Genomic DNA, 57,671 nt, shown 5'->3' with positions numbered 1-57,671 from the left:
TTGTGGGCGTCCCATCTGACGGTGCGGTCAACGGGGAAGAACATCGCTGCGAAATGGCCGAATCCGTCCAGTCCGTAGCCAAAAACCATCTTTTTCGCCTCCATCCAATCGATTGCCGACTTCCACAGCAATTGCCGCCAGGCGAAGGAATTCAAAGGGGCGTACCGCACCATTTCGTCGCCACGATCAAGGTCCATCAGGCGATCTTGCACGGACGGGATAAACACCACCGCCAGCGGCAGTAAAAGCAGGTACAGCAGGTATTTGCGCTCGAACATCAACGCATACAATGCAAATATCAGGAAACAAGCAAGCCAGGCACTGCGGGTCTGTGTCAACAACAATTGCCCGAGCAGCACCGGCATATACAGGCAGATGATAAGGCGGCCCCGTGGCGTGATCGTGAATAGCTGACTTTTGAGCATGTAAAGGCAAAGGACGAGCATCAGCGTCAGATAGAATGCCAGAACGTTGGGGTGGGAGAATGTCGATTCCAGACGGAAGCCACTGCCGCCGCGCATGTGAAGAGCGACATCTACCAGCGAATACAGTGTCGGGATGACAGACGACCACAGCACCAGTCGGATGGCCTTATTGAAGTCTTCGTTCGAGCGCACCGTATAGACGGCAATAATGAAAATAGCGAAATACGACAGCATGCCCAGATATATCTTGATCGCCGCGCCTTTTTCATAAGAAATGATAACGCCAACGAACATCATCATTAGTATCGGCAACCAATGCTGTGCCAACCGTTTCGGGAATATCCGTGGCTTTTCCATCACCATCATGCAGGCGATAATAATGACTACCAGGTTGATCAGCCCCCCGATACCCATACGGGCGTCACCGATGCCAAACGAGGTAGATTCCAATGCCTTGTCGCCAACCGAACGCAACAGCAGAATCACCATCAACAACTTCTTATAATCGTAAAGCAAGAGTAAGCCCAGCAGCAGTACGGCCGGCAAGGCAGCAAGGCGTCCTGGCTGATACCCCATGCCGGCAGCAAACATGGGAATAATCGCGCCAATGAGCAGGCTGAGAACGACGATCGCCACCAGAGTCCATCCTGGCACGCCAAACAATTTTCTGGGCCAAGCGCGCATCATCGATAGCCCACTGAAGAATGAATGCACGTCATCAAGCCAGTTCCCGCGAGACACTGATTCGACGTTTGCCAGGCAGGCGGCGAATCAGCCAGGAGCGCACTGCACTCCATTCGTCGTTCTCGACCGCTTGCGTAGTACGGAATCGGTTGTAACGCCATAGCAGTGTCGCCTCGTTCCGGGTAGAGATCGCCTTGCGGAAACGCAGTTCGCGTTCCAATTCCGGTGATGCACCGAAGCCGCGCCGCAGCGCATCGGCCATTTTTTCAAATTCCGCGTCAAAGTTCATCTGTCCATCAACGTCCAGTAGAAGCCCCCCGTGATTGCAAAATGGCGCGGGATCGAACCATGGGAGGCTGTGCAGCGTGCAGAATGAACGCGTGAGGAAGCGCGCCACGGCAAGCGACAAAGTCATCTGATCGAGAAAGCGCGTCGCGCTGACATTATTGCCATGTGAACGATAACGAATCAATTGTTCAGGTACGTTTGCACACCGTCCCAGGACGGCAAGCTGGCCAAACAAGAAATAATCTTCGGCCAGATTGCTTACTTCAATACTTTGATGCGCGGGCAAAACGTTCAGGATATCCGCGCCGTAACGCACACCCAGCCGGGTCAGTGCGTCGAAGCGCAGCATCGCGGTAGGATGTGCCAGCGGATTTCGGAACAGGCTGGCAGCGGATACGCGCGCTGCGCCAACTGGCATGTCCAGATTGCCGATGGGCCTTCCAGCTCCATCCATTACCTCGGCCTGGCCTCCGATCGCCACACAATCCGGCATCGCCGCGAAAGCTGCCAGCGTCACCGCCATGCGGTCCGGCAGGCACACGTCATCGGCATCGTGCCGCATCACATACTCGCAATCAGCGATGTCAAGACCGCAATTCAGCAGCCCCGACAGTCCTGGCGCATTCGGGAAACTATGCACTTCGATACGTGGATCCCGTGCATGGTAACCCTCGGCCAACTCACGGCTTCCGTCTGTTGAGCCGTGGTCGAGCACGAGCAGGCGCCAGTCTGCAACCGTTTGCGCTTGCACGCTTTCGATGGATTCCGCCAAGAATTCTTCGCCGTTCTTCACTGGCAAGAGAATATCAATCTTCGCCATTGCTGACTCCTATAATCAGCGGCCACAGTTCCTGCTCTACGACGTAGAAGCCTGGAACGCGCCAAGGGACAATGCCGTTCATTCAACGCTTCAAGTCGGCCAGCAACAAGTCCATATTTTCCAGCATGCGCTGGTGTGATGATTCGATCGCCGAGTCACGGCTCAGCGTTGCCGGCATTCCTGCTAGCTGTGTCAGTTGCCCTGCGACGCGCTCGGCAAATACCGAAGGCAACACGTGCCGCAGAAAGTTACCGCGTCGGCGCAGCGTGCGCGTCATAGATGGCTTTCCTTCGGACCATTGCAACGCCGATTCCAGCATGGTTGAAGCGCCGAGCGCATGTGAGCTGAAAGTTAGGTCGAGCGCCGACGCCCAATCCTGCCACTTCATATGATGTTGTGTCTGAAGCGGTGTTACCGCAACCCAAGGCACGCGTAGCGCGTCGGAAACAATTGCTCCATGCATTGCCTCGGTGATTACCAGTTCAGAGCTAAGGATGTCATCCAGTGTCTGCTCAACAGTAGCGGTCGGGTCAATATAATGGATACCGGCCAGCTCGCAGGCCAGGCGCCAGTTGCCAGCTAGCGTGCTTTCCCAGTGCGGCATGAATGCTACCTTATGGCGTTTGGAAGGCCGAGGCCCGATGCACGAACGCAGCAAGATAGCTGAGTCTCCCACGCCAAGCGCCGGATCAATATTGAGGCTCTTAGCGGTGAGCTCACCACGAACGAAATAGAACTTCCAGTTTTCGTCGATCTGCGGAACAGGGGTATATCCGCCATAACCAGCGCCAAATACAATCTTGCGTGCCGCTTTCGGAAAAAAGTCAAACAAGATGGAACCTATGCCTAAAAAAATCACATCCTCATCGTCATCCCAGATGCCGGGCATCAGGCGTGGCCACATCCAAGCGTTGAGGTCGTCACCAAAGTTCGGCTTCACACCACGGTAATAGAAAAGCTTCATTTTTTACAAGTTCTTGAAAAAGTTAATAAGCCGCCTGCTTGCAATTAGACGGGCTTTTTCGACACAATGTTTCGTGCCAAGGTTATAGATTCCCTCACATCCGAATTGAGGAATACGGCAGCCAATGCACCAAATACGCTGAGCACCAGTGTGCCGTTGATGAACAAGCGAGATAGCAAAGAAAAGTCCTGAAAATATTGGCGTAACCAGAATCCGCACAAGGTCGCTACCGCTGCAATCGCTAACGGCTTGGCTAGTGCGATTAGATAGCGACCAAACTTCATTTCTAACGCCCGACAGGTCTGCAAAACTACCCATCCCCATAGCACATAACTACGTATTACAATCGAGGCAGCCAAAACTTCGATTCCATAACCTGCCACTATACTAAGCACAATTACATTGGCACCACTCTGGGCCAACTGGTATCGCGTCCATATGCCAGGTTTTCCCCTGCTGCGCAAAAGGCCACCTTGCAGGATGCCGACTCCCTGAATCACGCCCAGTAGGAGGAACCAGCGGTAGACGTCAATGGCGCCAACCCATTTGGCACCGAATAACAGCGGGACGAAATCCTCGGCTGTGACTGCAAGTGAGGCCAGTATTGGAAGCACTAACAGCAACATCGTGCGCACTGCCCTCAAAAATGCATTGCGAAGGCGTTCTTGATCGTTTTGGAGCCGCGAGAACGCCGGTAGTGCTACGTTCGACGTTGCCCCAACAAGAACATCAATGATGACGTCGTTCAGGCGCTTGCCGAACCCGTACAATCCAAGGTCAGCCAGCGTCAGGCGGGTTGCGATAAAGTAACGGTCAGCCGTCTGTCCAACTGCCTCCAAAGCCTGCCAGAGAATAATATGGGGAGAATAATTGCGCAGTATTGCCAAGTTAGTCTTCTGCATTCCCATTCGGTAGCGACGCTGGCCAGTGCACAGAAGCAGAAGTAGTGTCAGGGCCGAGGCAGCAAGCTGCGAAAATGCCATCGACACCGCGCCAAAGTCAGCTGCTAACATCCCAACCGTCACCGCAGTGGCAGTAACATTGGCGACAACCGCCACTTTCGCGACAAACTTGAAATCCAACTTCCTGATGCGCATTGCTAGCGGCACCGAGGTGGTAGCATCCAGCCAAAGTTTGAGGGCGAGTACCAAGACGCAGAACGCCACGACCGACTCCTGCTTGACTGTATGAAGGTACAAGGCAGCGATGACCATGCCACCACACAGAAGCGCGCCTATTACCAAGCTGAAGGTGAATACCGAATTGATCTGACCTTCGGAAAGCTCCGACGCTTGAATCAGGGGTTCTCGATAGGCATTTTGCGCTAACCATTGGCAAGCAGCCAGGACTGCCATTGCGAGCAGGAACGCTCCGTACTCCTTGGGTCCCACAAAATGACTCACGGCGGCAAAATTAACGACGGACAAAAGCGCTGTGACCACCTGTCCGGCGACTGCCCATACCGCGCTGCGGCCTACCTGCGTACTAAATCCCATATTTCTTCCATAATTCAGTCCAGCCGCCTAAGCCAGCATGCTTCTCAACAGTTCGGTGCAATTGCCCCCGAACCATTATCGCTCGCGTATCGGTTCTCGCAACTTCAATGCTTCAAGCAACAGACGTGCTGTCTTTTTCCCCGCTTGCCCGATAAGGCGCAACGCGTTGGACACCGATTGCTCTTCCCGCCATGCTGACCAAAAATAGCCATAACCCAGGCCTGCTTGACCACGGTTGAACAGACGGTTTCCGATCGCATAACGTACAGTCGAAATGGCGCGGCGCACCGTCGGTTCTAAATGCGGCCGCGCTCCGATCAGCGGCCCGCGCAGCAACTCCTGCAGCACCATGTCGTGATATTCAAGTGTTTCAACAAAGTTGTTCGTGAGGTTCGTCTCGTGCTTGGTCTTGTCGAGCAATACATCAGACATAAGCAAAAAGTTCGTTTCCCCTGCGCAACGCAACCAAAGTTCATAATCCTCGGCTTGCCGGTAACGAGTATCAAAGAGTCCGGTTCGTTCAAGTACGTCGCGCCGCACCATCACATTTGAACAAGTCCCTACAAAGTTGTATCCGATAAGCACCTTGAGTGGATCCGCCATTTTTTTATCCAAAACGAACTCAGGATCATGAATAAATTGGTCGAAATGGGTCGCGGCATCACCTGTTATTGGATTCAAGCTAGCGTAATTACAACAGCAAAAGCCTATATCGGAATGCCGTTTCATTATCTCCACCTGGCGTTCGAGTTTCTCCGGGTACCACAAGTCGTCTGCGTCAAGAAATGCAATAAATTGGCCGGTACTAGCGAGTATTCCGACGTTTCGCGCATTAGACACTCCCTTATTGGCAATGGAGATTACTTTAACGGCATCACCGAAGGGAGCCAGTTGCTCAAGAGTAGAGTCACTCGATCCGTCGTTCACAATGACAATTTCGAATTTTCCGACCGTCTGCGCCAGTGCCGCTCGCACAGTATCAGCGATGAACGCTGCGCCGTTATAGACTGGAATTACCACCGACATAGTCACTGACATCGTGAAGCCTTTATTATATAATAATTTATTTTACGCATTTTTATACAATTTTATATTTTGAAGAAAATTCATAAAGTCTGAAAAATTGAACATTGTGTAAATTTTTCGGACTCATGTTACTTATATTAAAATTCAAGTGACATCAACTCGTAATAAACTAGCATGTAACCGATGTCGCCAGTTAGATGCTGTATTACAGCAGTTATATGTCTGCCAGCTCGATGGCAGCTCGCTGCTCGAGTAAGGCATCAAGAGCATCGGTGACAAATAGGCGGTCGTCAGAAAGTTTTCTAGCAAAAAGCTTTTCGCTATCGTCATCAAAAAGGCGCGAACGGCGGAACATCTCGACGTGCTCAATCGTCAAATAAGCAGGGCTCGCGCCGTTGGCCGACCAGTCGGCATAAGTCAGGTCGCGCTGCACGTCCGATTTGAAGCGCGAATTGCCAAGGATTGTATGGATGAACATTTCGTCCGGGCACACGGTGTTCCGGAAGAATTCGACCAGCTTGGGATGTTCACTGGTAAATGTCTCGACATATTCGCAGGCGTCGCGTGTCAACGCCCACCAAGTTGCACCGGCATATGGCTGCAGCCCGGCCAGCGCTTCCCGGTAGTCGCGCTGACGCGGCGAAATTCCAAGCCGGCGACGCACACGCAGTAGCAACGCATCGAGCACGGTCCTTGGCGGGCCGGGATGGAAATCTGTCAGGCGCGACAGGAATTTGGAAGTGGCTGCGCAGGGCATGCTCACCATTTCCATAAACTGGGTACGGGCATGTCGGGTAAAAAAAGCACTCAGATAAGCAGGCGGATAAAGCGGATAATCCACGCCACTGAGCAGCACAAACCGGTCATATCGGTCGGAGCTGGCAAGTGCCTCCCGCATCAGTATCTGAGTCGCCGTCACCTGTGAGAAGTCTCCCCAGTGGACCTCTGTCCTATCTCGGGTAAAACTGACAGATGGCGCGGAGATGCCGCTAAACAGCTCTAGGTTTGCTTTCGCGTCGATGTGGATCAGGCATGCGGCATCCGGCGACGACAACGCCAGCACCAGCCGCTTCAGATGCTTCGGGCTGCCATGCGCCAGTATAAGGTAGGCAATCTTAATATTGTTCCCCAGAATTTTTCATCGACCTGAAACGCTTCAATCAGTAATCGTTCAGTACCGTGCCCACCAAGTGCACGCGGGCGTCCGTCAACAGACCCACCAGATCGCGCAGTTTGTTGACGTGACTATGGTCCTGGTGCGCCACCATCACGGCTGCGCCTGCACGGCTGGCAATCAGCTGCGCATCGGAATACACGTCTCCGGCCGGGGTGTCGATCAGAATCACGTCGTAGTTCGCGGCCAGTTCGCGCAGCAGCAGGCCGAACGCAGGAAGACCCAGCAGCTCGGATGGGTTCGGTGGCAAAGCACCCGCCGTCAGCACAGACAAGTCGGCCAGAGAAGGTACGTGCTGGATGGCATCCAGGCCACTGCGGCCAGCCAGCAGGCCCGACAGGCCAGCGCGGTTTTCCAGCCCAAACATCTGATGCTGGCGAGGCGCGCGCAGGTCTGCGTCGATCAGAAGCGTGCGCTGACGCTGTTGAGAAAACACGACGGCCAGGTTGGCCGCGAGGAAACTGCGGCCATCTCCATGTTCAGCGCTCGTGATAGCAAGGGCGCGGCGCTCGGCGCCAGTGTCGAACCAACGCCACATCAATTGGTGCCTCAGCGCGCGCAGCGCTTCTACACGCTGCGTGAACGGTTCGTAGGCCGCGATCACCTCCTCGCTGATGGCGCTCTGGCCGGGAAGCAGGTAGGCATACTCATACTGTTGCGACAATGCAAGGTCGATGTCGGCCGGGGTCAGAACACCCAATTCAATGGCTGCATCGCCAAAGCGCAGCTTGCGCTCAAGCGAGAAACGCATCACCTTCTCGGCATCGACTGTCGAGAGGCGGCCACTGCGAACCAAGATTGCGCCAATCGAGTCGTCTTGCTGACGGCTGGCGAGACGCTCGTTGCGATCATCGCCAGATGCGAACGCTACGGATGGGATGGTGGAATTCATGGTTGACGCTCCAATCTATACGGTACTCTGATTCGCCAAGTTTCCCGACTTACCGCCACCTAGCGTTTCAGTAGAGATCTTTTTCTTCTTGTACGCGACACGCGGCCTGCTGATCATGCCCAGCACTGGCAAGTCGAACGCATCGCGCAGATGCGACGCCGAACGCACGCGGCCGTCCAGCAATTCCAGGACCAGAACGGCGCCGAGGCCGAGGATGGTGCCGGCGACGATGGCCAGCGCTATATTGACAAGCATGCGCGGACCGGATGCGTATAGTGGCGGCGTAGCAGCGGTCAGCACGGCGATGTCGGCCTGTTTCGATTCTCCTTCCAGACTGATCAAGTTCAGGCGTTGGCTCGCCGCTTCATAAGCGCGACGCGCGTTTTCGGTCTCATTGGTCAAGACGTCGAACGTGTTACGCGCCCCGTTCAGGGTTTGCACCTTGGCTTTCTGTGCCGCCACTGCCGCGCGCAACTCACCTTCGCGGCGCTGCGTGATGTCGGCGGTCGCGACCACGCTGTTCGACGAACTGCGGATCTGCGCCTGCAGGTTGGAGCGTAATTTATCGACTTCGGATTTGGCAGCGATGTACTGCGGATGGTTCGGTGAGAGGCGCTGCGCAGTGTCAGCCAGTTTGGCTTCAGCGAGCGACAGACTGCTTTGCAGCGTCTGGATTAACGGATTGTTCATAACGTCCGGCGAGTTGGCTGCGTTACCTTGCACCTGCTGGCGGCGCGATGCCGCATCCATGCTTTGGCTCTGCACCATCACGAGCTGGTTCGACAATTCGTTCAGACGCGTCGTCTCAACGTCTAGGCGGTTGTCCGCGCTGTAGATATTGTTTTCTTTCTGATAGGTCGACAAACGCGTTTGCGCCTGTTCGTACCGGTCACGAAGGCTCTTAATCTGGGTCGTGATGTAGCCGCTGGCGCGTTGCACCGGATCGGTCTTAAGTTGCACGCTGACGTCCAAGTACGCATTGGCGAACGCGTTGGCTACTGTCGCGACGAATTGCGGGTCGCTTCCGCGGACATTGATTGACAGGACGCTGCTTTCGCGCGCTGGAACCACCTCCAGTTTGCCCAGCAGCCCATCGGCGACCCAGTCGCGTACCGTGCCGCGTCCGCCGGTCGCATCCTTGAATGCTGCCTGCGTTTGGGGTTTGTTCGCCAGTCCGAGGTCGTCGACCACTTTAAGTGCAACGCTCTTGCTGCGGATGATATCGACCTGGGTGGCAATGTAGCCGGGCATAAGCTGGGCTGGCGCACTCAGGCCGGTCACAGGATCGACGCCCTTGTAATTCACGACCATCGACACGCCGGCCGTATAGGTCTTTGACTGCGTCAGGCTAATTACCACCGCGCCGAGAATCGTCATGCCTAGCGCAAGCAGGACGATCATGTAGCGTGCGCGCAAGGCGAGTAACAACTGGCTTGGATTCATGGTTGGCTTTCGATGACGTGCAACGGCGCGCGTGCGGCGCTCTGGACGAGTGGACTAGACGGACGGATCAAAACAGGCTTTCCTTGACGTACACCACATCGTCAGGCTTCAACAAATCGTCGCCTTTCACATCAATAATCTGCAGCTGGCCGAGTGCGTCGCGACGCTTTACTCGAAGGCCACGCTCAGTCCCTCGCGGCGTCAGACCGCCGCCGGCCGACAGCGCCTGCAGCACGGTCATCTGACGCTCGAGGCGCAGCACACCTGGCTTCTGGACTTCGCCATATATATAGAAGCGTGGCGCGCGCTCAACAAAAATGATATCACCACCCTGTACGTCAAAATTGCCCGACATGTCAGCATTGCGCATCAGTTCGGCAATGTCGACCTGCTCCTTGCGCACCTTGCCGTCGCGCGTGCGGATTACGGTAACGACGTCGCCGCCGGCAATCCCGATACCGCCGGCTAGCGCAATTAGATCCAGAACGCTGCGGCGTCCGTCGATTGGATAGCGGCCGGCGCGCGTGACCTGGCCCAGCACCGATACCTGCTGGCTGGTAAGCGTCGAAATCAACAGGTTCACCTGGGGGTTTTTCACAAAGCCGCCACGCTCGAGCATTGTAGCGATTTTCGTCTCCGCTGCCGCGCTCGACAGACCGGCAACGGCGACCTGACCAACCAACGGTACGGTAATAAAGCCTGCTTCGCTGACGCGTGTTTCCACAGCCAAGTCGGGATTGCCGAACACTGAAATCTTGACGACATCGCCGCCGCCCAACACCATCTCATTGGCGCGCGCACTGCTCATGCCACACGCCAGCAATGCGGCGAATATCCAAAGCCAGATTCGTTTCATATTCTGCGAATTCCTTTTACCAAGTATCGTTAATGCTATTCGGGTGTGTGTTCTAGCGGCCATTCACTATTGCATTCATTGATATTTTACCAATTAAAATTTCACTCGGTGAAATTTCACTCAGTTAAATTCAAGAATGGCGCTGAAGGTGGCGCCGTTGGCCTTCGAGCTCCTGGTGCCAGCGGTCGCGCTACCCACGCGCTCAGCCCGAAACGCAGTCGCCTTGAGCGTGACACTGCGAAGCGGCTTGTAGATTAGCCCCACGGATTGCGTCTTGCTGCTGTCGCTCGAGGACGTTGATGCAACTGGCATGCTTGATCCGCCAAACGGCGAGAATATTCGTTGCTCATGCTTTAGATCAACGATACCTTGGATTTTTTCCGAAAAATCCCAAGTCACTGCTGCGCTTCCGCCTTGATTCAGGGCACTGTCAACCAGAGCGCCATCAATAGCGGAAAATTCGCGCCACGCCTGCCCCAACAGTTTGATGTGCCCGGTCGGTGCCCAGTTGACGATCAGGCGCGCATTGGTGCCGCTCTTGGCGCGCTCGGCGTCCGACCGCTGCTTGCGCTGTACCCAGCCGCCTAGAAACAGAACCTGCGTGCGTCCCGTGGCCAACCACAGGACATTGATCTTTACCTCGTCCTGGACATAGCCATTGGCAAACAAATCGGCGTCGCCAAACGACGACCGGAACGGATACGTTCCCTTCAAGCGGCGCATCTGCAAGCCGAAAGTGCTACCGCTGCGGGCCAAATAGTCGGCACCAGACAACACGGCATCTTCGGTTCGGGCGCTCGCGCGCTGGGATGGCAGATTGTAGGTGTACTCATCCTTCACGTAGCCGGCGTGTAGACGCCAACTGGAATGGAATCGCCAACTGCCGTCTGCATAACGCAATTTGTTCGTACGCAGATTTTGCTGGTCTGAGTCAAAATCTGCGAAGGACGGCAACTCTTGAACATAGCGGCCGCCCACATGACCCTCAAAGTTTCTGGCGACGAACCAGTGCCAGTCGCCCCTCAGATTTTTGCGAGTATGGTCCAGTTGTCGGTTGCGATCGAATTTCACGGATACCACTTCAGCAATACCACTGAACAACTGGCGGCTGACAGGCATTTCGAAACGCGTACCCCCACCCAACAAACGAGCCGTGTCAGAGTCTCCACCGTTTCCGGGCGACTGACCTTCCTCCCGCCGAAACAAATTATCGTCGTGCTCGACACCGGTGCGAACAAACGGCTGGAACGTATCTGACAATGCAGGCATGCTGAACGTGGAGCATATCACCGTCACCAGTCCAGCCTTCAATAGCTTCGCGATAGAACAGTCGCCTGACGACTCGCGTGCAGAGAAAGTAGAAACTGACCGGCAATGATTTGTGCAGCGCTGCGTTAAAAACAAGACTCATCCAATCCGAAGTTATTTACCCGCCAGCACGCCGATCGAGTTATCAACGTCCTGGTCAGCACTCAATATGCAGTCTTGTGAAACCAGACCGAAAACGCCGTCATAACAAGGATCTTGAAATCCAACATCAGCGACCAGTGCTCGATGTAATGCAGATCGTGCTCGACACGACGCTGCATTTTATCGAGGGTATCCGTCTCGCCCCGGAAGCCGTTCACTTGCGCCCAACCGGTGATACCCGGCTTGACGTTGTGACGAGCATAATATTCCGAAATAATGGCGCCGAATTCCAGGTTGTGCTTGATCGCGTGCGGCCGGGGGCCGACGATCGACATGTGCCCGAACAGCACGTTAAAGAGCTGCGGCAATTCGTCCAGGCTGCTGCGGCGCAGGAAGCCACCGACACGTGTGACCCGGCTGTCGTGGCGCGTTGCCTGCTTGACTTCACCGCTGGCACAGTCGTCGAATTTCATCGAGCGAAACTTCCAGACCTCGAATTCATGGTTGTTGAAACCATGGCGCCGCTGCTTGAAGATCACCGGGCCCGGGCTATCCAGCTTGATCGCCAGCGCTATGATTGCCAGCACCGGGCTGACCAAAGCTAGCAGGATGCTTGAGATCACGAGATCTTCGGCTCGTTTGAGCCGCCCCATCTGCTCGCCAACGCGGCTGTTCGCGATGGTCAGTACAGGCACCCCCGCAAGTCGCTCCATATTGATGGATGGGAATTGCCAGACGACATTGTTCGGCACCAGGTCGATCCGGACCGGCACGGTACGCAACTTCGTGAGCAGGGCTTCGACCCGTTCCGTCGCCAGCCAGGGTAGCGCTACCACGACACGATCGACAGGATTGGCGCGGATGTAATCGAGCATCGTGCAGGTGGAGCCGAGCATGTGCTGGCGCAGCGTCGATGGAATGCCACGCTCGACGCGGTCGTCGAATACGCCGAGCACCCGGATGTTCGCATGGCCGCTGCTCCTGATCGCATTGACAATCAACTCGGCGCGCTCGTTGGCGCCGACAATAATGATTGACTCGTCGAGCATGTTCGCCATGCGCGCACGATAGATCATGCGTGTGAGGATGAGCCGATTGGCCAGCAGCAGCACGAACCAGGCGCAGGCACTGGTTGCGACCCAGACGCGCGAATAGTCCGACAAGGTGCCGGATAGGTACCCGACGATCATGATCAGGGAAATACCAGCAAAAAAACCCAGACCCAGCTTGCTCAGGAGCGCGTTCAGCGTGAGGATTTCGCGCTCCCGGTACGCTTGCGCGCAGTGCAGCGACACGATGATAACGAGCGTGCTCAAGTAGATGAAGAGGTGGCCAGCCGTGGTCAGCTTGGCGTCCAGCCCGAAGCGCACGAAGAAGCCGCCGAAGCCCGCGAACAGCAGGACGACGATATCGGAGACCTTGAGCAGATTGATGAAAAACGGCAGCCAGTACCTGGCGGACGATTGCGCACTGCCCTTTTTCAGCAGTGAACCGAGGTCGCCAGCAGCGGCTTGCGATCGATGCTTGTCGTGCTCGCCGACAGTTGCAGCAGGGTCGAAGTTATTCATCGTGACAGATCCAATCATCATGAATTGAATAAGGTGCGCAATATTTCCCGGCAGGCGCGCCGTCGTACGAGCACCTTCGCGAACGCTTGCGACCACAATCCAGGCTCGATTGGCCATGTGCGCAGCGCGCATTGCTATTACCGGAAACCGCCTCCACGCATGTCATGGCGCTGGATTTGCTTGCCTCATCCAATTGTTTGCTGCAGCGCCGCGAAACGCGTACCACTCAAAAAGAAAAAAATGAAACTGACTGCACCAAAAATTTGAGCAAAATATTTTTGCATCATTTGATGCACATCAATAACATAACTAGACTATATGCTAATTGAGCTTCAAAGTCATTAGTTTTGACGCGACGCAGCAAAATATATAAATTACAACTAGCAACGGAATTTCCCTCGCTGCAATCCACTCAGATTCCATGCCTGCCGTGCATCGATGTGACACGCTGTCATGCCTGGATATGGCCCGAAGTGGCATGTGCGAGGCGGCCTGCGCCGCCGACACCAACCTGGCAGCGACCTTACCCCGGCCACTTGGAGACAGTACATACTGCTTACCTTTTATTACTCTTTCAACGATACGGCGAACCGCCGTCCTCTGGCGCACACGACAACGTGATGCCGGTGCTGCAGTTGCATACGGGGCGCAAACCTGTTGTCAATACGGTCAATACCTGTGAGTTTGACCCCACGGCCGTCGATAAACCGTATAAATATTGGTATCATGCAAGGTCTCGATTCACCAGCCAACACAGGACCCACCGATGCCAGTTCCTCACGCCGCGACCGCCGCGCGCTCCCTGCCATGACCGCGCAGCTGACCCTGGTGGTGGCCATCGACCGCGACAATGGCATCGGCATCGACAACCGCATGCCGTGGCACCTGCCGCAGGATCTGGCGCACTTCAAGCGCGTCACGCTCGGCAAGCCAGTGATCATGGGCCGCAAGACATTTGACTCGATTGGCCGGCCGCTGCCGGGCCGGCGCAATATCGTCATCACCCGCAATGCCGACTGGTCGCATGACGGTGCCGAGCGCGCCCCATCGCTGGACGCCGCCATTGCGCTGCTGGACGGCGCACCGGCCAGCATCATCGGTGGCGCACAGATCTTCAATGCAGCGATGGTCCTGGCCGACGCCATGATCGTCACGCACATCGACCACCGCTTCACCTGCGATACGTTCTTCCCGCCGATCGACCCGGCGCTGTGGCAGGAAACCGCCCGCGACCCGCATCACCAGCCGCAGGATGCCGGCGAACCGGGATTCGACTACGCCTACGTCACGTACCAGCGCCGCGCCGGCAAGGACACACCATGAACAACGCACACCGCCCCACCGGTTCGCGCGGCGGCGACGGTTTTGCCGGCCGCATCGCGGTCCTGATTGCGGTACTGGCCACCGTGGGCACGCTGTTTGCATTCCTGGGCACGTCGTCCCACAACGACGCGAGCCTGTTCAAGACCACCGCTGCGATGGAAAAGACCAGCGCGGCCAATGCCTGGGCCCATTACCAGGCCAAGTCGAGCCGGCAGAACCTGGCCGAACTGGCAGCCACCCTGCCCGGCGTCGACACGGGCCGCTACACGATGGACGTCGAGCGCTATCGGGTCGAGAAAGACGTCATCCGCAAGGAAGCGGAGCGCTGGGAGGCATCGTCGCGCGACTGGAACAAGCGCTCCGATGAAGCGCTGCACCGCCAGCGCCAGTGGTCCGCGGCATCAGTGGCGCAGCAGATCGCGATTTCACTGGCTGCCATTACGCTGCTCGCGCGCCGCACCTGGCTGCTGACGCTGACCGGCGCCGTTGCCACGTTCGGCATCACGCTGGGCCTGTTTGCGTTCCTGGAAGGCAGCACCACGGCCTTGTCGCCCGTTCCGCTGGGCGCGGCGCTGGCCGCGGCACTGCTGACCGAAGGGTGCCGGCGGGCCGGGCGCCGCCTGGACAGCTAGGGTGCGACACTGATCGCCGCGAGTGGGTACTGTAGCAAGCAAGTTGGCAAACACGCTGCCAGTTAAGTTGACAAAAAAACCTGCACCGGAACCCGCAATTTCTGCGAAAATCCGCTACTCATTTTCTACGGTGCCGTGCGCGGCGGCCCTGCCCCACTTCGGAATGATCCGTTGTGGCGCGGCCGCTCCCCACGGCGCTTCGCTTTGGAGCTGTCCATGAAATTTCGTTTCCCCATCGTCATCATCGACGAGGACTTCCGCTCGGAGAACACCTCCGGCCTTGGCATTCGCGCCCTCGCGGCGGCGATGGAACAAGAAGGCATGGAGGTCGTTGGCGTGACCAGCTATGGCGACCTGTCCCAGTTCGCCCAGCAGCAGTCGCGCGCATCGGCATTCGTCCTGTCGATCGATGACGAGGAATTCGGCAGCGGCTCGCTCGAAGACACCGATTCGGCACTGGTCGGCCTGCGCGCCTTCGTCAAGGAAATCCGCCACAAGAATGCGGACATCCCGATCTATATCTATGGCGAGACGCGCACCAGCCGTCACATCCCGAACGACGTGCTGAAAGAACTGCACGGCTTCATCCACATGTTCGAAGACACGCCCGAATTCGTCGCGCGTCACATCATCCGCGAAGCCAAGGCCTATCTGGACAGCCTGGCGCCGCCGTTCTTCCGCGCGCTGGTCAACTACGCGTACGACGGCTCGTACTCGTGGCACTGCCCTGGCCACTCGGGCGGCGTCGCGTTCCTGAAGTCGCCGATCGGCCAGATGTTCCACCAGTTCTTCGGCGAGAACATGCTGCGCGCCGACGTCTGCAACGCGGTTGAAGAACTCGGCCAGCTGCTCGACCACACGGGCCCGATCGCCAAGTCCGAGCGCAATGCCGCGCGCATCTATGGCGCCGACCATTGCTACTTCGTCACCAACGGCACCTCGACCTCGAACAAGATGGTCTGGCACTCGACCGTTGCGCCGGGCGACATCGTCGTCGTCGACCGCAACTGCCACAAGTCGATCCTGCACTCGATCATCATGTGCGGCGCGATTCCCGTGTTCCTGATGCCGACCCGGAACAACCTCGGCATCATCGGCCCGATCCCGCTGTCCGAGTTCACGCCCGAATCGATCGCCCGCAAGATCGAAGCCAATCCGTTCGCGCGCGAAGCCGTCAACAAGAAGCCGCGCATCCTGACCATCACCCAGTCGACCTACGACGGCGTGGTCTACAACGTCGAGACGCTGCGCGAAATGCTCGACGGTAAGATCGACACGCTGCACTTCGACGAAGCGTGGCTGCCGCATGCGACGTTCCACGACTTCTACAAGAACATGCACGCGATCGGCCAGAACCGTCCGCGCGCGAAAGAGTCGATGATCTTCTCGACGCAATCCACGCACAAGCTGCTGGCCGGCCTGTCGCAGGCGTCGCAGGTGCTGGTACGCGAATCGCAGTCGGTCAAGCTCGACCAGGATGCGTTCAACGAAGCGTACCTGATGCACACGTCGACCTCGCCGCAGTATTCGATCATCGCGTCGTGCGACGTCGCTGCCGCGATGATGGAAGCACCAGGCGGCACCGCGCTGGTCGAAGAATCGATCCTGGAAGCGCTGGACTTCCGCCGCGCGATGAAGAAGGTCGATGCGGACTTCGGCGACGACTGGTGGTTCCAGGTCTGGGGCCCGGACAAGTTCTCGGAAGAAGGCATCGGCACCCAGGACGACTGGATGATCCGCGCCGAAGAATCGTGGCACGGTTTCGGCAATCTGGCCCCGGGCTTCAATATGCTCGACCCGATCAAGGCGACCATCGTCACGCCGGGCCTGAACCTGTCGGGCCAGTTCGGCGAGACCGGCATTCCGGCCTCGATCGTCACCAAGTACCTGGCCGAGCACGGCGTCATCATCGAGAAGTGCGGCCTGTACTCGTTCTTCATCATGTTTACGATCGGCATCACCAAGGGCCGCTGGAACACGCTGGTCACGGCGCTGCAGCAGTTCAAGGACGATTACGACCGCAACGCCCAGATGTGGCGCGCGATGCCGCAGTTCGCCGCGGCCAACCCGCGTTACGAAATGCACGGCCTGCGCGACCTGTGCACCGAAATCCACACGTTCTACAAGTCGCACGACGTGGCACGCCTGACGACCGAGATGTACCTGTCGGACATGATCCCGGCGATGAAGCCATCGGACGCGTTTGCGCACATGGCGCACCGCAAGATCGAGCGCGTGGCGATCGACGAACTCGAAGGCCGCATCACCGCGATCCTGCTCACGCCGTACCCGCCGGGCATTCCACTGCTGATCCCGGGCGAGCGCTTCAACCGCACGATCGTGGATTACCTGCGCTTCGCACGTGACTTCAACGAGCGCTTCCCGGGCTTCGAGACCGACGTGCACGGACTGGTCAAGCGTGAAGTCGATGGCAAGCGCGGTTACTTCGTCGACTGCGTACGCCAGGACGACTGATCCCGCAAACTGCGCGCCGCTGCGCGCGCGGGCCACTGACAACGCCAGCCATCCGGCTGGCGTTGTTGCATCAAGCGTGCGTGCTCAGCGCGGCGCGCACTGCGGCAAGGACGCCCGCGTGGCCAGCAACGCACGGCTGTCGTCCACCGACGGCGTGTTGTCGGTGAATTTGCAGCCGTACTGCGGATCGGCCACGATGGACGGCGTCAGCACGTCGTCGCCCTCGGGTTTGACGCCCTGCTGTTCCCATTTGACCATCGCGTCGAACGCTGAAGCCTGTTCGGCGATCGTGAAATCGCAGTGGGCGATGCCCCGGATGGCACGCTGGACCAGCAGGTTCGACGTGCCGAGTGCATCGGCGCGGCGCTTGTAGATCTGCTCCATCTTGAATGGCACGTACAGGTCGCCCAGCGTATGGATGGTCACGACCGGCACGGTGATCCGCGCATTCGTCTTCGGCACCCAGCGCAGGCCGTCGCGGCGTAGCCGGTTGGCGCCCGGTGTGGCAGGCACGCGGAAGATGCCCGCATTGTAGGCAACCTCGTCGGCGCTGATGCCCGGGTCGGCATCGAGCTGGAAGAAGATGTCGTTCGTGGTCACGACAACATCCAGCAGGATGCCCTGCATCTTGCCGTCGCGGCCGAACGTGCCCCAGACCGTGGCCTGGTACGCGCTGGCATACGCGTAGTCGAACAGCGGACGGTTACCCCCGCTGAGGCTGGCAACGATCTGCTTGAGCCGCAGGCCCTGCGCGGTCGGCACGGCCGGCGCGGTGGGCGTGCTGCCGCCCGGGAAGCTGGAGAACATTTTCGCCCGTACCTGCGGGCCGACGGTGGCCCAGTCGGCCGGCGGCCAGCGCGTGGCCGGCATGCCGGCTTCCACCATGGCGGCGGTCTGGTAGGCCGCGAAGTAATCGTACAGTTCCGTGTCGCCCAGCACGCCGCACATCGGCACCGCACCGTGATAGCGGATCTTGTTGATGGCCGTCTCGATGTTTTCCTCGTCCACCGCGGCCGCCGTGACGTGGCCACCCATCGAGTTGCCAATGATGTAGGTTTTGACCGGCGCTGCCAGCGTGCGGCCGTTCTTGCCGGCGATATCGCGGAAGGCCAGTGCCAGCGCGTTGGTGTCTTCGACGCCCGCGCGCACGTCATAGTAATTCGTGCTGTAGCTCGATGCGGCCCACGCATAGCCCTGGCTGACCAGATGCCGACGGATTGCCGGCGGCGCGACTTCCAGCACCGGGCCCGTGCCGCCGTAGCCGTGGGCATACATGACGAGCATGCCGTTCCAGTTCTTCGGCACTTCGATCTGGTAACCCGCCTTGTTCAGCACGCCCCACCAGCGGTCGGTCTCCGGCGCATTCGCCATCGCGGCAAATGGCAGATTGCTGTCGATGACGGCATAGGTGCGCCCGTCCTGCGGCCGCAGGGGTTCGGGCTGGACGGCAACCGGCGGCGAGGTTGCCAGCGGCGGTGCGCCGTCATCGTCTCCGCCACAGGCAGACAACGCCAGGACGGCGATCAGCGACGGGACTACCCGCGCGGCGATGCGGCGGGACGTGCAGGGTGCAAGCTGCTCTTTCATAACACTGTCTCCATGATTTTAGTTTTGCACAGCGAAACTAAAAATCACTGTGTGATTTATTGTAGTGCGAAACAGTGTGCGCGGGCGTGCCCGGGTCGCGCGGGGGTGTTGCCAGGCAGATGGGGGGGGCAGCTTGAAGGTATCGGGGAGGCAGCGCCGGCCTGACAGGGCGTCAGGCCGGCGGTCGTCGGGGCAGAATGGTCGTGCGGTTGCTCAGGTCTTCGGCAGCGTCACGCCGCTCTGGCCCTGGTACTTGCCGCCGCGGTCCTTGTACGACGTTTCGCAGACTTCATCGCTTTCGAAGAACAGCACCTGCGCGCAGCCTTCGCCGGCGTAGATCTTCGCTGGCAGCGGGGTCGTGTTCGAGAACTCGAGCGTGACGTAGCCTTCCCATTCCGGCTCGAACGGCGTGACATTGACGATGATGCCGCAGCGCGCGTAGGTCGACTTGCCCAGGCAGATCGTCAGCACATTGCGCGGAATGCGGAAGTATTCGATCGTGCGCGCCAGCGCGAACGAGTTCGGCGGAATGATGCAGACGTCGCTCTTGATGTCGACGAACGAGTTCGAATCGAAATTCTTCGGGTCGACGATCGTGCTGTTGATGTTGGTGAAGACCTTGAATTCATCGGCGCAGCGGATGTCATAGCCGTACGACGAGGTGCCGAACGAGATGATCCGGCGGCCATCCTGCTCGCGCACCTGCTGCGGCTCGAATGGCTCGATCATGCCAGTGCTTTGCGCCATGCGGCGGATCCAGTTGTCGCTCTTGATAGTCATTTTTGGGTTTCCAGCAGGGAGAAAATCTCGCGATTTTACGCGAAAAGGCGCGGGTCGTGAGACTTTGGCAACGATTGATTGACTACCCGCCCGCCTCGGCGCCGCCCAGCAGACGCTTGATCATCGCGTGGACCAGCTCCGCGGTCTCGGCCGGCTTCTCCAGTGGGTACAGATGGCCGCCTTCGATCATCACCAGGTGCTCGCCCACCAGCTTGCGCGTGGGGGCCAGCCCTGCCCGCCGCATCTCTTCGGACGCCGTGCCGGCGATGAAGCCCACCGGCACCGGGAACGGCGCGCGGATCACGGCGCCCATGTGGTGCGGCAGCGTCTGGTAAATGGCCGATTCGACGTCGCGCCGGAAACGCAGCGTGACGCCATCAGGGTGCGGCGCCAGGCCGTGTTCCATGTAATCGTCGAGCGCACCCGGCGCCCAGGCCTGGAAGATCGACTTGGCGTGGAAATGGCGGTAGGCGGCGTCACGGTCGGGCCAGTGTTCGCGCCGCTTGTACGAGAAGCGCGCCGGTGACAGGCGTGCGCCCCACCCCGCCAGCTTGACCAGGCGCCAGGCCAGTGCGCGCCATCCGGCCACCACGGGTGAATCGAGCATCACGACGCAGCGCGCCAGGTCGGGCCGGCGCCGCGCCGCCATCGTGCACAGTGCGCCGCCCAGCGAATGGCCCAGCAGGATCGCCGGCTGGCCATACGTGTCGAGATGCGCAATCAGCTCGTCGACCAGCGTGTTCCAGCCGTCGCCGACCGGGTAGCGCGGATCGTGGCCGTGCATGTCGAGCGTGCGCACGTCGTAGTGTTCGGCGAGCTCGGCCAGCAGCCGGTTGTAGGTGCCGGCCGGGTAGCTGTTCCCGTGGGCGAAGTGCAGCAGCGGTTTGGACATGGGCAGGAGCGGTAGCCGGATTCAGCGGCCTATTGTAATGGCACGGGCCGCCCCACTGCCGGTCTTCGCAGCGCGTTTAGATGTTTACACCTACTGTCAGCGTCGCGCTGTAGCCCTGGCTGGCCGTGCCCGTGACGCTCGCCATCTGCAGCGCCGTGCCGTCGCTGAACACGTTATCCAGCGCAAAGCTCATGCGCGCCAGGTTGCTCACGCTGCTGGCATAACCGCTGCTGGTGTAGGCCTCATTGGCGATGGCCAGCGGGAACGTGAACTGCGATGTCTTGATACGGTTGGCCGCGCTGGTCGCACTGGCCAGCGTGGAGTACACCTCGAAGTGCACGTGCGGCATTCGCCCGTCGTAGCAGCCGGGGAAGATGGTGGTGAACGTGACGTAGCCGTCGCTGTCGGCCTCCTGCACGCCGCGCAGGTAGTTCTCGCCCACGATGCCGCTACTGTACATCGAGTAGCCGCCTTCGCGCGTGCAGTGCCACAGGTAGACAGTCGCGCCGGCGGCGGCCGCGCAGCCCTGCGCCACGTTTTCGATCTTCAGGCGGATCGTCAGCGGCACACCGGCCGCCACGCCACTGGCGCCGGCCACGCTGGCCCGCAGATCGCTGCGCACGATGCCGGACAGGATCAGCGCATTGGCCACGCCATTGGCGTTGCGGTTGGTGCCGTCGCCCGGATAGGGGCCGCCCGTTTCTTCGGGGATCACCGAGCACACCGCGCTGCCGCTGCCCGTGCTGGCAGCGCCCGTCGTCGAGGTCGAGCTGGACAGGCCGAAACCATCGTCGGCGCTGCTGCCCCCGCCGCAGCCGGCCAGCGGCAGGACGGCACTGCCGGCGCCGGCAAGCAGCCAGCACAGCGACTGGCGCCGCGTGGCGGTCCGGGTCAGCATGCGGACAAGGTCGGCGCCTAGGCCCAGGTGGTGGTCGGCGTCGTGGTGGTGATCGGCCTCATGGCCGGTGTCTTGATGATGGCCTGCTGCTTTCATTTGCCGCTTTCTCCACGATGGCGATTGTGTCGTTCAGCATCGGCCTTGCGGCCCATGCCACGCGGCGCGTCGAGCTGCGCACGCTGTTCCGGCGTGAGCACTGCCTTGAGCATTGCGCGTGTCTGCAGGCGCAGCAGTTCCTGGTCGGCGATCGCCTGGCCCAGCGCCTGCGCGGCGGCGGATGCGGCGGCGCCGTCGAATTCGGGCGCACGTGCCACCGCGCGCAGCGCGTCGTCGGCCCTGCGTTCGGCAAGGTCCAGCGCGCGGCGCCGGGGCGCCTGGCCGTGCAGGATCGTGAAGACGCGCTCGTTCTGCGCATCGCTCAGGGCCAGGCCGCGCAGGAATGGCGGCGTACCGAACGGACCCGGCTCGCCGTCGCGCTCGTGCAGTTGACCGAACGGCGGGCCGCCATATTCAGGACCGTCCGGTGGCGGCATCGGCTGGGCCAGGACGGCGGGCGCGGCCAGCAGGCAGACGGAAAACGCCGTCGCGGCGCGTAGTCCGCTCAGTGTGGGGCGTGGTGAAGCTGGTCGTGTCATCGTGGACCTCTCGTGTTGTGGAAGCGGCCATTGTGTTGCGGCGCCATGTAAAGCGCGTCTAAGCCAGGTAAATCCGCGTAAAGCACCGCAGACGCGGCCGTCCTGCTGCGCTATCCTGTCGCCATGAACAACGTTTTACTCATCGACGACGACGTCGAACTGGTCGGCATGTTTGCCGAATACCTCGAACAGGAAGGTTTTCCCGTCACCTGCGTGCACAATGGCGAGGACGGCGCGCGCGCGGCGCTGGCCGGCGGCTTTGCCATCGCGATCCTCGATGTCATGATGCCCGGCGCGGGCGGCATCGAGGCGCTGCGCCAGATCCGCGCCGGCAGCCGCATGCCGGTGCTGATGCTGACCGCGCGCGGTGACGACGCCGACCGCATCCTGGGCCTCGAACTGGGCGCCGACGATTACGTGGCCAAGCCCTGTACACCGCGCGAGCTGACCGCGCGCGTGCGCGCCATCCTGCGCCGCACGCAGGCGGTGCCCGAGAGCGGCCCCGGCGTCATGCTCAGCGTCGGCAAGCTGACGATGCTGCCCGAGCAGCGCCGCGCCACCTGGGACGGCCAGCACCTCGACCTGACCAGCACCGAATTCAACCTGCTCGAAGTCCTGGCCCGCAACGCCGGCCGGCCGGTCAGCAAGAACGACCTGTCGGAACAGGGCCTGGGCCGGCCGCTGGCGCGCTTCGACCGCAATATCGACGTCCACCTGAGCAGCCTGCGCCACAAACTGGGGCCGTTGGCCGACGGCCGCTCGTGCCTGCAGACGATCTACCGCCAGGGCTACCAGTTGATCAAGGACTAGCGTGGGCCGCCTGTTCTGGAAGTTCTTCCTGTGTATCCTGCTGGCGCAGGTGGCGGCGACCATCGGCGTGGGCGGCGTATTCTGGCTGCGCGACCAGGCACGCCAGCGCGCCACGCCCGTGCTCGACAGCGGCCCGCCTGCCGCCATCGCCCTGGACGCCGCGGCCGCCACGCTGCGCCACGGCGGCCTGCCCGCCCTGCGCAGCCTGCTGCCCGACATGCGGCGCCCGCAACTGTTCGTGCTCGACGCATCGCGCCAGGAGCTGCTCGGCCGCGCGGTGCCGCCCGATTTGATGCACGAAGTCGAGCGCGAACTGCGTGATGGCGACCGGGCCGGTGAAAACAACGGCTGGCGTGGTGCGCGGCACCTGGTCGGACCGGGCGGCGAGCAGTACATCGCGTTCGTGTCGCGCAATTTCGGGCGCCAGACCGGTCGCCAGGATGGCCCGCAGTACAAGGGCGGTCCCGAGCCCATGGCGCCTGCGATCGACCCCGGGCCCGGCCCGCGACGCCGTATCGGCCAGAGCGTGGTGATCGGCGCCACCCTTCTCGCCAGCCTGCTGTTCGCAGCGCTGCTGGCCTGGTATTTTTCGCGCCCCATCCGCGCCCTGCGCAGCGCGTTCGAAGCCGCCGCCGCCGGCGACCTGGCGCCGCGCTTCGGCCCCGGCGCCGCGAGCGGCGACGAGCTGGTCGATCTGGGCCGCGACTTCGACCGCATGAGCGCCCGCCTGCGCGCGCTGATGGATGGCCAGCGCCGCCTGCTGCACGACGTCTCGCACGAATTGCGCTCGCCGCTGGCGCGGATGCAGGCAGCGCTGGGCCTGGCGCACCAGCAGCCGGACAAGATCGGCATGACGCTCGAACGCATCGAACGCGAAAGCAACCGCATGGACCAGCTGATCGGTGAACTGCTGACGCTGTCGCGCCTGGAAGCCTCGCCCGACGTGCTGTGGCGTGAGTCGGTGGACCTGGTCGAGCTGGTGGACGGGTTGGTCGCCGATGCGCGCTTCGAGGCGGACCAGGCGGGCCAGGCAGCCGGCGGCGCGGCGCTGCGGGTCGAGTTCGAGGCCGACGAGCGCGTCGGAGTGAGCGGCGATCCGGACCTGCTCTGGAGCGCGCTCGAGAACGTCGTGCGCAATGCCGCCAAACATGGCGCGTCGGGCGGCATCGTGACGGTGTCCGTGCGCGCCGTGGACGGCGTCGCGCAGGTCACCGTGTGCGACCGCGGCCCCGGCATCGCGCCGGACGATTTGCCGGCGATTTTCCAGCCGTTTTTCCGGGCAGGCGCGTCGCGCACCGGCATCGACGGGCATGGGCTCGGGCTGGCCATCGCGCAGCGCGTCGTGCAGGCGCATGGCGGCGAGATCGTGGCGGTCAACCGTGACGGCGGTGGATTGCAGGTGACCATCACGCTGCCTTCGGCCGGAAGATGAAGACTGAGGATCAGCGCCCGTACCAATAGCGGGCGTGGGTCGCGCGGTAGGTTGCCACATCCAGACCTGGCCCGAATGACAGCGTGACGGCGCCATGCTCATCGGTGCGCACCCGTTCGATGCCCAGCGCGCCGTAGCGGGCATACACCAGTTTTTGCGGGTGCCGATAACGATTGCGGTAGCCCACCTGGAAGATGCCGACGGTCGGCCCGACCGCCTGCAGGAATGCGGCGCTCGACGAGGTGCCGCTGCCGTGGTGTGGCGCGAGCAGCACGTCGGCGCGCAGCCGGTCGGCGTCAAGGCGCAGCAGCGCGGCCTCCTGCGCCGCTTCGATATCGCCAGCCAGCAGGATCGCCCCGCCACCGGCGCTGATGCGCAGCACGCAGCTGCGCGCGTTTGCGCTCAGGCCCGTGCTGGCGTAGCTTGCCACGGCGGGTGCGAGCATCTCGAAACTCACTCCGTCCCAGTTCCAGCCCTGCCCCGCACTGCAGCGGGCCGGGTGCGGGGCTTTCTGCAGCAGCCGGTGGCCAGGCGGCAGGGACGAGATCAGCTGCCCCACCTGTACTGTCTGAACAATTGCCTCGGCCCCGCCGACGTGATCGAGGTCGCTGTGCGAGATCACCAGCGCATCGAGCCGGCCGATGCCGCGGCCACGCAGATACGGCAGGATGACGCGCGTGGCGCCACTTGCGCCCGGCGCGTACGACGGGCCGGTGTCGTACAGCAGGCGGTGGTGCTGCGTTTCGACCAGCAGCGCCATGCCCTGGCCGACGTCGAAGGCCGTGACGTCGAACCGTCCCGCCACCGGCGCGCCCGGCAGGTGGGTCAGCAGCGGCGTCCACGCGGCCAGGCCCACCCAGCGCTGCAGCCAGCCGCGCGGCGCCAGCATCCACGCGGTGCCGGCCAGCGCCAGCACGAGAATCCAGGGTGATGGCGCCGGCGCGGTCCACACCGCCAGCGCAGGTGCGGACAACCACCCCAGTGGCCACGCCAACACCACCATCGCCTCGTGCGCAAGGCCGAGCACCAGATCGGCCAGCGGCGATGGCAGCACGCTGCCCGCCAGCGCCAGCGGCGTGACGAACAGACTGATGACGGGAATGGCCACCGCATTGGCAACGGGACTGACCAGCGAGACTTGCCCGAACAGCAGCAGCGTCAGCGGCGCCAGGCCCAGCGTCACGGCCCACTGCGTTCGCGCCGCCACCATCAGGCTGGCGCGCCAGCCGCGCGTTTGCGCATCCGGCTGGCGGCTGCACGCGTACAAGATCGCTGCGACGGCGCCGAACGACAGCCAGAAGCCGGGCCACAGCATCGCCCACGGATCGCGTAGTACGGCCACGCCCAGCGCGAGGCACAGTACGTGCGACATCGATGCGATCCGGCCGCACCACAGCGCCACTGCCACGACTGCCAGCATGTAGAAGGTGCGCTGGGCCGGCACGCCAAACCCTGCCAGCAGCACGTACAGCAAGGCCACCACGGCGCCGGCCAGCGCCGCCGCCTTCTGGGCCGGCAGGCGCAACGGCAGGGCTGCACCGGTGAAGAATGAGCGGCGCCACAACCATGAGGCGGCCCATGCCACCAGACCCGCCAGCATCGTGATGTGCAGGCCGGAAATCGAGACCAGATGGCTGATGCCGGTCCGGTTGAACACGTCCCACGATGCCTGGTCGATGCCGCGCTGGTCGCCGATCACCAGCGCGACGATCACTCCCGCATACGGCTTGCCGTCCAGGACCGCCAGGATGCGGCTGCGCAGCCAGCCCCGCGCCCGTTCCACGGCGTAGCGCGCGCTCGGGGTCCACGTGGCGAGGCGCGCGTTGCGCTGGTTACTTGGGCGCACGTAGCCGGTGGCGCGGATGCCCTGCTCGAGCAGCCACGCCTCGTAGTCGAAGCCGTACGGGTTGGCATTGCCGTGCGGACGCTGCAGGCGCACGACGAGGCGCCAGCGCTCGCCGGGATGCACGCGCGACGGATTGGCGGCGATGGCGCCATACCAGGACAGGATGATGGTCGGGGGCACGGTCGCACCTGGCGTGTCGACCTGCGTCACGTCGAACTGGAAGCGCACGCCACCGGCGAAGCGGTGCGGCAGGCTCGCGACGACGCCGGTCACGGCAATGTCGCGCCCCTCGTCCGCACGCGGCAACGCGTGGCTCAGGGCAAGATGGGCAAGCAGCGCGGCCCAGCAGATGCCGAGCAGCAGGCCGGACAGAAGACTGGCGGCCAGTGTTCTCCCGGACCGGCGCAGCAACAGGCCGAGGAACACAGCCGCGACCGCGCAGGTCGCGAGCGCGGCTGGTGCCGGCAGGGCCGGTTGCATCTGGACCCAGGCCGCGCCGGCAGTAAAGGCAAGAATGGCGCTGCGCATGGTCCGGGAATCGACGGTCAGCGATCAGTCAACCTGCAGGGCGCGGCATCGGGCGCCTCCGCTGCCAGCGCGCGCGGCACATGGCGCCTGTCTGCCAGGCGCCACCGGGTGGGGGTTCTGCTCTCATAACTTGGCTGCAAGCCCCTGAACCGCTGCCACACGGTTGCCTGCGGCAGCAGCAGCGCCTGCGGCATCTGCGTACCCGCTTCGATGAACTGGCGTCGTCCGCCCAGAACGCCGACCCGGGCGTTGGCCTCGGTGCAGTGCCACCAGCCCGTTTGCGGACACCGTTCACGTGCCAGCGCAATGTCGCCGGGAACACTGATCGCCGGTTGCGTCAGCACTGCCTCGGCAGGTACGGTCGGCCGCAGCCGCAGACTGCCTGCGATCCGGTCCCACAGATCGAGCAGCGCGGCCTCTGACAGCGTCGACTGCACGGGCTTGCCGCCGCTGGCCGGGTTGGTGCCGGCGTGCAGCTCGAGCATCAGCAATGGCGCATGGACGTCATCCTGGCGCCCCGTCATCTCCCACTGGAACGAGTAGCCGGTTGTGAAATTGGGCTCCCTGACGCGCATCACCAGTTCGTCGCCATCCAGGCCATGGATGGCGCGCGCTGCTTCGCGCAGGTGCGAAAAGGCCAGTTGCATGAACAGCGGGCGGCGTCCGACCGTCACCGCATGGCGCTCGAGCAGTCGCGGGGCCGGGGCCACCCCTGCCATCGAAGACAGGACAATGTTCACGTCAGGATGGCCAGGCAGGCCGGCGAACATCACCACGCTCTCGGTCTCCGGGTGCTCGTACGGGTCGAGCACGATGGCGTGGCCGAGGCAAAAACCCGGCTCGGTCGGAATTTCACCGAATGGCGTAGCACGAAACCGGCCCAACAGACGTGCCAGCTCATCGCCGCTGCCGGGCGCCATCCCTTTGGCGTTCGCCGAAATACTCGCGTGCGCCAGACGCAGCCGCCCTTCCAGATCGACGCTTTCGATGTCGACGATACGCTCGCCTTCGAACGCCTGGGCCCACTGCCGGTTGTGCACGAACACTTTCCCCCGTTTTCCCTCGGATGCAATCGTCTTGATGGATTCCAGCACCACACGACCATCCCCGGCCCTTGCGTCATCAAGCCCGGTAGCAAGCTGCGCCAGACGCCCGTCGAACTCGTCATCGGTTTCGCGAACGGTACTGGCGACGTCATAGCCACTGATGAAACCGCGTCGAAGCTGCACGTTGGCCTCGGCAGGAAGATCGATCAGAAAACGGCCCACACACACTGTCTGCATCTTGCCGGTCATCGTTGCCACCTTTAGCTTGTCCTGCCCGGTCTGCACGGAATTGGCGAGAAACGACGCGAGCATCAAGACCAATGCCACCACCCCACCGACCCAGCGTACCTGGCGGCTTCTGAGCCGCCTCATCGGACTTCCTGGACGATCTTGACGATGAGATGCCGCGTCAGCAGCAGCAAATCATCGTGCTGGAAGCTGTCCTGATGACGGAACCCGGCGGCAGCAAAGGTCCGCCGCACATAGGATGCGGGGCCGGCACCGGATTGCGCAGGCACTGTCTCGTCGCCAGGGGCATCCTGCGGCCACAGCATGAAGCGCAGGCGCACCCCGTTCTCGGTCTCGACTTCACGCATCCCGGCACTGCCGTGTGAAACGAGCTTGCCGGCGCGAAGATTGGCCGGCGTCAGCGCCGCGCGATTGTGGGCTGGCATGCGTGCCACCCAGCGAATCTGACCGTAGGCCTTGAGCGCCTTGTCCGCGCCATAGAATGCATACGAATGCGGGTGGTAGTAAGGCTGGGTTTGCTTGCCGTGCACGTCGGTCGCGAGAACATGGGTATGAAAACGCTCGGCCTCCCTGATGGCATCCAGGATCCGGCGCCGCACGCCGCCGCTCACGTGCGCATAGCGCCTGGCGGGATCAGCCAGCCCCGGATCGATCATCCGGTGCCACGATGTCATGTCGCGGTACATGTCGTAGGGATTGCCATCCGGTAGCGACACCATGTCGCGGCTGTCCTCGCGCGTGCTCACGCCCTGCAGCGTCCTGATCACCAGCCAGGGTTTCGGGTACAGGTGATTCGGCAGCAGTTGCAACAAGCCCGGTGCCACCGCCATGACCGGCATCGTTCGTTCGCTCGTGTCGCCGGCCACATCGGCGAACCCGGAAGCGGCCAGATTGGCCAGTGGCCCGTTGGTGAAGTTGCCAGCCTCGGTGCCGCACGCGATGCGCCGGTACGCCACGGGCGCGCCCAGCGCGGGCATCACCGCATGCACGATGCCTGCGATATCCGATGCGCCCGACGTCTCGCTCAGACGTGCGCACGCGCGTGCCACCAGCCCGCCCATCGAGTGCGTCACCAGGATCACATGGCGGCAGGTGTGCTTGCGCTCGGTCCAGAAGGCGCGGATCCGATCGATGCGCGCGCGCAAGCCGTGCGCCGCCAGGTCGCACGACGCCAGCCAGTTGTAGCCGAATGCGTACACCGGATACTGGTAGCCGGCGAATTTCTCCAGTTCGGCTTCGGTGACATGATCGATCTGTCGCACGCCCCAGCGTTCGGGATCGCAGCGCATGACCCGTTGCCAGTGCTGGCGCACCAGGCGCGCGCCACGCGGCGACAGCTGGAACGTCTTGTCGAGGTGGCGTTGCAGGTCAGCCAGCACGGCACCATACGAATCGGCGTGGATTTCACCCCAGCCCCGCTCGCGCATGACGGCGGCATCCAGTGCGCACGGCGGAAAATCCAGCTCGCCGTCGGGGTCCACCTCGAGGATGGCCGGGTCCAGGATGCGCTGCCGGATCGAGGGCGCGCGCGTTTCCCACAGATCCGCCTCGCGGTATTTGCCCGTGAAATCGTTCGGTGGCCGCCAGGCGGCCTCGCCGGGCCGCAGCACGGCGTCATCACGCTGCTGCATGTCGGCACGCGCGCGCAGGTTCGAGCCCATGGTGCCCGGCACGAAGATGACGGGAATGACCTTGCGCGAACCGACCGTGACGCGTGCGCGCACCTTGAACGCGACCGGTGTGGCGACCGTGTGCGCCACCAGGCTGCCATCGCGCGCGACCACGGGCTGGTGGATCGGACGGGTCGGCTCAGTCATGCCCGGTCCGTCGAACCTGGAGCCGGTTCGCCGGCATTCTCATCGGGCAACAGGCGGATTTCGATATCGCCCATCGCGTAGCTGTGCAGGATACTGGTGCGGCCTTCGTCGTCAGTGATGCCGTCGATGCTGGTGCCGTCCTCGTGCCGCGCGACGTAGCGCTGGCCCCGGGCCGGCAGATTGGTCTGGCGGTCGATGACCACCACGCGCTCGTCAGTTTCCAGCGTGGTTGCCGGCAGCCGCAGGCCGGCCGGCATACCATCGCCGCCCGTCAGGTAGTCGACGCTGGCGGCCTTGATGACATGGTTGCCGCTGCTCTGGTGCGTGATCGTGCCGCCGTTCCAGTCGGTTTGCGTGCCTTGCGACACCACTTTGACCGACGGCGCTTCGAGCTCGATCCCGGTGGCGGCAATCAGGCGTATCCGGTTGGACGACTTGATCTCGATATCGCCCTTGTGGGTTTCGACGATGATGTCGCCGCGCGCCGCGATCAGCTTGATGCCGAGGTCGTATGCGAACAGGCTCAGGGCACGCGCCGCGCGCAGGAACAGGCTGCCGCCGGCGGCTGCCTCGGTGTCGCCGGCCGAGACGATGTCGATCTTGGTGCGCGCTCCAAGCGCGATGGCGTCATCGCTGGCAAGCACGATGCCGGCCGGCGCGCTGACCGCCACCATCGACGCACCGCCCGGCGCGGCCGCCGTTCCCGTTCCCAACACCGCCGGATGCGGCGCCACGTTGGAACCATCATGCCAGCGGCGCAGGCGCTCGGCGAGTTCGTCCATGCGCGGCCTGGCCTGCTGGTCTTCGCCGTGTGCATTGGCCAGCCGGGCCAGCTCATCGAGCACACCGTGCATGACCTCGGCGATCCCGACGAGTGCGCCCCGCTCGAGCTGCGCATCTGCTCCGGTCTCCGTACTGCCCGCACTCAGCAGGATGCCTTCGCCGCCGCGCACGGCGACCGCCTTGCTGCTGCGAAGCTCGGCCCCTTCACCGCGTGCGCCGCCCTTGCCATCCACGCGTGGTTCGGCCAGCCAGCCGAGATTGAGTTCGGCCGCAGCGTGTTCGCTGGCCAGTTGCACGCCGATCTGGCCCGGCGTGTCGTCGAACAGCAGCTGGCCGCCGCGCGCGCCGCCCACTTCGCGACTGCGCATGCCCGACAGGAAACGGTTGCCCGGCAACGCGCCGGCACGGCTCAGTGCCGGCGGCTGCGCGCGCTGGTTGTACAGTTGCGACAGGATCACCGGGCGGTCAGGGTCGCCGCCCATGAACGCCACCAGCACTTCGGTGCCCACGCGCGGCATGCACAGCGTGCCCGATTGCTGCTGGCTGCCGGGGCCGGCGCCGGCCCAGTTGGACGCGACGCGCACCCAGGCCGAGTCGGCCGGCGTGTCGGACGCCCCTGCCCCATGCGCGTGCTGGTGGTCGTCCGTGCGCATGCCGGGAAACCGGATCTTGACCCTGCCCAGCGCATCGCAATGCACTTCTTCGCCAGGCGGGCCGGTCACGATGGCGCTTTGCAGTTGCGGATGCGGCAGGTCGGCGCGCGGATCAAAACCGGGCGCCAGCACGATGCCGCGGCGCACTGCGTCGAAACTGACCCGCACGCGAAGCAGAGCGCCCGTGGTCCCGGCAGCCGGCAATGTGCTATCGGCGCCCGGCAGCGACGTGCCCATCAGGCGCTGCAGACGCGTCGCGACATCCAGCGGCAGGTTGTTTTCGGCCTCGACGTGCAAGGCGGTGATGACGAAGTCCCGTTCCGGCGCAGGGTGCGTGTCGATCTCCGGGTGGCCGGTGAGCGTGAACCACTCGCCGGCGCGCAGGTCGCGCACCGTGCCCACGCCGTGGAAGCACTTGGTGTCGAGCTCGTGCCGGTTCATGCGCAGCTGGCCCAGGCGCCAGTGATCTTCGACATCGTTACCCGCATGCGGCATCTCGACCTGGTAGTCGTCCAGGCTGGCGGCCAGCGCATTGCCCTGGCCACCCTGGTCGGCCATGCCCTGCGCGGTGGCGGTCATGAACTGGGTGCCGAGCGGATTGCGGTAATCCCAGCTGTGCCGTGTCGTGCTGCCGGCCTGCAGGCGGCGCGCAGCGCACCACGAGACGATCGTGTCGCGCTCTTCGGCGGCGCCACCCTGGTGGTAACGCACCGTGCCGGCACTGTTGCGGGGCAATGCATCGGGATCGTTGAACAGCACCAGCGTGTGGGCCGGCGGCGCCGCATGCGCGCCGGTTGTCGCCACGGAACGCGCGTGCCCGGGCCGGAACGTCCACGCCACGCCGCGCCGGCGCAACAGGCGGCGCACGAACGCGGCGTCGGACTCGTTGTATTGCATGGTCTGCTCGCGCGGCGGAAACTGGCGCTGGTCGAACAGGGGATCGAGTTCATACGCGAAGGCGCTGGCCAGGACGCTGCTGGACTGGCGCCATTCGTCGAACAACACCTGCACGATCTGCAGTTCGTTCTGGCCGCGAAACACGCGGCTGTTGACACGTTTTTCCATGATGGCCAGCGCGTCGCGGATCACCAGCTGGTAGACCCCGAGGCTGCCATCGACATCCCCGGCGCGTGCCTCGGCCACGATGCCGCAGGCGCAGCGCAAGCCGCCGCGGTCAGTGACGAACGCGATCTCGGCCGGCAGCGCGATCAGTGCCTTGAGCGGCAGGCGCGGGGTGGCGGCAACGCAGGTGACGGTGTAGTCGAGGCCACCGCAGATGGCTTCGCTGCCAGTGACGCGCTGTGGAAAGAGGATCGTATCGAACGGATGATCGGCAAGCCCTAAACGCAGCCGGATCGGCCGGTGCGCCGCCGACAGCGATTGTTCGCTCTGCAACATGCGCAGGAATTCGCTGGCGCTGTCCACATGGATCTCCTGTCCCTGCAATGCGATTCTCGAGGAAGCACATCTTGGCACGCTGTCACTACAACGGCTTGTCAGGTGTCACAAGTGTCGAACGGGATTCAGGGAACTTTGCCTGGGCAGAAGCACTACCCGATGGGGCACAAACTGGCGAGGCGTGGAATGGCGGCAATCGAGGCGCGATGGGCAGCAATGCGCACGACCTCCGTTTCGACGCCGCGCAACTCGGCCAGCGCAGAGCCGATGCCCGGCAGGTTCTCGGGGCTGTTGCGGCCCGGATGGATCCAGCTGGGAGCGATGTCGGGTGAGTCAGTTTCCAGCACGATCCAGTCGAGTGGCAACTCGGTGGCGAGGCGCCGGATCTGCAGCGCGCGCGTAAAGGTCAGGTTGCCGCCAAAGCCCAGGTGCAGCCCGAGTTCGATGAAATTCTGCGCCTGCTGGAAACTGCCATTGAATGCGTGCGCGATGCCGCTCGGCGGCCGGATCTGGCGCAGGTGCTTGAGCACCTGGTCCTGCGAGCGGCGCACGTGCGTCATGACCGGCAGGCCGAAGTCGCGCGCGATGCGAAGCTGTTCGCGGAAGAACCGCGCCTGCTTCTCGCGCATCTCGGGCGTGGTGAGTTCGGGAATGAAGAAATCCAGCCCGATTTCACCGATGCCCACGAAGCGCGGGTCGCCCATCGCCGCTTCGACGCGCGTGCGCAGGTACGCCAGGTCATCATCGTGCGCCTGCGGCACGCACATCGGGTGGATGCCCAGCGCATAACAGGCGTTCGGGCTGCCGGCCGCCAGTGCGGCAACGGTATCGAAATTGCCCCGCTCGACCGCCATGATGACGATCATCGATACGCCGGCCGCTTCGGCCCGGCGCGCGACGCCGGCGCCATCGCCCCCGTATTCGCGAGCGTCGAGGTGAACGTGCGTATCGATCCACATGGCGTCAGCCTTCTGCAGCCTGCAGGCCGTGCTCGGTCATGCGCAGTACGCGGTCGCAGCGGCGCGCCAGTTCCATGTCGTGCGTGACGATCACGAACGCGGTGCCGAGAGTGCGCGAGAGTTCGAGCATCAGGTCGAAGATGATCTGCGCGGTCGTGTGATCGAGGTTACCGGTCGGTTCGTCGGCCAGCACGCAGGCCGGTTGCGTGACCAGTGCGCGCGCCAGCGCGACCCGCTGGCGCTCGCCGCCGGACAATTCGCCCGGGCGGTGCATGACGCGTTTGCCGAGGCCCACGCGTTCGAGGATGGCCTGCGCCAGCGTCAGCGCTTCCGCGCGTGGCATGCGACGGATCAAGAGCGGCATCATGACGTTGTCGAGCGCCGTGAATTCGGGCAGCAGGTGGTGGAACTGGTAGACGAAGCCCAGTGCCGTGTTGCGCAGTTCGCCGCGCCGGGATTCGGACAGGCTCGCAAAATCTTCGCCGCGCAGGCTCACCGTGCCGCTGCTTGGCGTATCCAGGCCGCCGAGCAGGTGCAGCAGCGTCGACTTGCCCGATCCGGACGCGCCGACAATCGCCACGCGTTCGCCGCGGTAGACGGCAAAGTCGATGCCGTCGATGACGCGCACGATGGCGTCGCCCTGGTTGAAGGTCTTGCCCAGGCCACGGCAGGCCAGCACGGGTACATCGGTCGTTTTGTTCACGTCGTTCATCGCAGCGTTTATTCCATTACTCGTCAGATTATTCATAGCGCAGCGCCTCCGCCGGCTTCACGCGCGAGGCGGCCCAGCTTGGGTAGATCGTGGCTGCAAAGGCCAGCACCACCGACACGATGCCGATGGTGACGACGTCCGGCGTGTACAGCTCGGACGGCACGGTACTGATCAGATAGATATCCTTGGACAGGAACTCGACGCCCAGCAAGCGTTCAATGAACGGCACGATGACGCCGATGTTCTTGCTCACGCCCACGCCCATCGCCACGCCGGCGAGCGTGCCGAGCACACCGACGACCGCGCCCTGCACCATGAAGATTTTCATGATCGAGCCGGGCGAGGCGCCCAGCGTGCGCAGGATCGCAATGTCGGCCTGCTTCTCGGTCACCGTCATCACGAGGCTCGAGACCAGGTTGAAGGCGGCCACCGCGATGATCAGCGTCAGAATAATGAACATCATCTTTTTTTCGGTCTGCACCGCAGCGTACCAGTTGGCATTGAGCTTGGGCCAGTCGCGCATGACCAGGTCGCCCTTCATCGAGGCCTTCAATTCGGCCGCGACTTGCGGCGCTTCGCGCATATTGGCGATGCGCAGGCGCAGGCCCGATGGCGCCTGCTGGCGCTCGAGCCGCTGCGCATCCTCGATGTGCACGAACGACAGCGCCGCATCGAAATCGAAGTGCCCGGCCTCGAAGATGCCGGCCACCGTGAAGCTGCGCGTGCGCGGCACCATGCCCGCCGGCGTGACCTGGCCCTGGGCCAGCACCATCGTGACCTTGTCGCCCATGCCCACGCCCAGCGCGCGCGCCAGCGCATACCCGAGCACGATATTGAAGCTCCCCGGCTTCAAGGCATCGAAGCTGCCGGCGCGGATCTGCTTCGCCACCGTCGACACATTGTCTTCGACGCCCGGCAGCACGCCGCGAACGATCGACGGACGCATGATCCCGTCGCGCACCAGCAGGCCCTGGGTCTCGACGAACGGCGCCGAGCCCAGCACGGCCGGATTCTGCGCCGCTTCCTTGGCCCTGGCCTGCCAGTCAGGCATGCTGCCCGACGCATCGAACACCTCGATGTGGGCCAGCACCGACAGCATGCGGTCGGTGACCTGCTTCTGGAAGCCGTTCATCACCGACAGCACGATGATCAGCGCCGCCACACCCAGCGCGATGCCGGCCACGGAAATGAGCGAGATGAACGAAATGAAGCTGCTGCGCCCGCTGCTCTTGCCGGCGCGCGTGTAGCGCAGGCCGACCTGCCACTCGTACGGCAGTTTGTGGATGATGCTCATGAATTCTCGTACTTCAGATTGGAATCGGGGCGGACGACACAGGCGCGGTTACTCATAGCGCAATGCCTCCGCCGGTTTCACGCGCGAGGCCGCCCAGCTCGGGTAAATCGTGGCCAGGAACGACAGCAGCACGGCCACGCCGCCGATCCAGCCGACGTCGGCCCACAGCAGTTCGGACGGCATCTCGCTGATCAGATACACCTCTTGCGACAGGAAATGCACGCCCGAGATGCGCTCGATGGCCGGCACGATGACGTCGACATTGAGCGCCACCAGCACGCCGAGGCCAACGCCAAGCAGGCCGCCCAGCAGACCGACGAGGGTGCCCTGCACCATGAAGATTTTCATGATCGCGCGCGGCGACGCGCCCAGCGTGCGCAGGATGGCGATGTCCGACTGCTTGTCCTTGACGGTCATGACGAGCGTCGAGACGAGGTTGAACGCGGCCACCGCCACGATCATCGTCAAAATAATGAACATCATGTTCTTTTGCGATTGCACGGCCGCGAACCAGACGGTGTTGACCTTGGTCCAGTCGCGCATGATCAATTCGCCCGGCATCGAGCGCTGCAATTCATAGGCCACGCGCGGGGCCTGGTGCAGGTCCTGCAGGCGCAGGCGGATGCCGGCCGGCGCAGTGGCACCCGTGGCCACCTGGGCGTCGTCGATATTGATCAGGGCGAGCGTGGAATCGAACTCGAAATGGCCGGCCTCGAAAATGCCAGACACGGTCAGCGCGCGCGTGCGCGGCAGCGGGTTCTCGCCCGGCGTGCTGGCGCCGCCCAGGATGCCGCTGCTGGCCACGAGCAGCGTGACGCGGTCGCCCACGTCGACGCCCAGCGACTTGGCCAGCGCGCGGCCCAGCACCACGTTGAACGAGCCGGCGCGCAGCGATGCGAAGCTGCCGGCCTTCATCTGGCGCGTGATGTCCGATACCTGCGCTTCTTCGACGGGCGCCACGCCGCGCAGCAGCGCCGGCTTCATCACGCCATCGACCAGCAGCATCGATTGCGCATCGATGAACGGCGCGGCGGCCTTGACCTCGGGGTTACGCAGCGCCTGCAGGCTGGTGGCGCGCCAGTCGGGCAGCGCGCCGCGGCTGTCGAAAATCTCGACGTGGGCCAGCATCGACAGCATGCGGTTGGTGACTTCCTTCTGGAAGCCGTTCATCACGGACAGCACGACGATCAGCGCGGCCACGCCGAGGGCGATGCCGGCCACCGAGGCCATCGAAATGAAGGAGATAAAGCTGTTGCGGCCGCTGCGCTTGCCGGCGCGCGTGTAGCGCAGGCCGATCTGCCATTCGTAGGGGAGTTTGTGGGTGATGCTCATGCTGTCCGTGTCGACCGATCCGCTGTGCTTTTGTATTGGTGGCGCAGCGCCGGGCTGCATCAGCCCGGCAGTTTGCCAGACAAACCGGGATTGTGGCGCAATTATCAAAAACTCACTAGGGCATTCCAGTGGGCATGCGAGGGCAGAATCGGGATGGTGATCCGCTGGCGGCGGCAATTTGCCCTAGAATAGCGGGATGGCTCATATTACGCTCGTCCTGCCGTTCGCCCTGCCGCTTCCCGAATTTGCCCCCGACCTGATCCGCGCGATGAACACGCCGGCGCTGGCGCTGCTGCTCTCGCGTACCTCGAGCGCCACGCGCACGCGGTCGGCCGAGCATACCCATGCCCTGCCCCACGAAACCTGGCTGGCGCGCGCGCTCGGTCTGGGCGCCGCGGGCGGGGTTGACGTGGCCGTTGCCGCCATGCGCGGCTTCGGGCTGGAACCCGATGGCGGCAACTGGTACATCGTGTCCCCCGGCCATATCCAGATCGCCCGCACGCACCTGACGATGGCCGATACGCGCCAGGTGCCGCTCGCCGATGAGGACAGCCGCGCGCTGTTCGCCACCGCTGCCGAACTGTGCGAAAGCATTGGCCATGCGCTGCGCTACGGCGACGCGCAGACCTGGTTCCTGCGCGCCGACGACTGGACCGGCTTCGAGACCGCCACGCCCGACACGGTCGTGAACATGGACCTGACGGATTTCATGCCGAAGGGGCAGCCGGCGCTGGCGTACCGGCGCCTGCAGAACGAAGTCCAGATGGCGTGGCATGCGCATCCGGTGAATGCCGCGCGCGAAACGCGGCGCTTGCCGATCGTGAACGCGTTCTGGATGTGGGGTGCAGGTCGGACGGCACCCGCCTTGATGCAGCCGCTGGCTAGTGTCGCGGTGCCGGGCTGGCTGGGTGCGCTGGGCGATCAGCGGCTTGATACGCTCGACCGCTTGCCCGATCTGCTGTCGACCGACCGCACGCTGGTGGTCGGCCCGCTGGCCGAAGCAGCGCAGGCAGCCGACTGGGGCGTCTGGCTGCAGGTGATGCAGCAACTGGAAGACACGCTGTTCGCGCCGCTGCTGGCTGCCGTCAAGGCGGGCCGCGTGGGCAAGCTGACGCTAGTGCTGAGCAGCCGCGAAGGCCTGCTTGAGACGACGACGAGCGCGCTGGCGCAGCGCAAGTTCTGGCGCAGCCCAACGCTCGACGCACTCAAGTAAGCGCACTGATACAACCCGATCGAGATAAACATTGACCCTGAAGACCCGACTTTCCACCCGTCCCTGCCCGTTCCGCACCTCTGAACTGCTGCGCCAGGATGGCGTGCACCCCGTGCTGGCGCGCATCTACGCGTCGCGCGGCCTGCTCGATGCGCGTGAGCTTTCGAGCGAGCTGGCGGCCCTGTCGCCGCCGTCCGGCCTGAAGCACATCGACGCCGCCGCCGCGTTCCTGGCCGATGCCATTGGCGCCGGCAAGCGCATGACGATCGTGGCCGACTACGATTGCGATGGCGCCACCGCCTGCGCTGTTGCCCTGCGCGGCCTGCGCGCGATGGGCGCGCAGGTCGACTACATCGTCCCGAACCGCTTCGAATACGGCTACGGCCTGACGCCCGAAATCGTCGCGCTCACCGCGCGCGAAAAAGCGCCCGATATCATCGTCACGGTCGACAACGGCATCGCCAGCGTCGACGGCGTGCTGGCGGCAAATCAACTGGGCATCGACGTCGTCGTCACCGACCACCACTTGCCGGGTGACGTGCTGCCGGCAGCGCGCGTGATCGTCAACCCGAACCAGCCCGAGTGCGGCTTCCCCAGCAAGAACCTGGCCGGCGTGGGCGTGGTGTTCTACGTGCTGCTGGCCCTGCGCGCCGAATTGCGCCGGCGCGGTGTGTTCGATGCGCAGACGCAGCCCAAGCTCGACAGCCTGCTCGACCTGGTTGCCCTGGGCACGGTGGCCGACGTCGTCAAGCTCGACGCCAATAACCGCATCCTCGTTGCGCAGGGCCTGAAGCGCATGCGCGCGGGCCGCATGCACGCCGGCGTGGCGGCACTGTTCCGGGTGGCCGGGCGTGAAGCGCGCTGCGCCACGCCATTCGACCTGGGCTTTGCCGTCGGCCCGCGCCTGAACGCGGCCGGTCGCCTGCAGGACATGGCGCTCGGCATCGAATGCCTGACCACCGACGACGAAGGCCGCGCCTGGGCCATCGCGCAGCAACTCAACGAGATCAACCTCAAGCGACGCGAAATCGAAGCCGAGATGCAGGACACTGCGCTGCTGCACCTGGACACGTTCGAGCCGACCGGCGCCAGCACGATCACCGTGTTCGACGAAGGCTGGCACCAGGGCGTGATCGGCATCGTCGCCTCGCGCCTGAAAGAGAAATTCTACCGTCCGACATTCACCTTCGCGCCAGCGGGCGACGGCATGATCAAGGGCTCGGGCCGCTCGATCCCGGGCTTTCACTTGCGCGACGCGCTGGACCTGGTCTCCAAGCGCGTGCCGGGCCTGATCGACAAGTTCGGCGGCCACGCCATGGCCGCCGGCCTCTCGCTGCGCCACGACCATTTCGACACCTTCTGCCAGGCCTTCGAAGCCGTCGGCCAGGCCTGGCTGACCGAAGCGCAGCTCGAACGCATCATCGAAACCGATGGCCCGCTCGAGGACGAGTTCTACTCGACCCAGTTCATCGAACTGATGGACGGCCAGGTCTGGGGCCAGGGCTTCGCGCCGCCGGTCTTCTGCGACGAATTCCGCGTCGTCAGCCAGCGCATCCTGAAAGAGCGCCACCTGAAGCTGCAGCTGGAAAAGAACGGCCGCCGCTACGACGCCATCTGGTTCGGCCACACCGACAGCCTGAGCGACCGCGCCCGCGTCGCTTTCCGCCTCGACGCCAACGAGTACAACGGCGTCACCAAGGTCCAGCTGCTGGTCGAGCACGCCGAATCCGCCTGACAGTACAGGCCAAGCCCCTGAGCAATTGCAAAATAATTCGACTCTGACCCCAATTGTCGGTCGCTCGAATTGAGGCAATTGCCCAACAATTCGACTCTGACCCCAATTGTTACGTTTACTGCAGAGCCTGCCTAACAATGAGGGTCAGAGTCGAATTGTTTGATAACTTTCTTGTATTAGGGATAGTTACAGGCGACAGGATTTTGCCTTGTTCGCTATGATGGGCCGGTTTTTCTCCGGGCCATGCGGCCACGGTGCTGCTGTTTCCCTTCCTAATTTCTACACGCTGGCTGGCAGTCGGCGGGAGCATGCATGTTTTCAATCATTATCAATTTCCTCGGCTCACTGATGCATTTTTACGTGGCGCATCGCCTGTATGCACTGGGGCCAGTTCGCGCGCGCGTGCCGGCGCGGGTCTGGTGGGTGGGCACCCTGGCGCTGTGGGCGTTTTATCTGTGGGGCGTGCAGCTCGGGGATGCGGCGCTGGACTGGCGCTGGTGGCCGGGCCAGTTTTCGATGACGTGGCTGGGTGTGCTGTTCTGCATGACCCAGTACCTGCTGCTGGCCGACATCATCACCGGCTTCGGCTTCTGGCTGCGCACCTGGGCGCCGAGGATTCTGGCCATCGGCGCGATCGCCGGTGTGTCAGTCAGCGGATTCGCGATCTTCCAGGCGATGCGCGCACCCGCGATCGTCGAGCAGGAACTCACGCTGCCCGGCCTGCCGAAGGCGCTCGATGGCACCGTGCTGGTCGCGATCAGCGATACGCACCTCGGGGCCCAGCGCCGCGCCAACTGGCTCGGCGAACGGGTCGACCAGATCAATGCCCTCAATCCGGATGCCGTCGTGATGCTGGGCGACCAGGTTGAAGACGAGCCGATCAACGACGCGCTGCTTGCGCCTGTCCTCAAACGCCTGCGGCCTGCCATGGGCGTCTGGGCCATCACCGGAAACCATGAATACTATGGCGACGCTGGCGGAACGATCCACGAATTCGCGGCCGGCGGCGTCAAGTGGCTGCGTGACCAGCACGTCGAGATCGCACCGGGCCTGCACCTGGCCGGCCTGGACGACATCGGGCGCGCCCGGCGCGGTGGGCGCGACATCAATACCGGCCTCGAACGCATGCTGCCCAAGCGACTGGACGGGGCGACGATCCTGCTCGCGCACATTCCCGACCCGATACTGATCGAGCGCGCTGCAGGCAAGGACATCGACCTGATGCTGTCGGGGCACACGCACGGGGGCCAGGTCTGGCCATTCGCCTATCTGGCCAGGCGCGAGTTTCCCTATCTGGTGGGCTGGTACCGCGTCGGCGGCATGCAACTGGTGGTCAGCCGCGGTGCCGGCGGCTGGGGACCGCGCATGCGGCTGTGGGAACCGGGCGAGATCCTCAAGCTGACACTGCGCGCCCAGCCCTGACGCACGCGCATGCCCCCGCGGCCACCTACGGCGCGGTGGATGGCTTGTACGTCTGACCGTGCTGCATCACGAAGAATGCATCGTCGGCCACGCCCTGCGCGGCGCGCGCCAGCGCCAGGTCGCGTGGCGCCTGATCGAGGCGCTCCTGCCCCATCGGGTAGGTCCCCCAATGCATGCCGACGCTGCGCCTGACCCGCAGCTCGCGATGGATCTGCACCGCCTCGTCGGGACTCACGTGCGAATTGCGGTACCACACCGGCTGGCACGCGCCGATGCCGATCGCCGCTAAGTCGAAGCCACCGAAGCGCGCGGCGATGTCGCCGATGTCCTTCGAATAGCCCAGATCACCCGAAAAGAAGAAGGCAAAGCCCGGACGCGTAACGGCAAAGCCGCCCCACAACGTGGCATTGCGGTCCCACAGCGAGCGCGCCGACCAGTGATGCACGGGCAGCAGGTGCAGTTCCAGGCCCTGGTACACGGTCTTTTCCCACCAGTCGAGCTTGACGATGCGCGAGCGGTCGCCGCCCGTCACGTTCTCCGCGAGCCAACGATCGACTCCCAGCGGCGCCACCAGCAGCGGCGGTCCACCGGCCTGGCGGTACAGCGCGCGCAGCGATGCCTTCGACAGGTGATCGTAGTGCGAATGACTGAGCAGGATGACATCGATGCGCGGCAGGTCGGCCAATGCCACGCCGGGCGCCTGATGGCGCCGGGGTCCCGCGAACGGCAACGGCGAGGCCCGTTCGTCGAACACGGGGTCGGTCAGGATATTCACGCCGGTCCCGCTCTGGAACAGGAACGTCGCATGCCCGATCCAGGTCAGTGCCGGCTCGCTGCGGTTGGCGTGGATGAAGGCCAGGTCCGGCGCCACCGGCTCGATGGGCGCAAGCGGCGCGCGCACGTCGTCGGACTCGGTCCAGTTCTTGATCCGGGCCGCCCAAGCGGCGAAGAACCCGCGCGGGGGCCGCTGGTACGCGGGGTTGGCCGGATAGTTGTTTGCAAAGCCTTCCACCCGGTGGTGGGGTCGCGCGGCGTCGTAATCGGGATTGCGGTGTGCGCATCCGGTTGCAAGAAGCGCCGCCGCGACGATGGCAACAGACAGCAAGGTGGCGATGGTGGTGCGCATGCGGCGATGCCCGGTCGGTCAAAAATGCCAGTATAGGCCGGCTTGCCGACAGCGCGGGCACGCCAGACATGACGCGCTCCCGGGCCCGTACCGACAGGTCTTTTAAAAGGGGCCAATGTTCTTTTGCGCGGCTTTCCGGTACGATAGCGCCTTTCCCGGTCTCGATGCCAGGCCAGCGCCCGCCACACGGGCAGGTCTTGATCGGTGGGAATCTCAATGCCCGAACCCCGTGCGCCATGCACTTGCCGGGTTCCTCTACTGGAATCGAATGGAGAATCCCGCGATCACCCGGCCGCCCAGGCATCATGCAATCCTGTTCGGCTGCCTGCTGCTCGCCGTGCTCGTGATCGCGGCGGAGGCACTGCGCTGGCGGGCCGCGCATCGCGCCACCGCAGCGGCAGGCGCCGTGCCCAGCCTGACGACGACCAACCCTGGCCGCGTGACGCTCACCGAGCTGTCGCGTGCGCACATCCCCGCGCCGCGCGGCATGCCATCGGCCCATGCCAGCACGCTCGCCCCCCTGCCCGGCAACCGCATGCTCGCATTCTGGTGGGCTGGCAGCCGCGAAAGCGGGCCGGATGTGAAGGTCTTCGCGTCGACGTGGGCCAACGGCGCCTGGTCGGCACCGTCGATGGTTGTCAGTCGCGATACGCTCGGCGCCGAACTGGGATTTGGCGTGCGCCGCATCGGCAACCCGGTCGCCTGGACCGACCGCGCCGGCAGGATCCACCTGTACGTCGTGGCCACGGGCCTGGGCGGCTGGGCGGCCGCGCGCATCGCGCACCTGGTCTCGCAGGACCAGGGCAAGCACTTCCACGTACGCCGCATCCTGCCCACCTCGCCCCTGTTCAATACCAGCGCGCTGGTCCGCACCGCACCGCTGCCGCTCAGCGACGGCGGCTGGTGGCTGCCCGTGTATTTCGAGATTGGCAACAAGTATCCGATGCTGATGGCGTTCGACGCCGACGGCAACCCCACGATGCTCACGCGCATCGGCAACAGCACCTCGAGCCTGCAGCCGGCCCTGGTCGCCGTGTCGAAGCACGAGGTACGCGCCGTCATGCGCGACGACAGCGATCAGCAGCTGGTGCAGCACGCGGCGAGCCGGGATGGCGGCGCCACCTGGCAAGACCTGCCGGCACTCGACCTGCCGAACTACAGCACGTCGGTCGCTGCCATTCGCCTGACCAGCGGCCAGTTCCTGATGCTGCATAATCACGTCGAAGGCGGCGCGTCGGCGCGCAGCATCCTGCGCCTGTCGATCTCGGACGACATGCGCACCTGGCGCACGATTGCCGACATTGCCAAAGGCCCGGCCGGCGATGAATTCTCGTATCCATCGATGGCGCAGGTGGGCAACGAGCTGCATATTACGTACACCTGGCAACGCCAGGCGATCGCCCACCACCGCTACCGCATCCAACCGGAAGGCACGAGCTGATGATACTGCCGGATCTTGCAAGCCAGATCGTGTATGGCCGCGTCGGCTGGGCGATCGTGGCCGCCACCGTGGTCTGCGCCGTGTGGCGTGGTGCGGCGCCCATGCGGCGCGCGACGCTGGCCGCTATCCTGGCCAGCGCGCTGGCCCTGATGGTCCTGCCGGGCAACCTGTCGCCTGCCTGGTACCTGAGCCTGGCCTTTCAATATCCGAGCGGGCTGCTGGTGGGCTGCTGCGTGCTGCGCCTGACCGAACGCTGGAACGGGCTGCGCCGCAGCAGGGCCATGCCGCAGGCGCTGGCCGGGTTACTGGCCGGCGCCGGCTTGCTGCTGTATCTCGATGCGCTCGGCGTGCTCACGAGCGGCTACTATTACGCCGGCTTCGGCGGCGTCGTGGCGCCGCTTGCGGCGATCGTTCTCGCCGTCACGTGCGTGCTGGCGATCATATTGACGCATTCGCGCGGCCATGCCGCGGCGGTCCTCGGCGCCGTCGCCCTGTTCTCGGTGCTGCGTCTGCCGACCGGAAACCTGTGGGACGCGCTGCTCGACCCGCTGCTGTTCGGCTGGGCGCTGGTGGCACTGCTGGCCGGTGCCCGGCGCCGTGCGGCCCGGCAGACATCCGGGCGCGTCCCTGCACACGATGGCGAGCCCGTTCCGGGCGCCGCCCTGCAGCCGCTTGCGGCTGAACATTTTACGTCTCTGAAGGAGCAAGTTGGTGGTCAATAACACAATGGTCAACAAGTCGGCAATCAGTCATCCCTGGTACAAGCATCCGGTCATCATTTCGGCCAGCATCATCAATGCGTTCATCCTGCTGCTCGCGCTGGCATGGTCGGGCAATCCCCACGAACTCTCGCGCTTGCTGGTCGAGGACGGCATCGTCGAATGGATGCAGTTCCTGGCCTTCTCGCTCACGGCCGGCCTGCTGGGCTACGTGGCCGTCGACCGGTGGAAGAACGGCGGCATGCGGCTCGAAGTGCTGGTGCTGCTTGGCCTGACGGGCCTCGTGGCCCTGGCGGCACTGGAAGAAATCAGCTGGTTCCAGCGCATCCTGCAGATCCAGTCGCCCGAGTTCTTCCTGCAGAACAACCGCCAGGCCGAAACCAATCTGCACAATCTGGGCTTCGGCAAGGAGAGCCTGCACAAGGCCGTGCTGCTCAAGGTCATCCTGATCACGGGCCTGATCCACAACCTGTTCCTGCCCCTGCTGGCGCGCAAGCGTCCGGCGGTCCGCACCTTCGTCGAGCGCTTCGGCCTGTACCTGCCGCCGCTGGCCGCCTCGATCCCGTACCTGATCCTGGTGATCCTGTCGCACGTGCTGATCGAGCATCCGCGCAAGGGTGAGCTGGGTGAGACGTTCGGCGCCGTGCACTACATGGCGACCGTGTTCGGCGCCTACTTTGTCGGCGTTGCCTACGACAAGAAGCCGCTGTTCGCCGGCCTGGATGCCCGCCGCGTCTCGGTATTGTTCACGCTGCTGATGTTCTATCTGTTGATGACCGGCTGGATGCTCAGCGCCGGTGCCGGCGCCATCGTCACGGCGGTCGGCGGCGACTGATGCTGCTACGCGCGCGCCGGGCAACCGGCCGCGCGCCCGACATCCGGTGCTTGCGATGAATCCAGAATTGGAGTATAAATACTCCAACAACGGAGGACATCATGAGCCTGGCCTATGCCTACCCCAAGAGCCGTTTTGAGCCGGCAACGCTGGTTGACCTGACGTCAAAGGCCGAGCGCGAGCGTTTATCCCGCTCCGCGCTGACGGCCTTCTTCAAGCTCGCCACCGCCTGGACACTGCGTGACGACGATGCGCGCGAGCTGCTGGGCGGCCTGTCGTCGTCGTCGTTCTACGACTGGAAGAAAAATCCCGACCGCGTGCTCGAGGTCGATCGCATCACGCGCATTTCGTACCTGCTCGGCATCTACAAAAGCCTGCACATCCTGTATGGCGACAAGCTTGCCGACGAATGGGTGCGCCTGCCCAACACCAACCCGATCTTCGCCGGCCGCACGCCGCTCGCCTTCATGCAGGCCGGCGGCCTGCTGGCGATGCAGACCGTGCGCAAGCTGCTCGACGCCAGGCGCGGCGGCCTGTGAGCCCGCACGTCACGCCACGGCTGACGCTGCTGCGCCAGCTCGATACCTGCCGCCTGATCCCGTCGCGCTTCGCCGATGTTGAAGACTCGGTGCTCGCACCCCTGGCCGACAGCGACGACGCACTGCGCGACATGTTCGACCTGGATAACGCCACGAATGAGCGCCTGCGCGCCGAATCCGGCCAGGCACCTGGCATCGGCATGGACGAACTGGTCTTCGGCGTGCCGAATTTTCGCATCATCAACGCCGCGTTCACGTATGCGCGCCCGGAAGGCAGCCGCTTCAACGATGGCGAGCGTGGCGCCTGGTACTGCGGCTTCGACGCCGCCACGTCGCTGGCCGAAGTCATCTTCCACAAGACCGTCGAATACGCCGAAATCAACCGTTTCGATGACAGCGTCAGCTACCAGTGCCTGCTGGCCGACTTCAGCGCGACCTTCCATGATCTGCGCGGCATCGCGGCGTATGAAGACTGCCTCGATCCGGCCAGCTACGTGGCGTCGCAGGCGCTGGCCAACGCGTTGCTGGATGCCGGTTCGCTTGGCGTGATCTTCCCCAGCGTGCGCGATCCCGGCGGCACCTGCCTGGCGTGCTTCCGCCCGGCGCTGGTGGGCAACGTGCGCAAGGCGCACACCTATCGGTTAACATGGGCGGGTTCGCCGCAACCTGCGGTCGAGATTCTTTGACCAGACGACCATGCACATGAAGACCAAACCCGAGAACGACACCGAACTGCACGACAAGATCAACCGCGAGACCGGCCGCGTCGCATGGACCGAACTCCAGCGCCACTTCGCCAGCGGCAGCGTGGTGTGGGTGTCAGGCACGCTGGACCTGATCGATGTCGCGCTGCGCATCGCGCATGACGACCGTGACAGCATCACGCGCTGGATGACCGATGGCCAGGTGGCCAAGGTCAGCGACGACCAGGCGCAAGCCTGGCTGGCGACGGATGCGACGCTGTGGGCGTCGGTCGTGAGCCCGTTCGTGCTGGTGCAGGACGAGAAGAAGCCGGTGCACTGAATAAAAAGGCGCAGTCAGCGTTATCTGTTGATGACACTGATAGCGATGCGGAGCAATTGTTCTGGCAGCATGACCCGCTCACCGTCCAGCGCCCAGCGCCAGCCCAGATAATTCGGCAAGTAGCGCGATGCCACGCCACGAAAGCCCTGAAGCCAGGCCTTGAAGCGCTGGTGATAAGCGTTCACGTTCTGCACGTGGATGGCAAGACTGCCCAGACGCCTCAGCCGCACGCCAGCGCGCACATTGACCGTCTCGTGCGCGATCCTGTGCTTGCGCGCGAAGGCGCGGTAGGCAGCATGGCTGTCACTGACCAGCAACGCCTGCCGGTCCAGCCTGGGCAGCAAGTCTCGGGCAAGTTGCGCAGCGGTGAGTGCCCCGCGGCCGGTCACGGCATCAATGGTGCGCCCCTCGCGGTCGCGCGCGACAAGGATACAGTCCAGTTCGCTGGAAATGCCCCGTTTGGCAGCGCGCCCGCCACGACGGCGCGGTGGCCGATCGAGCGTGCGCGAACCTTTTTGTGACTCGAGCAGAAAAGTTTCGTCAGCCTCGACGATGCCATTCAATGCCGCGGGCCGGTCGAGCTTGACCCAGTGCAGAAAGCGGTGGCGCCACCGGAATGCGGTAGTGCGGTGCACGCCGACCCGATCTGCGCCCTTGCGTACGGACAGTGAGGCGAGCAGCACCTGCGAGTACGCGAGCCATCTGGCCTTGAGCCTGAGCCGCGCCAGGGGCGTGCCGGTGAGGTCGTTGAAGGTGCGGCCGCAGGCACAGCAGCGGAAGCGCTGCAGGTCGTTGGCGAACCCGTGTCGGTAGCAGCGTTCGTTACCGCATCTGGGGCAGCAGCGACCTGGCGATCTGGCCTCGCTGATGAGTGCGACGACCTGAGCGAGCCCGGCTGCAGGATGCAGGGCATCGAGCACTTGCCGGCGCTGCGGCTGGTTCAACGAAGGCAGTTTTGCGAACCAGCCCTTGAAACGTGGCGCTTTCATGATCGACTCCTGACGCTGGGGACAGGGGTTGGACCACTGGACTGCTCGTCAGTTCAAAGTTAGTCTCTATTTAACGCTAACTGAGCCAATAAAAATGCCGGCCCGCAGGCCGGCATCCATCGCAATCGGATCGCTTACTTCGACAGATCGACCGCGTACAACGCCGTCCCCTTGCCGCCGCCATCGTCGGCCTTCACCTGGCTGACATTGCCCAGCCCTGCCTCGCGCGCCAGTCCCTCCAGCCCCGGCGCCGAATGGAATACCACCTGCCCCTTGGTCTCGGCCTGCGCAAAACGCCAGCTGCGCGCCGCGCCATGCGACGCGCGCGTCAGTTCTTTCGCCGCGCGGATATGCGCGATCAGGATGTCGCGGTTGTTGTCGGGCGACGCGAGGACGACATTGCTGCCATCGAGCCCCGGGAAGCCACCACCGCCACTGGCGCGGTAGTTGTTGGTCGCGATCAGGAATGCCTGCGTCGGCGCCACGGGTTTGCCCAGGTACGTCAGGTTCACGATGCGCTCGCCCGGCTTTTTGGTCACGTCGATCTCGTAGCTGACATCCTTCGACGTGATCGTGTCGAAGTTAAAGCTCGGGAAGCGCGTGTTGACCAGCTCCTGTGGCGTGCTCACCGCCGGGTCGATCGTGTTGAAGCGCTGCGCTGCCGTCTCCAGCCACGCCTTCAGGCCCGCGCCATCGACCTTCACCGCATACAGCGAGTTCGGGAACAGGTACAGGTCGGCCGCGTTGTTCAGCGCCAGGTCGCCGGCCGGCACATCGGTGTAATCCGCCACGCTCGGGAAACCCGCCTTAAAGGGCGCCGACACCGACAGCACCGGCACGCCGGCGTACTGCGGCAGGTTGGTCTTGACGTAGCTGCTCACGTACTCAGCCTGCGCGCGGTTGACGACTTCGATGGCCGACGGGTCACCCACATCAGCAAAGTAACTCGTCATGCGAAATGCCGAGCGGCCCACCGGCGTCTTCACGTAGGCGATCGTCGCTTCGTGCTCGGCGCGCACCAGGGCGGCTACTTCAGCATCCGGTTCGACGAAGGTCTTGGGTCCCGTCTGCGTGGCGCGCGCCTGCACGACGGTCTTGTCCTTGTCGACCGCCCAGGTCTTGCCATCATAGGTCAGGTGCAGCTGGACCACGCCCAGATGCTTGCCCCACTGGCTCGGCATCACGGTCGGCACGCCGTGCACCAGCCCGCGCGCCTTGTCCACGCCCGGCAGGTTGAATTGCGGGACCGTGCTGTCGGCGTTCGGGAAGAGCTGGTGTGCGTGCCCCATCAGCATGACATCGATGCCCGGCACCTTGGCCAGGTGCCAGTTGGCGTTTTCCATGGCCGGCGAATACGGCGCGTCATCCAGGCCGCCGTGTGACAGCGCCACGATCAGCTGCGCGCCCTTCTTGCGCATCTCCGGGATGTATTTTTCAGCCGTTTCGCGCACGCCTGCGGTGACCACGCGGCCTTCCAGCCAGCGCTTGTCCCAGGCCATGATCTCGGGTGGCGTAAAGCCGATGATGCCGACCTTCACCAGCGTCTCGACCGTCTTGCCATCGGGCCCGCGCGCCGTGATTTTCTTGTCGATGATGCGGTACGGCGCGAACAGCGGCGCCTTGGTCTGCAGGCTGTTCACGTTGGCCAGCACGATCGGGAACGCCGGGCCGGCGCAGCGCGGGCCCTTGTCGACGCCCTTGACCTGGAACTGGCTGCCCGTGATCCGGTTCAGGAACGGCAGGCCGTAGTTGAATTCGTGGTTGCCGACCGTGCCGCCTTCATAGCCCAGCGCATTCATGATCTTGTAGATGCCCAGCACCTCGTTGCAGGCAGGCGGTTTGACCAGCGCCTGGTAGTCGGCAAATGCCGTGCCCTGGATCGTGTCGCCATTGTCGAGCAACAGCGTGTTGGCGAACTCCTTGCGCGCGGCCCTGATCAGCGTGGCGGTGCGGTCGACGCCGATCGACGGCTCAGCGGCCAGCTTGTAATAGTCGTAACCGACGACGTTGGCATGCAGGTCGGACGTTTCCAGCACGGCCAGGACGGCGGTGGCGCCGGCCGGCGCCTTGCTGGCAGCGTGGACGGGAACAACGAAGAGCAACGGGGCGAACGTGGTGACGAGCGCAGTGCTGATCTGGTAACGCAGGGAGCGGTTCATGGGTAATCCGGGTAACGAGACCGCGCGATGGTACCCCTTGCCCTGCCGCCGGGCAAGCCATAGCGCCACATCGGTGCGAGGCGTCGGGTATAATCCCCGGTTCGATTCAACCCACATTGAGACTGCCGATATCATGGAAGCCGAACGCATCAACGCCATTTCCGCCCTGCTGAACGACCTGACGGGTCGTGAGGCCGAACTTCGGAGGTATCTTTGACTTCGATAAGAAGTCAGAGAAACTAGAACAGGTCAACCAGGAGCTGGAAGACCCGGCGATCTGGAACGACCAGAAGCGCGCCCAGGAAATGGGCAAAGAGAAGAAGGCGCTCGAGGGCGTCGTGCTGACGCTCGAGAAGGCCAAGGCCGATCTCGCCGACGCCCTGGACCTGTTCCAGATGGCGCGCGAAGAAGGCGACGAAGACACGATGGAAGCCGTCGCGGGCGACGTCGATGCGATCCAGAAGATCATCGAAGCCATGGAGTTCCGCCGGATGTTCTCCAATCCGATGGACCACGCGAGCTGCTTCATCGACATCCAGGCCGGCGCCGGCGGCACCGAGGCGCAGGACTGGGCCTCGATGCTGCTGCGTCAATACCTGCGCTACTGCGAACGCAAGGGCTTCAAGGCCGAGATTCTCGAGCAGTCCGACGGTGAAGTCGCAGGCATCAAGACCGCCACCATCAAGGTCGACGGCGAATACGCGTACGGCCACCTGCGCACCGAGACCGGCGTGCACCGCCTCGTGCGCAAGTCGCCGTTCGACTCGGCCAATGGCCGCCACACGTCGTTCACGTCGCTGTTCGTGTATCCGGAGGTCGATGATTCGATCGAGATCGAAATCAATCCGGCCGACGTGCGCATCGATACCTACCGCGCGTCCGGCGCCGGCGGTCAGCACATCAACAAGACCGACTCCGCAGTGCGCCTGACGCACGGCCCGTCCGGCATCGTGGTCCAGTGCCAGAACGACCGCTCGCAGCACCGCAACAAGGCCGAAGCCTGGGACATGCTGCGCGCCAAGCTGTACGAACTCGAACTGCGCAACCGCATGAGCGAGCAGCAAAAGCTCGAAGACTCCAAGACCGACGTCGGCTGGGGCCACCAGATCCGTTCGTACGTGCTGGACCAGTCGCGCATCAAGGATTTGCGGACCGGCTTTGAAACCGGCAACACCAAGAACGTGCTGGATGGCGACCTGGATGATTTCATCTCGGCGTCCCTGAAGCAGAACGTATAAAGGCTTTCTTTCGGATGACGACCCCTGCCCGCGCGCTGATCTTCGACATGGATGGCACCATCGTCGACAATATGGACTTCCATACCCGTGCGTGGATCGCGTTCTTCGCGCAGCGGGGCCAAACCATCGAGCCTGATGCGTTCTTTCGCGACACGGCTGGCCGTCAGGGCAAGGAAATCCTGCGTCACTATCTGGGCGCAGGGCTGGACGACGAGGCGCTGGCAGCGCTGAACCACGAGAAGGAAGTGCTGTACCGCGCGCTGTATGGCCCGCACCGGCGCACGATCGACGGCTTCGACGCCTTCATCGACCGCGCGCGCGACCAGGGTTGGGCCCTGGCGGTGGCCACGTCGGCCTCGCCGGGCAGCGCGCGTTTCATCCTCGACGAAATGGACCTGCAGCGCAAATTCGATGCGGTCGTCGTCGGCACCGTGGATGTCCCGCGCGGCAAACCGCATCCGGACGTGTTCCTCAAGGCCGCCGAGCGCTGCAACGTATTGCCGGCACAGTGCATCGTGTTCGAAGACGCGCCGCTGGGCGTGGAAGCGGCCCGGCGCGCCGGCATGCGCGCCGTGGTGCTGACCACCACGCTGTCGGCCGAGGCGTTCGCCGAATTCGACAATGTCATCGCGATCGTCAACGACTTCACGCAGCTGGACGTTGAAGCCCTGCTCTCGCTGTCTTAATTACCGCGCGCCGTATCGGCGGCATGCTCAACCAATATCAACAACACCCACTATGACCACCGAGAACCAAGAACAGGCCCCGTTGCAAGGCGCCGACGAAAACAAGATCATGGCCGAACGCCGCGTCAAGCTGGCCGCCATCCGCGAAAAAGGCGTCGCGTTCCCGAACGACTTCGTCCCGCAGCACAAGGCGGCCGACCTGGTGGACACCTACGGCAGCAAGACGCGCGAAGAACTCGAAGCCGAGCCGATTCCGGTGGTGCTGGCAGGCCGCATGATGCTGCGCCGCGAAGCGGGCAAGAAGGCCGCATTCGCAACGCTGCAGGACAGCTCGGGCCCGTCGGCCAGCGGCCGTATCCAGATCTACATCACGCTCGACAGCGCCGGTGAAGCTGCGATGGATGCATTGCGCAGCTACGATCTTGGCGACATCCTCGGCGTCGAAGGCACGCTGTTCAAGACCAAGGTCGATGAACTCACGGTGAAAGTCAGCCAGCTGCGCCTGATCACCAAGGCGATCCGCCCGCTGCCGGACAAGTTCCACGGCCTGGCCGACCAGGAAACCAAGTACCGCCAGCGTTACGTCGACCTGATCATGAACGAGGACACGCGCCGCACGTTCAAGGCGCGCACCGCCGCGATGTCGTCGATGCGCCGCTTCATGGAAGACAACGGCTTCATGGAAGTCGAAACGCCGATGCTGCACCCGATCCCGGGCGGCGCCGCGGCCAAGCCGTTCGTCACGCACCACAATGCGCTGGACATGGAAATGTACCTGCGCATCGCACCGGAACTGTACCTCAAGCGCCTGGTGGTCGGCGGCTTCGACCGCGTGTTCGAAGTGAACCGCAACTTCCGTAACGAAGGCGTCTCGGTCCGTCACAACCCTGAATTCACGATGATGGAATTCTATGCGGCGTACACCGACTACAAGTGGATCATGAACTTCACCGAACAGGTGATCCGCCAGGCCGCAGTCGACGCGCATGGCAGCGCCGTGCTGTCGTACGGTGGCCGTGAGCTGGACCTGTCCAAGCCGTTCCAGCGCCTGACGATCATCGAGGCGATCGACAAGTACGCGCCGGGCTACACGCCCGAACAGCTGAACGATGCCGAGTTTATCAAGACCGAACTGAAGAAGTTCGGCGTCAAGCCATTTGCCACCGCCGGTCTGGGCGCGCTGCAACTGGCGCTGTTCGAGGAAACCGCCGAAGCGCAGCTGTGGGAGCCGACCTTCATCGTTGACTATCCAGCCGAAGTCTCGCCACTGGCGCGCGCATCGGACACCCGTGCCGGCGTGACCGAGCGCTTTGAACTGTTCATGGTGGGTCGCGAGATCGCCAATGGCTTCTCGGAGTTGAACGATCCGGAAGACCAGGCAGCGCGCTTCCTGGCGCAGGTCGAAGCCAAAGATGCAGGCGATGAAGAGGCGATGTTCTATGACGCCGACTACATCCGCGCGCTCGAATACGGCATGCCGCCGGCAGGTGGTTGCGGCATCGGCATCGATCGCCTGATGATGCTGATTACCGACTCGCCGAACATCCGCGACGTGCTGCTGTTCCCGCACCTGCGCAAGGAAGACTGAGTGTCGGGGCGCTGACGCCCGCATGAAAAAGGCCACCTTCGGGTGGCCTTTTTTTATGCTTACTGCACGATCGTGTAGCAAGGCGTATAAGCCTTGCCCGGCAACTTCATGCGGCTCTGTTCGACGAACGACGCCAGGAGCGCATCCATCGGCCCCATGATCGCAGCTTCGCCACGGATCTCGTACTTGCCGAACTGCTCGATCGCGCGGATCCCCTCTTCCTTCACGTTCCCGGCCACGACGCCCGAAAACGCCCGGCGCAGATTGGCCGCCAGCAGGTGTGTCGGGATACCCCGGTGCAGGTCGAGGTTGCGCATGTTCTCGTGCGTCGGGCGGAACGGCTTCTGGAATTCGTGGTCGATCTTCAGGCGCCAGTTGTAATAGTAGGCGTCGCTGTGCGCTTTGCGGAAGGCCCGCACTTCACTGATGCCCTTGACCATTGCAACGGCCACCGCGTCGGGATCGTCGATGATGATCTGGTAGCGCTTCTGCGCCGCCTCGCCCAGCGTCAGCGCCAGGAAGGCATCGATCTGCGTGAAGTAGTCGCGCGACGACGCCGGACCGGTGAAGATCAGCGGGAACGGGATCTCGGCGTTATCGGGGTGCAGCAGGATGCCGAGGATGTACAGGATTTCCTCGGCCGTGCCCGCGCCGCCCGGGAACACGACGATGCCGTGGCCGGTGCGCACGAAGGCTTCGAGGCGCTTCTCGATGTCCGGCATGATGACCAGGTCGTTGACGATCGGGTTCGGGGATTCGGCCGCGATGATGCCCGGCTCCGAGATGCCCAGATAACGCCCACCCGACAGGCGCTGCTTCGAGTGGCCAATGGTGGCGCCTTTCATCGGCCCCTTCATCGCGCCCGGGCCGCAGCCGGTGCAGATATCGAGTTCGCGCAGGCCCAGCGCGTAGCCGACCTTCTTCGTGTAGTTGTACTCGATGCGCGAGATCGAGTGGCCGCCCCAGCACACGACCAGGTTCGGATTGCGCTGCGCCTGCAGCACATTGGCGTTGCGCAGGATGTGGAAGACCGCGTCGGTGATGCCATCGGTGCGGGTCAGGTCGAATTTGGGATTGTCGGTGACGTCGAAATTGACGAACACGATGTCGCGCAGTACGGCGAACAGGTGCTCGTGGATCCCGCGGATCATCTTGCCATCGACGAAGGCGCTGGCCGGCGCGCCGCGGATATCGAGCTTGATGCCGCGCTCGCGCTGCAGGATGCTGATGTCGAAGCTGGCGTACCGCTCGAGCAGTTCCTTGCCGTCGTCGATGTCGCTGCCGCTATTGAGTACTGCAAGCGCACATTTGCGGAACACGTCGTACAGACCGGTGCGGCCGGTGTCGAGCAACTTGCTGACTTCGGATTTGGACAGCACTTCGAGCTGGCCTTCCGGCGAGATCAGCGTGTCGACGACTTGCCGGCTTTCGGGGGACAGCTCGGTATCAACTACAGGTAATTCAGTTGCTGCTTGCGTCATGATGGGATGTCCTCGTTCTATTCGGTGATGCGGACGGTCAATCGTCTGACCGTCCTGTACAGCAATATACGCCAATCCGATGGCGCATGCGCGCCCCAAAACAGGGTGCAGTGCACCATGTTCGGGACCCGTCGGCGCACCGGGAAAAAAGCTTCGTATGATGCTGGATATGCACTAGAATGCGTGCCTATTGGAACGTTCGCCCGTCGAATAGCGCCATATAACAATTACCTTGTCATTACATTTTCGGGAGGAACCGCATGAGCGGTGCAGCTACTACCCCAGCTCGGGGACCTCTTCCAGAGTTCAAGCAGATCATGGGCCATCCAGCACCGCTGTGGATGCTGTTCATGACGGAATTCTGGGAGCGCTTCGCTTTCTATGGCATTCGTTGGGCACTCGTCCTCTACATCGTCGGCCAGTTCTATGCCGGCGACGCGGCTGGCCAGGCCAGTGCCAATCTGACCTACGGTTCCTACCTGGCGCTGGTGTACGCCGGCGCTGTCTTCGGCGGCTACGTGGCCGACCGCGTCATCGGTTATCAGCGCTCGATCCTGGTTGGCGCCATCTTCATGGCGGCCGGCCTGTTCATGATTTCGATCCCGAACCAGGACGTGTTCAAGCTGGGCCTCGCAACCATCATCGTCGGTAACGGCATGTTCAAGCCGAACATCTCGGCCATGGTCGGCCAGCTGTACGCGCTGAACGACACGCGTCGCGATTCCGGCTTCACCATCTTCTACATGGGCATCAACGTCGGCGCATTCTTCGCACCGATCCTGACCCAGCTGCTGGCTGAAAAAGTGTTCGGCACCGCCGCCATGCCAGCGTACAAGATCGTGTTCCTGGCCTCGGGCGTCGGCATGCTGATCTCGCTGGTCTGGTTCTTCATCGGCCGCAAGACGCTCCAGGGCATCGGTGCACCGGTCGGCGAACTGGCCAGCCCGAAGCGCCTGGCCGTCGTCATCGTCGGTTCGCTGATCGTGATTCCGATCGTCTACATGCTGCTGCAAGCGGGCGCCGCCAACCTGCAGATCCTGCTGACGGTCCTGTTCATCGGCCTGGCAGCGATGCTGATCATCGAAGGTATCCGCGAAGGCAAAGTCGCGCGCGACAAGACCTGGGCGATGATGATCATCTTCTTCTTCAACGTCCTGTTCTGGTGCTTCTTCGAGCAGGCAGGCAGCTCGTTCACGTTCCTGGCCGATAACATCGTCGACCGCGACCTGAATGGCTGGACCTTCCCTGTCGCCTGGTTCCAGTCGGTGAACTCGGTGGCCATCATCGTCTTCGCACCGATTATCGCCGCCGTCTGGGTATGGCTGGGCAAGCGCAACGCCAACCCATCGATCCCGCGTAAATTCGGCCTGGGCCTGATCTTCAACGGCATCGCCTTTGGCCTGCTGGTCTACGCACTGTCGCAGCTGATCGACGGTAATGGCAAGATCCCGTTCTGGACGCTGTTCGCGGTCTATGTGATCCAGTCGGTCGGTGAGCTGTGCCTGTCGCCAATCGGCCTGTCGATGGTCACCAAGCTGGCCCCTACCCGACTCGTCGGCCTGGGCATGGGCGGCTGGTTCCTGTCGACCGGTATCGGCAACAACCTGTCGGGCATCTTCGCCTCGCACGTCTCGGGTGAAACCGGCATGACGGTGGCGTCGGCACTCGACGGCTACAACTTCGGCCTGATGTCGCTGCTGGGCGGCGGCATCCTGCTGGTGCTGCTCGCACCGGTCATCCAGAAGCTGATGCACGGCGTGAAGTAACAGCGCTACGCACGAACGAAAACGGCGGCCTGCGGGCCGCCGTTTTTGTTTCCGCCACGCTGCATCGTTTAGAGAACCTGGCAAAAGCCGGGGTCAGGTCTGACATTCGGACACGACCTCAACCAACAGCCGGGGTCAGGTCTGACATTCGGACACGATCTCGGCAGTTGGGTAGATAAAACCTGCTGGCACACTGCCCTGCTAATACTTCGCAAGATGGCATTGGAAGTGACTAAAGCTGAGGTCGTGTCTAAATGTCAGACCTGACCCCAGCTTTATCAGCTGTATCGGACGTGGCAAAAGCCGGGGTCAGGTCTGACATTCGGACACGATCTCGGCAGTTGGGGAGATAAAACCTGCTGGCACACTGCCCTGCGAATACTCCGCAAGACGGCAATGGAAGTGACTAAAGCTGAGGTCGTGTCTAAATGTCAGACCTGACCCCAGCTGTTGGAAGTGCTAGGGCTGAGGTCGTGTCCGAATGTCAGACCTCGTATATTGAACATGCCAGCTCACCAGTAGATAATCGTGGTGATGTGGCCGGTCGGGGTGACGCTGTTCAGACTGAGTGCCATTGAGCACGT

The 57,671-nt window shown here is 63.2% G+C and carries 46 protein-coding genes (1 of these 46 running past the window's edge); 18 read left to right on the top strand and 28 right to left on the bottom strand.

Going from position 1 to position 57,671, the window contains the following annotated elements; translation table 11 throughout:
• The 11 genes from AC56LN_RS11040 to AC56LN_RS10990 all read right to left on the bottom strand — a co-directional run.
• Positions 1–1,061, bottom strand: the 5' portion of a protein-coding gene (locus tag AC56LN_RS11040; RefSeq protein ID WP_499571692.1) for an O-antigen ligase family protein. The gene continues 304 nt to the left of window position 1, outside the view; the window shows 1,061 of its 1,365 coding nt (coding positions 1–1,061); the start codon lies at positions 1,059–1,061; its stop codon lies off the left edge, out of view.
• Positions 1,062–1,143: 82 nt separating this feature from the next.
• Positions 1,144–2,217, bottom strand: a complete 1,074-nt coding sequence (locus AC56LN_RS11035; protein WP_499571690.1) for a glycosyltransferase family 2 protein — start codon at positions 2,215–2,217, stop codon at positions 1,144–1,146.
• 82 nt (positions 2,218–2,299) lie between these two features.
• Positions 2,300–3,181, bottom strand: coding sequence for a polysaccharide pyruvyl transferase family protein (locus AC56LN_RS11030; RefSeq protein ID WP_499571688.1), 882 nt, complete (start codon positions 3,179–3,181; stop codon positions 2,300–2,302).
• A 44-nt stretch (positions 3,182–3,225) separates the two neighbouring features.
• Positions 3,226–4,677, bottom strand: coding sequence for an oligosaccharide flippase family protein (locus tag AC56LN_RS11025; protein ID WP_499571686.1), 1,452 nt, complete (start codon positions 4,675–4,677; stop codon positions 3,226–3,228).
• Positions 4,678–4,752: 75 nt separating this feature from the next.
• Positions 4,753–5,715 (bottom strand): glycosyltransferase family 2 protein, encoded by a 963-nt coding sequence (locus tag AC56LN_RS11020; RefSeq protein ID WP_499571684.1) that lies wholly within the window; start codon positions 5,713–5,715, stop codon positions 4,753–4,755.
• Positions 5,716–5,917: 202 nt separating this feature from the next.
• Positions 5,918–6,805 carry a beta-1,6-N-acetylglucosaminyltransferase gene (locus AC56LN_RS11015; RefSeq protein WP_499572476.1) on the bottom strand — a complete coding sequence of 296 codons (888 nt, stop codon included), beginning with the start codon at positions 6,803–6,805 and terminating at the stop codon, positions 5,918–5,920.
• A 58-nt stretch (positions 6,806–6,863) separates the two neighbouring features.
• Positions 6,864–7,769, bottom strand: coding sequence for a chain length determinant protein tyrosine kinase EpsG (gene epsG / locus AC56LN_RS11010; RefSeq protein WP_499571683.1), 906 nt, complete (start codon positions 7,767–7,769; stop codon positions 6,864–6,866).
• Positions 7,770–7,784: 15 nt separating this feature from the next.
• Complete coding sequence (gene epsF, locus AC56LN_RS11005; RefSeq protein ID WP_499571681.1) at positions 7,785–9,212, bottom strand: chain length determinant protein EpsF; 1,428 nt, start codon at positions 9,210–9,212, stop codon at positions 7,785–7,787.
• A gap of 67 nt (positions 9,213–9,279) precedes the next feature.
• Complete coding sequence (epsE, locus tag AC56LN_RS11000) at positions 9,280–10,068, bottom strand: polysaccharide export protein EpsE (RefSeq protein ID WP_499571680.1); 789 nt, start codon at positions 10,066–10,068, stop codon at positions 9,280–9,282.
• A gap of 120 nt (positions 10,069–10,188) precedes the next feature.
• Positions 10,189–11,358, bottom strand: a complete 1,170-nt coding sequence (gene epsL / locus AC56LN_RS10995; RefSeq protein WP_499572474.1) for an XrtB/PEP-CTERM-associated polysaccharide biosynthesis outer membrane protein EpsL — start codon at positions 11,356–11,358, stop codon at positions 10,189–10,191.
• A 182-nt stretch (positions 11,359–11,540) separates the two neighbouring features.
• Positions 11,541–13,178, bottom strand: coding sequence for an undecaprenyl-phosphate glucose phosphotransferase (locus AC56LN_RS10990; protein WP_499571678.1), 1,638 nt, complete (start codon positions 13,176–13,178; stop codon positions 11,541–11,543).
• A 675-nt stretch (positions 13,179–13,853) separates the two neighbouring features.
• Here AC56LN_RS10990 and AC56LN_RS10985 point away from each other — a divergent pair.
• The 3 genes from AC56LN_RS10985 to AC56LN_RS10975 all read left to right on the top strand — a co-directional run bounded on the left by AC56LN_RS10985 (position 13,854) and on the right by AC56LN_RS10975 (position 17,476).
• Entirely contained in the window at positions 13,854–14,369 is a 516-nt protein-coding gene (locus tag AC56LN_RS10985) for a dihydrofolate reductase (RefSeq protein ID WP_499572472.1), read from the top strand.
• Positions 14,366–15,001 carry a DUF4337 domain-containing protein gene (locus AC56LN_RS10980; protein ID WP_499571676.1) on the top strand — a complete coding sequence of 212 codons (636 nt, stop codon included), beginning with the start codon at positions 14,366–14,368 and terminating at the stop codon, positions 14,999–15,001. Before AC56LN_RS10985 ends, AC56LN_RS10980 begins: the two co-directional genes overlap by 4 nt.
• 216 nt (positions 15,002–15,217) lie before the next feature.
• Positions 15,218–17,476, top strand: a complete 2,259-nt coding sequence (locus AC56LN_RS10975) for an Orn/Lys/Arg family decarboxylase (protein ID WP_482898597.1) — start codon at positions 15,218–15,220, stop codon at positions 17,474–17,476.
• Between the two features lie 84 nt (positions 17,477–17,560).
• Here AC56LN_RS10975 and AC56LN_RS10970 read toward each other — a convergent pair whose 3' ends face one another.
• The 5 genes from AC56LN_RS10970 to AC56LN_RS10950 form a co-directional block, all read right to left on the bottom strand.
• Positions 17,561–19,063, bottom strand: coding sequence for an alpha/beta hydrolase (locus AC56LN_RS10970; protein WP_499571674.1), 1,503 nt, complete (start codon positions 19,061–19,063; stop codon positions 17,561–17,563).
• Positions 19,064–19,276: 213 nt separating this feature from the next.
• On the bottom strand, positions 19,277–19,843 hold the full coding sequence (gene dcd, locus AC56LN_RS10965; RefSeq protein WP_367608655.1) for a dCTP deaminase: 567 nt from the start codon (positions 19,841–19,843) through the stop codon (positions 19,277–19,279).
• Positions 19,844–19,925: 82 nt separating this feature from the next.
• Positions 19,926–20,735, bottom strand: a complete 810-nt coding sequence (locus AC56LN_RS10960) for an alpha/beta fold hydrolase (protein ID WP_499571672.1) — start codon at positions 20,733–20,735, stop codon at positions 19,926–19,928.
• A gap of 76 nt (positions 20,736–20,811) precedes the next feature.
• Positions 20,812–21,729, bottom strand: a complete 918-nt coding sequence (locus AC56LN_RS10955) for a dioxygenase family protein (RefSeq protein WP_499571670.1) — start codon at positions 21,727–21,729, stop codon at positions 20,812–20,814.
• The gene (locus AC56LN_RS10950; RefSeq protein WP_499571668.1) at positions 21,726–22,268 is read right to left on the bottom strand and encodes a Spy/CpxP family protein refolding chaperone; all 543 of its coding nucleotides are present in this window, start codon (positions 22,266–22,268) and stop codon (positions 21,726–21,728) included. Before AC56LN_RS10950 ends, AC56LN_RS10955 begins: the two co-directional genes overlap by 4 nt.
• Positions 22,269–22,391: 123 nt before the next feature.
• On the opposite strand from AC56LN_RS10950, the gene AC56LN_RS10945 reads away from it, so the two are divergent.
• Both AC56LN_RS10945 and AC56LN_RS10940 read left to right on the top strand, forming a co-directional pair.
• On the top strand, positions 22,392–23,078 hold the full coding sequence (locus AC56LN_RS10945) for a response regulator (protein ID WP_499571666.1): 687 nt from the start codon (positions 22,392–22,394) through the stop codon (positions 23,076–23,078).
• Between the two features lies 1 nt (position 23,079).
• Complete coding sequence (locus tag AC56LN_RS10940; protein WP_499571664.1) at positions 23,080–24,510, top strand: sensor histidine kinase; 1,431 nt, start codon at positions 23,080–23,082, stop codon at positions 24,508–24,510.
• A 10-nt stretch (positions 24,511–24,520) separates the two neighbouring features.
• Here AC56LN_RS10940 and AC56LN_RS10935 read toward each other — a convergent pair whose 3' ends face one another.
• From AC56LN_RS10935 to AC56LN_RS10900, 8 genes are all read right to left on the bottom strand, one after another.
• A complete protein-coding gene (locus tag AC56LN_RS10935; RefSeq protein ID WP_499571662.1) occupies positions 24,521–26,884 on the bottom strand; it encodes a DNA internalization-related competence protein ComEC/Rec2 in 2,364 nt (787 codons plus the stop codon).
• Positions 26,885–26,901: 17 nt separating this feature from the next.
• A complete protein-coding gene (locus AC56LN_RS10930; RefSeq protein ID WP_499571660.1) occupies positions 26,902–28,302 on the bottom strand; it encodes a T6SS immunity protein Tli4 family protein in 1,401 nt (466 codons plus the stop codon).
• Positions 28,299–29,996 (bottom strand): esterase/lipase family protein, encoded by a 1,698-nt coding sequence (locus AC56LN_RS10925; protein ID WP_499571658.1) that lies wholly within the window; start codon positions 29,994–29,996, stop codon positions 28,299–28,301. Before AC56LN_RS10925 ends, AC56LN_RS10930 begins: the two co-directional genes overlap by 4 nt.
• Complete coding sequence (locus AC56LN_RS10920; protein ID WP_499571657.1) at positions 29,993–32,857, bottom strand: type VI secretion system Vgr family protein; 2,865 nt, start codon at positions 32,855–32,857, stop codon at positions 29,993–29,995. Before AC56LN_RS10920 ends, AC56LN_RS10925 begins: the two co-directional genes overlap by 4 nt.
• A 125-nt stretch (positions 32,858–32,982) precedes the next feature.
• Complete coding sequence (locus AC56LN_RS10915) at positions 32,983–33,789, bottom strand: TatD family hydrolase (RefSeq protein ID WP_499571655.1); 807 nt, start codon at positions 33,787–33,789, stop codon at positions 32,983–32,985.
• A gap of 4 nt (positions 33,790–33,793) precedes the next feature.
• Complete coding sequence (gene lolD / locus AC56LN_RS10910) at positions 33,794–34,501, bottom strand: lipoprotein-releasing ABC transporter ATP-binding protein LolD (RefSeq protein ID WP_499571653.1); 708 nt, start codon at positions 34,499–34,501, stop codon at positions 33,794–33,796.
• A 28-nt stretch (positions 34,502–34,529) separates the two neighbouring features.
• Entirely contained in the window at positions 34,530–35,795 is a 1,266-nt protein-coding gene (locus AC56LN_RS10905) for a lipoprotein-releasing ABC transporter permease subunit (protein ID WP_499571651.1), read from the bottom strand.
• A 48-nt stretch (positions 35,796–35,843) separates the two neighbouring features.
• Positions 35,844–37,127 carry a lipoprotein-releasing ABC transporter permease subunit gene (locus tag AC56LN_RS10900; protein WP_499571649.1) on the bottom strand — a complete coding sequence of 428 codons (1,284 nt, stop codon included), beginning with the start codon at positions 37,125–37,127 and terminating at the stop codon, positions 35,844–35,846.
• A 196-nt stretch (positions 37,128–37,323) separates the two neighbouring features.
• Between AC56LN_RS10900 and AC56LN_RS10895 the strand changes: the two genes are divergently transcribed.
• The 3 genes from AC56LN_RS10895 (at position 37,324) to AC56LN_RS10885 (ending at position 41,497) form a co-directional block, all read left to right on the top strand.
• The gene (locus AC56LN_RS10895; protein WP_499571647.1) at positions 37,324–38,340 is read left to right on the top strand and encodes a hypothetical protein; all 1,017 of its coding nucleotides are present in this window, start codon (positions 37,324–37,326) and stop codon (positions 38,338–38,340) included.
• Between the two features lie 31 nt (positions 38,341–38,371).
• On the top strand, positions 38,372–40,075 hold the full coding sequence (recJ, locus tag AC56LN_RS10890; protein WP_499571645.1) for a single-stranded-DNA-specific exonuclease RecJ: 1,704 nt from the start codon (positions 38,372–38,374) through the stop codon (positions 40,073–40,075).
• Between the two features lie 312 nt (positions 40,076–40,387).
• Complete coding sequence (locus AC56LN_RS10885) at positions 40,388–41,497, top strand: metallophosphoesterase (protein WP_499571643.1); 1,110 nt, start codon at positions 40,388–40,390, stop codon at positions 41,495–41,497.
• Between the two features lie 25 nt (positions 41,498–41,522).
• Here AC56LN_RS10885 and AC56LN_RS10880 read toward each other — a convergent pair whose 3' ends face one another.
• Positions 41,523–42,623, bottom strand: a complete 1,101-nt coding sequence (locus AC56LN_RS10880; protein WP_499571641.1) for an MBL fold metallo-hydrolase — start codon at positions 42,621–42,623, stop codon at positions 41,523–41,525.
• Between the two features lie 268 nt (positions 42,624–42,891).
• Between AC56LN_RS10880 and AC56LN_RS10875 the strand changes: the two genes are divergently transcribed.
• The 6 genes from AC56LN_RS10875 (at position 42,892) to AC56LN_RS10850 (ending at position 47,180) form a co-directional block, all read left to right on the top strand.
• Positions 42,892–44,064 carry a sialidase family protein gene (locus AC56LN_RS10875; RefSeq protein ID WP_499571639.1) on the top strand — a complete coding sequence of 391 codons (1,173 nt, stop codon included), beginning with the start codon at positions 42,892–42,894 and terminating at the stop codon, positions 44,062–44,064.
• Positions 44,064–44,786 (top strand): hypothetical protein, encoded by a 723-nt coding sequence (locus AC56LN_RS10870; protein ID WP_499571637.1) that lies wholly within the window; start codon positions 44,064–44,066, stop codon positions 44,784–44,786. The genes AC56LN_RS10875 and AC56LN_RS10870 overlap by 1 nt, the downstream gene beginning before the upstream one ends.
• Positions 44,776–45,618, top strand: a complete 843-nt coding sequence (locus AC56LN_RS10865) for a hypothetical protein (RefSeq protein ID WP_499571635.1) — start codon at positions 44,776–44,778, stop codon at positions 45,616–45,618. The genes AC56LN_RS10870 and AC56LN_RS10865 overlap by 11 nt, the downstream gene beginning before the upstream one ends.
• 101 nt (positions 45,619–45,719) lie before the next feature.
• On the top strand, positions 45,720–46,157 hold the full coding sequence (locus AC56LN_RS10860; protein WP_499571633.1) for an MbcA/ParS/Xre antitoxin family protein: 438 nt from the start codon (positions 45,720–45,722) through the stop codon (positions 46,155–46,157).
• Complete coding sequence (locus tag AC56LN_RS10855) at positions 46,154–46,843, top strand: RES family NAD+ phosphorylase (RefSeq protein WP_499571632.1); 690 nt, start codon at positions 46,154–46,156, stop codon at positions 46,841–46,843. Before AC56LN_RS10860 ends, AC56LN_RS10855 begins: the two co-directional genes overlap by 4 nt.
• Positions 46,844–46,859: 16 nt before the next feature.
• Positions 46,860–47,180 carry a DUF2288 domain-containing protein gene (locus AC56LN_RS10850; RefSeq protein ID WP_499571631.1) on the top strand — a complete coding sequence of 107 codons (321 nt, stop codon included), beginning with the start codon at positions 46,860–46,862 and terminating at the stop codon, positions 47,178–47,180.
• A gap of 20 nt (positions 47,181–47,200) precedes the next feature.
• On the opposite strand, the gene AC56LN_RS10845 is transcribed toward AC56LN_RS10850, so the two are convergent.
• Positions 47,201–48,169 (bottom strand): IS1595 family transposase, encoded by a 969-nt coding sequence (locus tag AC56LN_RS10845; RefSeq protein ID WP_499571629.1) that lies wholly within the window; start codon positions 48,167–48,169, stop codon positions 47,201–47,203.
• Positions 48,170–48,303: 134 nt separating this feature from the next.
• Complete coding sequence (locus AC56LN_RS10840) at positions 48,304–50,328, bottom strand: bifunctional 2',3'-cyclic-nucleotide 2'-phosphodiesterase/3'-nucleotidase (protein ID WP_499571628.1); 2,025 nt, start codon at positions 50,326–50,328, stop codon at positions 48,304–48,306.
• Between the two features lie 133 nt (positions 50,329–50,461).
• Here AC56LN_RS10840 and prfB point away from each other — a divergent pair.
• The 3 genes from prfB to lysS all read left to right on the top strand — a co-directional run bounded on the left by prfB (position 50,462) and on the right by lysS (position 53,840).
• Positions 50,462–51,566 (top strand): peptide chain release factor 2 gene (gene prfB, locus AC56LN_RS10835; protein WP_183551853.1). Its coding sequence is split into 2 segments (ribosomal slippage): positions 50,462–50,542 and positions 50,544–51,566, totalling 1,104 coding nucleotides; the frame shifts between segments, so codons are not numbered across the junction.
• A 14-nt stretch (positions 51,567–51,580) separates the two neighbouring features.
• Positions 51,581–52,252: an HAD family hydrolase gene (locus AC56LN_RS10830; protein WP_499571626.1), complete on the top strand. Its 672-nt coding sequence runs from the start codon at positions 51,581–51,583 to the stop codon at positions 52,250–52,252.
• Between the two features lie 52 nt (positions 52,253–52,304).
• Entirely contained in the window at positions 52,305–53,840 is a 1,536-nt protein-coding gene (gene lysS, locus AC56LN_RS10825; RefSeq protein ID WP_499571624.1) for a lysine--tRNA ligase, read from the top strand.
• Positions 53,841–53,899: 59 nt separating this feature from the next.
• On the opposite strand, the gene ppnN is transcribed toward lysS, so the two are convergent.
• Entirely contained in the window at positions 53,900–55,321 is a 1,422-nt protein-coding gene (ppnN, locus tag AC56LN_RS10820) for a nucleotide 5'-monophosphate nucleosidase PpnN (protein WP_499571622.1), read from the bottom strand.
• 317 nt (positions 55,322–55,638) lie between these two features.
• Here ppnN and AC56LN_RS10815 point away from each other — a divergent pair, with 317 nt between their 5' ends.
• Positions 55,639–57,087, top strand: coding sequence for a peptide MFS transporter (locus AC56LN_RS10815; protein WP_499571620.1), 1,449 nt, complete (start codon positions 55,639–55,641; stop codon positions 57,085–57,087).
• Positions 57,088–57,671 lie beyond the last annotated feature (584 nt).

Source organism: Telluria sp. ZT3P26 (genome assembly GCF_059686035.1).
Note: the sequence above shows the minus strand (reverse complement) of the source record. Positions and strands in the feature narration are given on the sequence as shown.

Coding starts and splice junctions, on each gene's coding strand:
- AC56LN_RS11020 (WP_499571684.1), bottom strand. CDS start 5,715: ATGTCAGTGACTATGTCGGTGGTAATTCCAGTCTATAACGGCGCAGCG.
- AC56LN_RS10975 (WP_482898597.1), top strand. CDS start 15,218: ATGAAATTTCGTTTCCCCATCGTCATCATCGACGAGGACTTCCGCTCG.
- dcd (WP_367608655.1), bottom strand. CDS start 19,843: ATGACTATCAAGAGCGACAACTGGATCCGCCGCATGGCGCAAAGCACT.
- AC56LN_RS10950 (WP_499571668.1), bottom strand. CDS start 22,268: ATGACACGACCAGCTTCACCACGCCCCACACTGAGCGGACTACGCGCC.
- AC56LN_RS10870 (WP_499571637.1), top strand. CDS start 44,064: ATGATACTGCCGGATCTTGCAAGCCAGATCGTGTATGGCCGCGTCGGC.
- AC56LN_RS10935 (WP_499571662.1), bottom strand. CDS start 26,884: ATGCGCAGCGCCATTCTTGCCTTTACTGCCGGCGCGGCCTGGGTCCAG.
- AC56LN_RS10960 (WP_499571672.1), bottom strand. CDS start 20,735: ATGTCCAAACCGCTGCTGCACTTCGCCCACGGGAACAGCTACCCGGCC.
- AC56LN_RS10880 (WP_499571641.1), bottom strand. CDS start 42,623: ATGCGCACCACCATCGCCACCTTGCTGTCTGTTGCCATCGTCGCGGCG.
- AC56LN_RS10930 (WP_499571660.1), bottom strand. CDS start 28,302: ATGAGGCGGCTCAGAAGCCGCCAGGTACGCTGGGTCGGTGGGGTGGTG.
- AC56LN_RS10840 (WP_499571628.1), bottom strand. CDS start 50,328: ATGAACCGCTCCCTGCGTTACCAGATCAGCACTGCGCTCGTCACCACG.
- AC56LN_RS10915 (WP_499571655.1), bottom strand. CDS start 33,789: ATGTGGATCGATACGCACGTTCACCTCGACGCTCGCGAATACGGGGGC.
- AC56LN_RS11035 (WP_499571690.1), bottom strand. CDS start 2,217: ATGGCGAAGATTGATATTCTCTTGCCAGTGAAGAACGGCGAAGAATTC.
- AC56LN_RS10885 (WP_499571643.1), top strand. CDS start 40,388: ATGTTTTCAATCATTATCAATTTCCTCGGCTCACTGATGCATTTTTAC.
- AC56LN_RS10830 (WP_499571626.1), top strand. CDS start 51,581: ATGACGACCCCTGCCCGCGCGCTGATCTTCGACATGGATGGCACCATC.
- epsE (WP_499571680.1), bottom strand. CDS start 10,068: ATGAAACGAATCTGGCTTTGGATATTCGCCGCATTGCTGGCGTGTGGC.
- epsG (WP_499571683.1), bottom strand. CDS start 7,769: ATGAATTCCACCATCCCATCCGTAGCGTTCGCATCTGGCGATGATCGC.
- AC56LN_RS11030 (WP_499571688.1), bottom strand. CDS start 3,181: ATGAAGCTTTTCTATTACCGTGGTGTGAAGCCGAACTTTGGTGACGAC.
- AC56LN_RS10980 (WP_499571676.1), top strand. CDS start 14,366: ATGAACAACGCACACCGCCCCACCGGTTCGCGCGGCGGCGACGGTTTT.
- AC56LN_RS10985 (WP_499572472.1), top strand. CDS start 13,854: ATGACCGCGCAGCTGACCCTGGTGGTGGCCATCGACCGCGACAATGGC.
- ppnN (WP_499571622.1), bottom strand. CDS start 55,321: ATGACGCAAGCAGCAACTGAATTACCTGTAGTTGATACCGAGCTGTCC.
- AC56LN_RS10815 (WP_499571620.1), top strand. CDS start 55,639: ATGGGCCATCCAGCACCGCTGTGGATGCTGTTCATGACGGAATTCTGG.
- AC56LN_RS10990 (WP_499571678.1), bottom strand. CDS start 13,178: ATGCGCGCTGCGCACATGGCCAATCGAGCCTGGATTGTGGTCGCAAGC.
- AC56LN_RS10905 (WP_499571651.1), bottom strand. CDS start 35,795: ATGAGCATCATCCACAAACTGCCGTACGAGTGGCAGGTCGGCCTGCGC.
- AC56LN_RS10955 (WP_499571670.1), bottom strand. CDS start 21,729: ATGAAAGCAGCAGGCCATCATCAAGACACCGGCCATGAGGCCGATCAC.
- lolD (WP_499571653.1), bottom strand. CDS start 34,501: ATGAACGACGTGAACAAAACGACCGATGTACCCGTGCTGGCCTGCCGT.
- AC56LN_RS10875 (WP_499571639.1), top strand. CDS start 42,892: ATGGAGAATCCCGCGATCACCCGGCCGCCCAGGCATCATGCAATCCTG.
- AC56LN_RS10895 (WP_499571647.1), top strand. CDS start 37,324: ATGGCTCATATTACGCTCGTCCTGCCGTTCGCCCTGCCGCTTCCCGAA.
- AC56LN_RS10850 (WP_499571631.1), top strand. CDS start 46,860: ATGAAGACCAAACCCGAGAACGACACCGAACTGCACGACAAGATCAAC.
- AC56LN_RS10925 (WP_499571658.1), bottom strand. CDS start 29,996: ATGACTGAGCCGACCCGTCCGATCCACCAGCCCGTGGTCGCGCGCGAT.
- AC56LN_RS10860 (WP_499571633.1), top strand. CDS start 45,720: ATGAGCCTGGCCTATGCCTACCCCAAGAGCCGTTTTGAGCCGGCAACG.
- lysS (WP_499571624.1), top strand. CDS start 52,305: ATGACCACCGAGAACCAAGAACAGGCCCCGTTGCAAGGCGCCGACGAA.
- epsF (WP_499571681.1), bottom strand. CDS start 9,212: ATGAATCCAAGCCAGTTGTTACTCGCCTTGCGCGCACGCTACATGATC.
- AC56LN_RS10970 (WP_499571674.1), bottom strand. CDS start 19,063: ATGAAAGAGCAGCTTGCACCCTGCACGTCCCGCCGCATCGCCGCGCGG.
- AC56LN_RS10945 (WP_499571666.1), top strand. CDS start 22,392: ATGAACAACGTTTTACTCATCGACGACGACGTCGAACTGGTCGGCATG.
- AC56LN_RS10845 (WP_499571629.1), bottom strand. CDS start 48,169: ATGAAAGCGCCACGTTTCAAGGGCTGGTTCGCAAAACTGCCTTCGTTG.
- AC56LN_RS10900 (WP_499571649.1), bottom strand. CDS start 37,127: ATGAGCATCACCCACAAACTCCCCTACGAATGGCAGATCGGCCTGCGC.
- AC56LN_RS11025 (WP_499571686.1), bottom strand. CDS start 4,677: ATGGGATTTAGTACGCAGGTAGGCCGCAGCGCGGTATGGGCAGTCGCC.